Here is a 54,916-nt window from a genome sequence, read left to right on the forward strand (position 1 = left end):
GTTCTGGCAAGCGTTCCGCGAAGACCAGCAGCGCCTGCACGGTGACAAGCAACAGGCCGTCGCCGAACGCCAGCGCAAGGCGCAAGAGAAGGCCCGTGAGGTGGCCAAGGACTGAGGTAACAACACCTGCGCCGCGACAGCTCCTCGTCGCAGGTGTATTCAGGCGCCCAACCGGGCGCCTTTTTTATTTGCGCGCCAGCAGGGTGGCGCGGCGTGGGGCAGGCAGGCCTTCGATGGTCTTGCTGTGGTCGTTCGGGTCGAGGAAGTCGCCCAGCGACTGGTAGCGCATCCACTCGGTGCTGCGCTGCTCCTCGACGCTGGTCACGCTCACGTCGACGCAACGCACATCGCTGAAGCCGGCACGGCGCAACCAGCGCGCCAGGGCAGGTACCGACGGCAGGTACCAGACGTTGCGCATCTGCGCATAGCGGTCCTCAGGCACCAGCACCTGGTTTTCGTCGCCCTCGATCACCAGGGTTTCCAGAACCAGCTCGCCTCCTTTGACCAGGCAGTCCTTGAGCGCCAGCAGGTGCTCGATGGGCGAGCGGCGGTGATAGAACACGCCCATGGAAAACACGGTGTCGAAGCCTTCCAGGTTGGCAGGCAGTTCTTCCAGGGCGAAGGGCAGGTGCCAGGCTGGCAGCTCCGGCAAGTATTGCTGCACGGCCTGGAACTGGCAGAAGAACAGCCAGTTGGGGTCGACGCCAATCACCATGTCGGCGCCGGCGCCGAGCATGCGCCACTGGTAGTAGCCATTGCCGCAGCCGACATCGAGCACGCGTTTGCCCTTGAGGTCCAGGTGCGGGCCTACTCGCGACCATTTCCAGTCCGAATGCCATTCGGTGTCTACATGCACGCCAAACAGATCGAACGGCCCTTTTCGCCATGGCGACAGGCCCATGAGGGCCTGGCGCATTTGCGCGCGGGTTGCATCGTCGCAATCGCAGTCCAGGCGCAGCCCGTTGACCAGGTCGATTTCGCTGGGTTGCAGGGCAGGCAGGGCATCGAGCGCACCGCGCCAGCGGTCAAGGTCGCCGTGGCCTTTCTCCAGCTTGGCTTGCAGTTGCGCTTGCAGGCCTTGCGACCAGGAAGCCAGGGGCGTGCCCGCCAGGCGGCGGACGAGGGGGGACAGATCGATCATGGCAGGGCTATCAACGAGGCGAAGTTAAGGCATTGGAACCAGGGCACCACTTTGCTGAAGCCGGCGGCGCGCAGGCGCTGCTGGTGGGCTTCGAGCGTATCGGGCCGCATCACGTTTTCGATGGCGCTGCGCTTCTGGGCGATTTCCAGTTCGCTGTAGCCATTGGCCCGCTTGAAGTCCAGGTGCAGTTCATTGAGCAGGTCCTGCTCTTGCTCATCGGCAAAGCGCAGTTTTTCTGAAAGGATCAGCGCACCACCCGGCAGCAGTGCCTGGCGGATGCGCCCGAGCAGTTCCAGGCGTTGGTCGGGGGCGATGAATTGCAGGGTGAAGTTCATCGCCACGACCGAGGCAGGCTCGAAGGGCAGGGCAAGGATATCGGCTTCCAGCACTTGCACCGGCAGCAGCTCCTGGAACATCGAGTCCTGGGCGGTGAGGTACTGGCGGCAGCGCTCGACCATGGCGGCGGAATTGTCCACCGCGATCACCCGGCAGCCGTCGCTGCGCACATGGCGACGCAGCGACTGGGTGACAGCACCCAACGATGCGCCCAGGTCGTACAGTGCGGTGCCTGGCTGGGCGAAACGCGCCGCCAGTACGCCGAGGTTTTCGACGATGGTTGGGTAGCCGGGCACCGAGCGCTTGATCATGTCCGGGAACACGCGCACCACGTCTTCGTTGAAGACAAAGTCGGGCACCTGCTCCAGAGGTTGCGAGAAAAGGCGGTCGGGTTGTTTGCTCACGGCGAATCCAGGCGGCTGGTGATAGGCAGGGGGCGCATTCTAGCCAAACCGAAGCCTGGATGCATGGTCGGCTGACCAGCGCTGTGCGTTCAATTGACCCGGATGGCGCAATCGAAGGTCTGCACCGGGCGTACTTCCGGGGCCCAAGGTTGCTGGTAGACCAGCACCAGATGGCCTTCGCCAGCGGCGCGGGCCTGGAAGCGCCAGGTCGAAATGCCCGAGCTGCCGACGATACCGGCGTCTTCCGGTGCGCTGTAAACCTCGGGGCCAAGGCTTTGCAGCACATTGGATGCCGGATTCTGTACCAGCCAGCGGTAGCCGGTAGTCGGGTTGCTGGGCAGGGTGAGGGTCAGCATCTGGCCGACCTGCAGGCGCGTTGGGCATTCACTTTCGGCGTCCAGTTCTGCGGGCTGCGTAGGGTGTTGCGCGCAGGCAGAAAGCAGGGCGAAGCTCAGGGGAACGAGCAGACGAGGGGCGGTCATGTTGGCTCCGGGGGCTGACGATGGCCTGAGGATACCCGATGATCGATGAGTTTTGTGTTGCCAGTGCTGGCCACTTCGCGGCTTAGGCCGCGAAGTGGCCGCTGCAGGCTAGAACAGCACTTTGGCCACGTCGGCAAAGCGCTTGGCAAAATGCACTGTCAGGCCTTCGCGCAGGTAGTCCGGCAGTTCTTCGAAGTCGCCACGGTTAGGCTCGGGCAGAATCAGTTCGAATATCTTCTGCCGGCGCGCCGCAATCACCTTCTCGCGCACCCCGCCAATCGGCAGCACCTGGCCGGTGAGCGTCAGTTCGCCCGTCATGGCCACGCCTTTCTTTGGTGCCTGGTCGCGGGCAAGCGACAACAGGGCGCTTGCCATGGTGACGCCGGCACTCGGGCCATCCTTGGGCGTGGCGCCTTCAGGCACGTGCAAGTGGATGAACGCTTCGTTGAAGAAGCCAGGGTCACCGCCAAACTGCTTGAGGTTGGAGCTGACGTAGCTGTAGGCAATTTCGGCCGACTCCTTCATCACGTCACCCAGCTTGCCGGTCAACTTGAAGCCGCGGTTGAGCGTGTGGATGCGGGTCGCCTCGATCGGCAGCGTGGCGCCGCCCATGCTGGTCCAGGCCAGGCCGGTGATTACACCTTTGCCAGCCAGTACCTGCTCACTGCGGAACACGGGTATGCCCAGTGCGGCTTCCAGGTCCTTGGGGCCGATCTTCAGCTTGGCCTCGGGGTCTTCCAGTAGCTTGACCACGGCCTTGCGCACCAGTTTGCCCAGTTGCTTCTCCAGCTGGCGCACGCCGGCCTCGCGGGCATAGCCCTCGATCACCAGGCGCAGGGCGCTGTCGCTGATGCTCAGGCTGCTCCTGGACACGCCAGCTTTTTCCAGTTGCTTGGGCCACAGGTGGCGCTTGGCGATGGCCAGTTTTTCCTCGGTGATGTAGCCGGACAGGCGGATCACTTCCATGCGGTCGAGCAGCGGCCCGGGGATCGAGTCGAGGGTGTTGGCGGTGCACACGAACAGCACCTTGGACAGGTCCAGGCGCAGGTCGAGGTAGTGGTCGAGGAAGTCGACGTTCTGCTCCGGGTCGAGGGTTTCCAGCAATGCTGAAGCCGGGTCGCCCTGGTAGCTCTGGCCCATCTTGTCGATCTCGTCGAGCATGATGACCGGGTTCATCACTTCGACCTCTTTAAGGGCCTGTACCAGCTTGCCGGGCTGCGCGCCGATGTAGGTGCGGCGGTGGCCTTTGATTTCGGCCTCGTCACGCATGCCGCCAACGCTGAAGCGATAGAACGGCCGGCCAAGGGACTCTGCAATGGATTTGCCGATGCTGGTCTTGCCCACCCCGGGCGGGCCCACCAGCAGCACGATCGAGCCGCTGATTTCGCCTTTCCAGGCGCCCACGGCGAGGAATTCGATAATGCGTTCCTTGATGTCATCGAGGCCGGCATGATGCTGGTCGAGGACTTTGCGGGCATGCTTGAGGTCGAGCTTGTCCTTGCCGTACACGCCCCACGGCAGGGCGGTGGCCCATTCGAGGTAGTTGCGGGTGACGGCGTACTCGGGCGAACCGGTTTCGAGAATGGCCAGCTTGCCCATCTCTTCATCAAGGCGCTTGCGCGCCTGGGGCGGCAGGGTCTTGCCTTCCAGGCGCTGTTCGAACTGTTCGAGGTCGGCGCTGCGGTCGTCCTTGGTCAGGCCCAGCTCCTGCTGAATGACCTTGAGTTGCTCCTTGAGGAAGAACTCACGCTGGTGTTCGCCAATCTGCCGGTTCACCTCGGCCGAGATCTCGTTCTGCAAGCGCGCGACTTCCACCTCTTTGCGCAGCATCGGCAGGACCTTTTCCATGCGCTTGAGCATGGGCACGCAGTCGAGCACTTCCTGCAACTGGTTGCCGGTGGCCGAGGTCAGCGCGGCGGCGAAGTCGGTGAGCGGTGACGGGTCGTTGGGGCTGAAGCGGTTCAGGTAGTTCTTCAGCTCTTCGCTGTACAGCGGGTTGAGCGGCAGCAGTTCCTTGATCGCGTTGATCAGGGCCATGCCGTAGGCCTTGACCTCGTCGGTCGGCTCGGCGGGCTGGCGCGGGTATTCGACTTCGACCAAGTAGGGCGGGCGGTGGTGCTTGAGCCAGTTGCGGATGCGTACGCGGGTCAGGCCCTGGGCGACGAATTGCAGCTTGCCGTTTTCACGGCTGGCATGGTGCACCTTGACCAGCGTGCCGTACTGGGGCAGGGCCGAGGTGTCGAAATGGCGGTGGTCTTCCGGCGGGGTGTCCATGAAGAACAGCGCCAGGCAGTGGTCCGGAGACTTGGCGACCAGGTCGAGGGTTTCGGCCCAAGGTTCTTCATTGACGATGACCGGCAGTACCTGGGCCGGGAAGAACGGTCGGTTGTGGATCGGGATCACGTAGACTTTGTCCGGCAGGTTCTGGCCGGGCAGGGCGAGGGCATGGCCGGGTTCGGCCGGGGTGGTGTGCTCGACTTCGCTGTCTTCGTCGGGGTGTTCCGGGAAATCCTGCTGGTTGCTCATGGGGCACCTGCGTGAATGGCTATGGTGCTTAGATGGGGCGCAGGGGAATCGGTTTCAATGGTAGATGAAGGCAGCAGCCCAGGGGTTTCATCTTTGCTTGCCTTCCCCGGCCTCATCGCCGGCAAGCCAGCTCCCACAGGTAACTCACTATTTTCAAGGGCTGTGGAATATCTGTGGGAGCTGGCTTGCCGGCGATGAGGCCGGTACAGGGGAATGAGCCCCGCAAGCAGGGCTCGATACTTAAGTCAGTAACTTACTCAGCCAATTTGTAAGCGATGATGTAATCGCCCATCTTGGTGCCCAGCGAGCCATGGCCGCCAGCAGTCACCAGCACATACTGCTTGCCATCCTTGCCGGTGTAGGTCATCGGCGTGGCCTGGCCACCCGCTGGCAAGCGAGCACTCCACAGTTCCTTGCCGTTGTTCACGTCATAGGCGCGCAGGTACTGGTCCAGGGTGCCGCTGAGGAAGCCGACGCCACCGGCGGTCACGATCGAACCGCCCATGCTCGGCACGCCAACCGGCAGGCCGATCGGTACCGGGGTGCTGTCGCGGGTGGTGCCGTTCTTGTGTTTCCACACCACCTTGTTGGTGAACAGGTCGATGGCGGCGACATAGCCCCAGGCCGGGGCCTGGCACGGTACACCCAGAGGCGACATGAATGGGTGCATGGTGACCGCGTACGGTGCACCGGTATTGGGCTGCACGCCGCTGGTCTCGCTTTCGCGCTTGCTGCCTTCGGCTACCTGCTCGCGCGGGACCATCTTCGACACGAAGGCCATGTAGTTGGGCGAGGTGAACAGCAGTTGGCGCACGGGGTCGATGGACACGCTGCCCCAGTTGAATACACCCACGTTACCCGGGTAGATCAGCGAACCTTGCTCGGATGGCGGGGTGTACTGGCCTTCGTAGCGCAGTTCGCGGAACTGGATGCGGCACAGCATCTGGTCGAACGGCGTAGCGCCCCACATGGCCTGTTCGGTCAGCTCAGGGCCGAGCAGGTTGAGGTCGGAGCGGGCCTGGGTCGGCGAGGTGTGGTCGCCCTTCACTGCGCCTTGCGGGGTGGGGATTTCGCGGATCGGCACGATCGGCGTACCGTCGCGGCGGTCGAGCACGTACAGGCTGCCTTGCTTGGTTGGCACGATGACCGCAGGCTTCACGCCATCGTCAGTCTTCAGGTGGACCAGGGTCGGCTGGCTGCCCACGTCCATGTCCCACAGGTCGTGGTGGGTAAACTGGTAGTTCCAGCGGACCTTGCCGGTGGCCAGGTCAAGGGCGACCACGCCGGCACTGTACTTCTCGGCACCGGGGGTGCGGTCGGCGCCCCACTGGTCAGGGGTCTGGTTGCCCAACGGCAGGTAGATCATGCCCAGGTCTTCGTCGACGCTGGCAATCGACCACATGTTGGCTGAGTTGCGGCTGTACATCTTGCCGGCGGCCAATGGCTTGGTGTCGTCCGGGTTGTTGCTGTCCCAGTTCCACACCAGGTGGCCGTCGTGCACGTCGTAGGCGCGGATCACGCCCGACGGCTCGTTGGTCGACTCGTTGTCGGTGACGTGGCCACCAATGATCACCAGGTCACGGGTGATAGCGGCGGGCGAGGTGGAGTAGTAGCCGCCGGCAGTGAACGGGCCGATGCCGGTGGTGAGGTCAATCACGCCCTGGTTGGCGAAGCCTTCGCACACCTTGCCGTTGTCGGCGTTGATGGCGATCAGGCGAGCATCTGCGGTAGGCAGGTACAGGCGGCGCGGGCAGGCCTGGGCCACGGCCTGGCCAGCGTCGGTAATTTTCGGTGCCGGGCTGCCGTCGCGGCTGACGTAGCGGTTTTCGTCATAGTACGAAACGCCGCGACAGGTCATGTGGGCAAAGCCCTTGAAGGTGCCGGTCGGGCTTTTGACCTGAGGGTCGTAGCGCCAGATTTCCGCGCCGGTGTCCGGGTCCAGGGCCAGCAGGCGGCTGTGTGCGGTACAGGCGTAGAGCATGCCGTTGACCTTCAGCGGGGTGTTCTGGTTGGTCAGCTCCACCGGGTCGTTTTCGGTCGGCAGGTCACCCGTTTGAATGCGCCAGGCTTCTTCCAGGCGATAGGCATTCTGCGGGGTGATCTGGCGCAGCGGCGAATAGCGGTCGCCATGCTCGGTGCGGCCGTAGGCCTGCCACTCGCCATCGGGCATGGCCGGGGCGGCGCTGGCCATTTCGCTGCTTTCGCGGCCCAGCTCGCCGAACACTTCGCCGGGGTGGGTGAACTGGCTGCCCAGGGCACATGCGCCCGAAGCAACCACGGCAACGCCCAGCAGTGCAGTGTTGGCCTTGCTGGCCGGGCCGATCAACGGGCGACGTGCCCACGGCAGCAGCAGCACCACGCCGATGGCAAACCAGATGGCCAGGCGTGGCACCAGTTGCCACCAGTCCAGGCCCACTTCAAGCAGGGCCCATACGGTGCTGCCGAGCAGCACGAGGCCGTACAGGCCTAGGCCAATGCGGCGCTGGGCCAGCAGCAGGATGCCCGAAAGGGCAAAGCCGATACCGGCGATCAGGTAGTACAGCGATCCGCCCAGCTGGCTCAGCTTGATACCACCGGCCAGCAGGGCCAGGCCCATCAGCAACAGCAGCGCGCCGATCAGGCGAGGTAGCCAGCGGCTTCCTTGGTTGGCACCTTCAGTGCTCATCGTAGGTTCTCCGTCAGGTCAAAAAGGGGGTTAGAAACTGCTCTGGATCTTCAAGCCGCCGACCAGCGCGCCATCGACCTGCGACACCCCGCCCGGGTGGCGGATGTACTGCAGGTTGGGGCGTACCGTGAGCCAGTCGGCCAAATGGATGCCGTAGTACAGCTCGGCGCTGTACTCGGTGTCCTGCACGGGCAGGAAACCGGGGTTGTCGTAGTCGTGGAGGCCGGCGGCCTGGTTGGCCAGGCGGGCGTTCTTGCGGTAGGCAGGGTTGACGTGCACGCGTGCCAGGGCGAAACCGATGTCGTCCTTGGCGCGGGCGTCGAAAGGCCCTTTGTATACCAGTCCTGCCTGCACATAGTTGTCGATGGCATTGGTCTTCTTGTCATGCACTGTGGCGTTGGCGAACAGGCTCAGGCCACGCGACTGGTCGGAGGCCAGCGAGGTTACCTGCTGCTGGGCGCCGAGCCACATGCCGTGCTTGCTCGAACTGCTGCGGTAGGCGGCGCCGCTGAGGGCGGCCGGCTGGCCGTTGCTGTCCTTGAGAACATCCTGTGCCTTGGCATTACTGTAGTAGTAGCCGGCGCGATATTCCCCTTTAAGGCCTTGGATACGTGGGGTCCATACCAGTTCGACCGGTATTACCGCGCCCTGGGTGCCGCTGCCGCTGAGCTTGAAGCCGTTACCGGATTCGAGGTTGGAGGGGTTCTGCTCGAACACGCCGACCTGGGTGTAGAGCGTGTCGCTGAGGTTGTAGCGCACGCGCAGGGCCCACTGGCTGACCGGCCAGTTGTACCAGATGCCACCCACCCAGTTGCCCACCTGCGAGCCGCAGAAGGCCAGGTTCTGGAAGTCGCAAGGGAAGCTGTTGAAGTCCTCGCCTTCGCCGAAGCGGCCGAATTTCACGTCCAGCGCACCATCAAAGTATTTCTGCTTGATCCACATCTGCGTCAGCCGCCAGGTTTCGCCACGGCCCCAGACTTCCTGGGCCGAGGTGAACCCGCCGACGCGGGGGTCGTTGATGCGGTCGTTGCTGATGTTGTCGCCGTGGCGCTCGGTGATGGTCAGCTGGAATTCGGCGTCCTGCCAGCCGAGGATCTTGTCCAGGTCCAGGTGGCTGCCAAAGGTGAACTGGTCGCTGTAGCGCGCGGTACGGTCGTGGTCGTAGCCACCGTGCAGGTTGCTGCCCATCTCCCCGGTGTAGCCGAGGGTGAAGTCGTAGCCTTTTTCCAGCAATTCGCTGCGCGTGCCGCCCCAGTCGCCGAGCATCCATGGGGCGTCGCTGGCGAACATTTCGCTGGCGCTGACGGGCATCGCCAAGGCACTGAGGGTAAGGCCGATGTAACAGGTTTTGGGCAGTTGGAGCATGAGATAGCGCTATCTTTTGATTATTGAAAAAACGGCAAGCGCACCGAAGGGCATGCCCTTCAATGGATATGGCGACAAGATGGTTTCAGTGAAGCGATTCAGCTTCAGGCGGGGAGGATATAGCGGAAGTTGTAAGAAAAAAAGACAAATTGTCGCAGTTGATTGTTGTTCAGTGGGTAACAATGGCCTGGAGGGGCTGCTTAGCAGCCAATCGCCGGCAAGCCAGCTCCCACAGGAGTTACGCTTGCCTGAGGACGGTGCAATACCTGTGGGAGCTAGCTTGCCGGCGATTGGGGCGCAAAGCGCCCCCGCGATTTCAGAAGGTGGTACGCAACCCCACTTCCACACTGCGCCCCGGTGCCGGTGCGATATCGCGCAGAATCGAGCTGGCATAACGCACGGTCTGGTCGGTGAGGTTTTCGCCGCGCACAAATGCCAGCCACTGGCTCTGGCCAATGTCGAAGCGGTAACCAACGCTAGCCCCCAGCGTGGTGTAGCCATCGGTGCTGGTTTCGTTGGCCGGCTTGCGGTGCTGCGATGCCGCATGTTGCACATCTACCCGCGCCTGCCAGCGGTCCAGTTCCCACACCAGGCCGCTGTTCAAGCGCAGCGGGGCGATGCGTGGCAAAGGTTCGCCACTGTCGAGGTTCTTGGCCCGGGTGTAGTCACCGGACAGTTCCAGCGCGAAGCTGCCGTAACGGTTCTCGACCAGCTGCCAGCGGTCCTGGGCCTCGATGCCGTAAAAGCGCGCCCGCACGCCCTGGTACTGGTATTCCGGGAAACCGTCATGGTCATGATCGTGGTCGTGGTCATCCTCGCCATGGTCGTGGTCATGCCCGCCCTCGCGCAGGTTGCCGGTGCCGATCAGCCCGATGTAGTTGCGGAAGTGGCTGTAGAACACCCCGACACTGCCTTTGTGGGTGCCATTGTCGAAGCGCAGCGCCAGGTCGGCGGAAATAGCCTTTTCCTTGTTCAGGCTGGCGTCACCGACTTCAAAGGCGCCGGTGGCCACATGCGCGCCATTGGCATACAGCTCGTAGAAGGTCGGGGCACGCTCGGTGTAGCCGAGGTTGGCGGCCAGCGACCAGATCGGGTCGAGCTGGTACACCGCACCGGAGGACAGGCTGAAGGCGTTGAAGCTGCTGGCGCTGTCGGCATCGACGAAGTTTTCGTTGCCTTTGGCGTCCGGGTCTACCCGGGTGTGTTCCAGGCGTGCGCCCAGGCTCAGGTTCAGCCGCTCTGTGGCCTGCCATTGCTCCAGCATGAACAGCGCCAGGCTGTCGGTATTGGTGTGTGGGACAAAGGCTTCCTCGCCCAGGGCAGAGAATTCGTTGCGGCTGACCTGGGCACCGATCACCCCCTCTAGCGGGCCGAGCGGCTGGTGGCGGGCTTCGATACGTGCTTCGTAGCCCTTGTTCTTGAAGGTGGTGTGCACCTCGCCTTCTTCGATCTCGCTGTGTTCGTAATCTGTATAGCCAGCATCGACCTTGACCGAGCTGAACGGGCCGTCCAGGTCGCGCAGCTCGGAGGCAAAGGCGTAGTGGTCCTGTTTCATGTCCAGGCGCACACCGGGTTCGGCCACCGAGCCGTAATTGCTGTCGTAGCCGCTGTACGAGAGGCCGGCGTACCCGTGATCCCAGTGATAGGCACCACCGACTGCACCGCCGTCCTGACGGCCGTCGCTGTTTTCCAGGCGGTGTTTGCTGCCGGGCTCATCGGCGTCACGTACCTTGGCGCTGCGGGCGTAGCCGGGGATGCGCAGGTCGTTGAACTGGCGGCTGTTGGCATCGAGGTGCAGGGCGAAGGCACCGTTGCCCGCCTCCAGCTTGCCGGCGCTGCTGCGCGTGGTGTCGGCGCCACCGTAGCGCAGTTCGCCGGCACCGTGGATGCCTTCGATCGGTGCATCCGGAATGCGGTTGTCGAAGGTGTTGACCACGCCACCGATGGCGTTGCCGCCGTAGAGCAGGGCGGCCGGGCCACGGACGATCTCGACGCGGTCGACGGTGACCGGGTCCAGCGGCACGGCGTGGTCATAGGACAGCGATGAGGCGTCCAGGGCGCCGACGCCATTGCGCAGGATGCGAATGCGGTCGCCGTCCAGGCCTCGGATCACCGGGCGGCTGGCCCCAGGGCCGAACCAGGTAGAGGCGACACCCGGCTGTTTGTTCAGGGTTTCACCGAGGCTGCCGTGCTGTTGATGCAGCAGGTTGTCGCCTTCGAGCACGGTGGTGGGGGCGGCCAGCTGGCGGTTGCCCAGCGGATTGGCAGTAATCACCTGAGGTTCGAGTTCCACGGCCTGGCTGGGCGATGCAGCCAGCCAGAGCGCGACGGCAAGGGGGGAGAGGCGAAGCGGTGTGTACAACATGGGGTTGGGGCGTTCCTTGGCAGATGCTTTTGTAATGTTACAACATAACATAACTATTTCAGCATAGAGGTTTTGCCCCTGGCCAGCATTTTTTCTGGCGCCTCGACTGATCCCACCCATCGCTACACTCGTGTAATGTGCGCATCTTTCCCACGGAGCACAGCATGAGCACGGCCCAACACAACGCGCTGCACGGCAAGACCCTTGAACAGATCCTCACCGAGCTGGTGGCGCACTACCAATGGCAGGGCCTGGCCGAGCGCATCGATGTGCGTTGCTTCAAGAGCAACCCCAGCATCAAGTCGAGCCTGGCCTTTTTGCGCAAGACGCCGTGGGCGCGGGAAAAGGTCGAGCAGCTGTACGTGAAGCTGCAGCGCCAGGCCTGATATGCCGCCGCGCCCCTGGCTGACCGGCATCGCCGTACTGGGCTGGTTCGGCCTGACTGTGCAGGTTTACCTGGTGCTGCTGGCACGCTGGCAGGAACAGGCCAGCCTGATTGGCGGCCTGATCAATGTGTTCGGCTACTTCACCGTGCTGACCAATACCTTGGTGGCGACGGTACTCAGCTATGCGGCGTTCGGTCGCGAAGGCCGAGCCAGGCGTTTTTTCCTGTCGCCGTCGGTGAGTACGGCAGTGGCCGCCAGCATCGTGCTGGTGGCGCTGGCCTACAGCGTGTTGCTGCGCCACTTGTGGCAACCGCAGGGTTGGCAGTGGCTGGCGGACGAGTTGCTACACGACGTGATGCCTTTGCTGTATGCCTTGTACTGGTGGTGCGAGGTGCCCAAGGGCAGCCTGCGGCTATGGCACTTGGCGGTGTGGGCGATGTACCCGGCGGTGTATTTCGCCTATGCGCTGTGGCGGGGGAGCGACATTGGGGTGTATGCCTACCCGTTCATCGATGTGGCGAGCCTGGGGTATGGGCAGGTGATGCTCAATGCGCTGGGGGTGCTGGCGGGGTTCTGGGGGATTGGGTTGGTGCTGCTTGGGCTGGATAAGTGGCGTGGGTTGAACAGATCTGCTTAGCCTGCACTGGCCCTATCGCCGGCAAGCCAGCTCCTACAGGTACCCCACAGCCTTCAAGGGCTGTGCAATAACTGTAGGAGCTGGCTTGCCGGCGATAGGGCCAGTGCATGTAACCAAGATCACTCGTCGTCCGCAGTCCCGTCAGCACGCCAGTAGGCCGCAGCCTTCAGCGCATCCTCAGGCACGCCTTTCTCCAGCAGCAGTGCCTTGGCCTGGCGGGTCAGGGCTTTTTCCAGCGCCACCCAGCCATACAACCGGCCTTGCGGCAAGGTCAGGTTCTTCACCAATGCCAGCAAATCTTCCTCCTGGCGGCGCACCCAGATGACTTCGACCTGTGCCCTGCTCGGCAACGGCTGGCGCTCCTGCTCGTCTTCGATCTGGATCACCGCCAGCACCTGGCGGCCAGCCGGCAGTTCGTCCAGCCGGCGGCCAATCGCCGGAATGGCGGTTTCGTCACCGATCAGCAGGTAGCTGTCGAACATATCCGGCACCACCATCGATGCCCGTGGCCCGGCGATGTCCAGGGTTTGCCCCGGTGTGGCCTGGGCGGCCCAGGTGGAGGCCGGGCCGTCACCGTGCAGCACGAAGTCGATGTCCAGTTCATTGGCCGCCAGGTCGATGCGCCGCGGCGTGTACTCGCGCATGGTGGGCCGTGCGCCACCGTCCCGGCCCATATTACGGGCCTCGATAGCCTGCTGTTGCTCCGGTGTTTCGCCGAACAGCAGCTTGATATGGTCGTCACTGCCAACGCTGGTGAAACCTTGCAGTTCGGCACCGCCGAGGGTGATGCGGCGCATGCGTGGGGTCAGCTCGGTGACCCGCAGTACCTGCAGACGGCGTTGGCGGATCTCGTGGTTGACGCGGTGGATGGTGTCACTCATGGGAAGTCTCCCAGACAGGTTCGGCCGGCCCGGAGGCGATGGCCTTGGCGGTATGGTTGAGCAAGTCGCGGACCCGTTGGATTTCTTCCGGTGTCCAGCGACCGCTGTGCATGTGCAGTGCGTGGCGCAGGTTGCCGACCGCTTCATGGATCTCTGGGGGGCGGTCGTGGCCGCGCAGGGCGCGTTTGCTGACTTCGATGCGCATGCGCACGCCGTCCAGGGCGACAGCCTGCTCGGCCAGGGCGCTGCGCCCGGCATCGGTGATGGCATAGAGGCGTTTGCTGCCCTGCACCTGGCCGCTGATCAGCTCGGCCTCTTCAAGAAAATTGAGCGTGGGGTAGATCACCCCAGGGCTTGGGCTGTAGCTGCCGTCGAACAGGTTTTCGATCTGGCGGATCAGGTCGTAGCCGTGGCCGGGCTGCTCGGCGAGCAGGTCCAGCATCAGCAGCTTGAGGTCACCGGGGGCGAACACGCGTGGGCCGCGCTCGCCGCGGCCGGGGCGCCGCTCGAAGGGATCATGGGGGGTGTGTTCGCGCATGGGGACAGGGCTCCGTCGTTTGCGATATATCGTAAGATATTACTCAAGATATATCTAAAGACAAGCCCCTTATTGCAGATGATTATCATCTAGTTATTCGATGCATTCCCCGCTGCGGGTGGTGTATGCAGCGCAACCTGCGGCGGTTTGCATTCATTAGGATTGCCCGGCTGCAGGTATGGCATGAGGATCGGAGCCATGCCCTTGAGCACCTGCACCGGCAGCGCCGAGGTGAATTTGAACGCTTCTGCCGAGCGCCCCGGCACGAAGGCAGTGAGGGTGCCGAAGTGGTTGTCGCCCAGGAAGAACACGAAGGTGGCGGTACGGTTCAGCGAGCGCGAGCCGATCAGCCGACCGCCGGCGCCGAAGCTTTCGATGCGGTTGTCACCGGTACCGGTCTTGCCCCCCATCACCAGTGGCGTGCCGTCCTGCAGCTTGAAGCTGCCGGAAATACGCCGCGCAGTGCCTGCATCGACCACCTGCGACATGGCGCCTTTGAGTGCGCGTGCCACTTCCACCGGCAGAATCCGCACGCCCCGGTCCGGGTCGGTGATCAACTTGGTCTCATAAGGTGTGTTGGCTGCAAAGTGCAGGGTGTCGATGCGTAAGGTAGGCAGGCGTATGCCGTCGTTCTGGATAATGCCGACCAGTTCGGAGAGGGCGGCAGGGCGGTCGCCGGAACTGCCGATGGCGGTGGCTAGCGAGGGCACCAGGTGGTCGAATGGATAGCCCACGCGTTTCCAGCGCTGGTGGATGTCGAGGAAGGCTTCGATCTCGACCATGGTGCGGATGCGGCTGTCGCGGGCCCCTTGATGGCGGCTCTTGAACAGCCAGCTGTACACCTCCTGGCGTTCGAAGCGGCTGGCGTTGACCATTTCGGTCAAGGTCGAGCTTGGGTTTTTCAGCAGATAGCCAAGCAGCCAAAGGTCCAGCGGGTGGACCTTGGCAATGTAGCCCTGGTCGGGCAGGTCGTATTTGCCCGGGCCATAGGCGTCATACATCTCTGACAGGCGGCCGTCAGTCAGCTTGCCCAAGGCAGCTTTGTCGCCCTTGATGTGGGCACGTACGAAGGCATTGAAGGTTTCCTGGCCTGCTTCGGGGAACAGGTAGCGGTGCACCGCCGCCAGACGCTGCGGGGTCACGCGCATGCTGTCCAGAAAGTTGTCCAGGCGCTGTTGCGAGGTTTTGCGCTGGTATTTCTTCCAGAAGCGCATCAGGTAGTTGGTGCCTTCCTTGTCGGCGAAGCGGGCCAGGTATTCCTGGCGGCGAGGGTCGGCGTCGTCCTTGAGCAGCGGCACGCGGTTGTACGGCTGCTGGTAGGTCACGTAGCGCACCAGGTCGCGCATCAGGCGGATGAACGGCAGGTTGATCGATTCCCGCAGCGCATCCTTGAGCGTCGGGTTGCGGCTGTTGTCTTCCTTGCGGAAGTTGTTGAACACGTGCATGCCGCCGCCGGTGAAAAAGGCTTCACCGGTATTGGCGGAGTATTTGCGCTCCAGCGCGGCGTCGAGCATGGCGTCCAGGCTCTGGTTCTTGCTGTTCTGCGCCAGCCATTCCAGTGACCACTGGGTGATGCGGTCGAGTTCGGCGACATCCACCTTCTTCAGCTCGGCAGCGGGCTTGCCGGCGTACTTGTCGTGCAGTTCGGCGATGATTTCCAGGTAGGTGGTCAGCACCCGCAACTTGGCGGTGGAGCCCAGTTCCAGCTTGCTGCCTTCGTTGATGTCGAAGGGCTGGTTGGTGCTGTCAGTCTGCACCCGTACCCTGGAGCCGTCGGCGGTGCGCTCAAACAGGGTGAAGCTGTAGCTGACCTGGTCGGTGGTCTTGGTGGTGAGCAGGCGCTCGCCGATCAGCCCCATCTGCGCGGCAAACTCCGGGTCGGCAAGGTTTTTCAGGTATTGGCTGACTTGCAGCTGCAGGTCGGCCTGCAGGGTACTGGTGGCCGACACATCAAGGCGGTCGAGGTCGTACAGCGGGCGGTTGAGCATGGCTGCCAGACGGTTGCGCGCCAGGCTGATGCCCTTGTTGGTAACGATCGGCACGATGGTTGGCTGCGCTACCCAGTCGCGGTAGACCGCCTTGCTGGCCAGCGCGGCTTCGGCCAACGGCTGCTCGATCACATGGTTGGCGGCAAGCACGCGGATGTGCGAATCGGTGAGTTCGGCCAACTCGACCCGGCCCTTGGACAGGTAGTGGGACGGGCGGCGCTGGGCAATCATCAGCGACAGCACCTGGCGCAGGGCAAGGCCGCGTGTAGCCATGCTTTCGGCGTCACTGGCAGTGGAATTCAGGGCCTGGTTGACCTGGTCGAAGTCGGCGCCGTACCACACCCGCAAGCCTTCGGCCATGCCGTGCACTTCGCCGTGCCCGGGCACGGCCGACAGCGGCACACTGTTGAGGTAGTCGCGCACGATGCGCTGGCGTGCTTCGGTGGTATCCGGGCCGCCCTGGTAGGCACGCACGCTGGCAGAAATCATCTGGCGAATTTTCTCGGCACCCGACACGGTCAGGCCGTCCGGCGAGTGGCGGTACTTCTCCAGCTGCGTGGCCAAGGTACTGCCGCCCGCGGACTGGCCGGGCAAGGCCAGGTACTTGGCCACCTGGCTGTAGGCGGCCTTGGCGAAGCGTGGCCAGTCCACGGCCGGGTTGTTGCGCGGGTCCTGGGTATCGAGCAGGTCGCGGTTCTCGATGAACAGCAGGCTGTTGACCATCACCGGCGGGATCGCGGCAAAGTCCGGGTACAGGTGCTGCGGGTAGTTGTACTGGTACAACGTATCGCCGCGGCAGTCGGTGATCGACAGGCCGGCCTGAATCTTCTCGATATAGGGTGCGAACAGCCCATGTTCGACGTAGTTCATCAGCGCGGGTGAGAACTTTACCTGCTCAGTGATGAGGTAGTCCCGCTTGAGCAGGCGTGGCAGGAATTCGCCCAGGGCACTGTAGCCCAGGCGCCTGTCGAACGGCCCCTCACCGGGGTAGATGATTGCATCACTAGGGCCGGGCTCCAGCGAGTAGGTCAGCGTACCGGCCAGTTTGCTGAACTCGCGCGATTGCAGCTCTGAGGTGCGGAATTCGTCATACGCCGCGAAACCGATGGCCACCAGCGCCACCAGCAGGATGAGGATGATCAGCCGCCACCATAGCCGACGCTGACGGGGGGACTTTGGTTGTGGCGTCTCGGCCGGAGGTATCTCGGGTGCTTCCGTTCTGCTTGGTTCCGATTGCCACAGTGCGCCCATAGTCTTCAATCCGGCCAGGTATTTTCGTCTTGCTTGTCTGAAGCTTAGACGTTGAGCGGGTGAGGTGAAAATTTTGTAGGAGGTGGAGAAGAGCGGTGTAGGGCTATGCGGCTTTGGTGTGGGTTTCTTGATACGGCGGTGTTGGTATGGTGCCGGGGCAGCTTTCAGGGCCGCTGCGCCCGCCAGAAAACTTGCTGATTATTCCTGTATATACAGCGAAAATCCCTGCAACGGTCTTCCTATACTGCTCGGCCCCTTCGCCCTGCCGGGCGCTCTACCCCGGCACACGGGCCGGCCCACGAGGCCAGCCTGGCAAGCCTACGTCACGCCTATCGGCATGGCCGGTGCTGCACGAAGGTCAAATCCAATAACAAAATGAGGTTGTATTGCTATGCCAGTCGGCAACCACTCTGCCCATGGCCAGGCCAATGAAGGCGGCCCGCTCAAGCGTGAACTGGGCGAACGGCACATCCGCCTGATGGCGCTGGGCGCCTGTATCGGCGTCGGTCTTTTCCTCGGTTCGGCCAAAGCCATCGAAATGGCCGGCCCTGCCATCATGCTGTCCTACATCATCGGTGGCCTGGCCATCCTGGTGATCATGCGCGCCCTTGGCGAAATGGCCGTGCATAACCCGGTCGCCGGGTCGTTCAGCCGCTACGCCCAAGACTACCTCGGCCCGCTAGCGGGCTTTCTCACTGGCTGGAACTACTGGTTCCTGTGGCTGGTGACCTGTGTCGCCGAAATTACCGCAGTGGCCATTTACATGGGCATCTGGTTCCCCGACGTCCCTCGCTGGATCTGGGCCCTGGCGGCCTTGGGCAGCATGGGCGCGGTCAACCTGGTGGCGGTGAAGGCCTTTGGTGAGTTCGAGTTCTGGTTTGCCCTGATCAAGATCGTCACCATCATCGCCATGGTCCTTGGCGGCATCGGCGTCATCGCCTTCGGCTTTGGCAATGACGGTGTGGCTGTGGGTGTCTCCAACCTGTGGAGCAACGGCGGTTTCATGCCAAATGGCGTGACCGGCGTGCTGATGTCGCTGCAAATGGTGATGTTCGCCTACCTGGGCGTGGAAATGATCGGCTTGACCGCCGGCGAAGCACGCAACCCGCAAAAGACCATCCCGCAGGCCATTGGCTCGGTGTTCTGGCGCATCTTGCTGTTCTACGTCGGCGCGTTGTTCGTGATCCTGTCGATCTACCCGTGGAACGAAATCGGCAGCCAGGGCAGCCCGTTCGTCATGACCTTCGAGCGCCTGGGCATCAAGACCGCCGCCGGCATCATCAACTTCGTGGTCATCACCGCGGCGCTGTCGTCGTGCAACGGCGGCATTTTCAGCACCGGGCGGATGCTCTACAGCCTGGCACAAAACGGCCAAGCCCCGGCGGCCTTCGCCCGCACCTCGAAAAACGGCGTACCGCGGAATGCGCTGCTGCTGTCGATTGGCGCGCTGCTGCTGGGCGTGCTGGCCAACTACCTGGTGCCGGAAAAGGTATTTGTCTGGGTAACCTCGATTGCCACCTTCGGTGCGATCTGGACCTGGGTGATGATCCTGCTGGCGCAGCTCAAGTTCCGTGCCGGCCTTTCCACCGCTGAGCGCAAGGCGCTGAAGTACCGCATGTGGCTGTGGCCGCTGAGTTCCTACCTGGCGCTGGGCTTCCTGGTGCTGGTGGTTGGCTTGATGGCGTACTTCGAGGATACCCGTGTGGCCCTGTACATTGGCCCGGCGTTCCTGGTGCTGCTGACGGTGCTGTACTACGCGTTGCGCCTGGCGCCGAAAGACGTGCAAGGTGTGGCCAGTACCGCTTCCTGATCTGAAATAGCCGGGGCCGCTTTGCGGCCCATCGCGACGCAAGGCCGCTCCTACAGGAGATCGCGTATTCCTGTAGGCGCGGCCTTGTGTCGCGATCGGGCTGCGCAGCAGCCCCAGGGGTCTATCAGGCCGCCACTTCGCTGTGCGGCTCAAAGCTGTCGGCCCGGGCCAGTTGCCACATGCGCGAATAGAACTGCCCATTCACCTCGCCGGTCAGCAACTCACCCGGCTTCAGAAACACATGCATCTGCGAGAACAGCTTGATCTCGGTGGCCGAGACGCGCCGCACCAGATGCTTGGCTTCCAGTTGTGCCGGGTGCTCCAGGCCCGCCGCCGCGAGCATTTCGGCCAGGGCACGCAAGGTGTTGTGGTGGAAGTTCAGCACCCGTTGGGCCTTGTCCGGCACTACCAGGGCGCGTTGGCGTAGCGGGTCTTGCGTGGCCACGCCGGTCGGGCACTTGTTGGTGTGGCAGCTCTGCGACTGAATGCAGCCAATGGCGAACATGAAGCCGCGCGCCGAGTTGGCCCAGTCGGCACCAATGGCCAGCACGCTGGCGATGTCGAAGGCGCTGACGATCTTGCCGCTGGCCCCTAGCTTGATCTTGTCGCGCAGGTTCAGGCCCACCAGCGTGTTGTGCACGAACAACAGGCCTTCGCGCAGGGGGACACCGATATGGTCGGTGAACTCCACCGGTGCCGCGCCGGTACCGCCTTCCTTGCCATCGACGACGATGAAGTCGGGCAGGATGCCGGTTTCCAGCATGGCCTTGGCGATGCCCATGAACTCCCACGGGTGGCCCAGGCAGAATTTGAAACCGACCGGTTTGCCGCCGGACAGCTCACGCAGCTGGGCGATGAACTGCATCATCTCGATCGGCGTGGAGAAAGCGCTGTGGCGTGACGGCGAAATGCAGTCTTCGCCCATCAGTACGCCGCGGGTCTCGGCGATTTCCTGGGTGACCTTGTGTTTGGGCAAGATGCCGCCGTGGCCGGGCTTGGCGCCTTGGCTCATCTTGATTTCGATCATGCGCACCTGCGGGCTTCGCGCCTGGGCGGCGAAGCGTTCGGGGTCGAAGCGCCCGTCCGGTGTTCGGCAACCGAAGTAGCCGCTGCCCAGTTCCCAGACCAGGTCGCCACCATGCTCGCGGTGATAGGGGCTGATACTGCCTTCGCCGGTGTCATGGTGGAAGTTGCCCAGCTTGGCGCCCTGGTTGAGGGCGCGGATGGCATTGGCGCTGAGCGAGCCGAAGCTCATGGCCGAAATGTTGAAGATCGATGCCGAGTACGGCTGGCTGCACTGCGGCCCGCCGACGATGACGCGGAAGCTGTTCGGGTCGGCCAGCGGCGCCGGGCGCATGGAGTGGCCAATGAACTCGAAGCCGGACTCGTAAACGTCGATCAGCGTGCCGAACGGTTTGTCCGAGGCTTCGTTCTTGGCCCGCGCATACACCAGTGAGCGCTGGGCGCGGGAAAACGGCAGGGCGTCGCTGTCGGATTCCAGCAGGTACTGGCGAATCTCGGGGCGGATGGCCTCGACCAGATAGCGGATGTTGCCCAGGATCGGGTAGTTGCGGCGTACGGCATGGCGCTGCTGCAGCAGGTCGAACAGGCCGATCAGGCTGAGGATGCCAGTGGTCAGGGTGAACGGCCACAACCATTCGTGGTGGGTGAAGGGCAAGCTCGCCAGGGTGAACAGTACACAGGCGGCGAAGAAGGCGTAGCGACTGAGAAGTGACAGGCTCATACAGGGTCCTTGCGATGGCGCGGTCAGGCTCAGGGCCTGGAGGGCAAACCCCGACCATAGCCAAGTTGCAGGGCCCTGCAAATTAAAATCGGGGTAGCGAAAATCATTCTCGCCAAGTTATGTACTGGCTGTACCGGCCCTATCGCCGGCAAGCCAGCTCCTACAGGTCATCACCACCTTCAAGCGAAGTGACATCTCTGTGGGAGCTGGCTTGCCGGCGATAGGGCCGGTAAAGCCAATAACGCTCAGTGCTTGTCACGCAGCAGTTTCTGCCGCCAGATTTCCTGCTCTTGTGCGGGCGCCTCGACCAGATACGAGTAACGCCCGGCCACCCGTACCGCCACCGGTACTCCGTCGCGATACAACAAGCGGTTACCACTCACCGCCGGCACTTTCGCCCCGGGCAGCAACGAGCCGATCAGGTTCAGCGGGTCACTGGCACTTACTACCAGTAACGCTCCATCCGGCTCGCGACGGCGCACTTGGCGCAGCAATCCCACCGCCTCAGGCAAGGCGAACTGTTCGCCCGCCAGCCCGGCAATGAAGCGCCCGCCACGGATCTCGCCGCGCGCCTCCAGCCGGTGATAGCAGCGAAGCAGCTCACGCCAGGGCGGCAGCACATCACTCTCGCGCTCCAGCATGCGCCAGCAGATAACGCCATAGCGGCGCAGCAGGGTACGGGCGATGTGCTCCAGGCGCTGGTCTTGGTCCGGTGGCGTATCGCTGCGGCGCAGCAGTGCCCAGCGCCCGGCATGCGCCATGCTGCTGGAAAGCGGCGGGTGGCCCCGACGGCTGTTGCGCGAGCTGCGTTTGGCTGCAGGTGTGATCAGGCTGCGCAAGCCGGTGAAACTGTCCGCGCCCACCAGGCCCGAGCCCACCAGCTCCTGCAGCGCAGTTTCCAGTTCGCTGGGCAGCAGATGTGCCTCATGCGCCAGTTCATCGAAGAACAGTGCCCCCTGGGTTTTCAGCGCTTCGTGCACACGTTGCGCACGCAGGCCAAGGGCATCTACGGTTGGGGCGGGCGCCAGGCTGCGCCATGTGTTCAGCTGGTCGCGCGGCAGCAGCACCAATGGGGTACTCGCCAGGGTACTGCTCGCCACCGTTGCCGCCAGCCGGCTCCAGGCAAACTGCCCGCTGCGGCAGGCATCGTCCAGCCAGTTCGGGCTGTAGTCCAGGATGCGCGAAGGCAGCAGCTCCGCCTCCCACGCCCCGGCGGCGCCGGGGAACCCCTGCAACTGGCCCAGCACTTCGGCCACCGCCTGCGGGCCACGCAGGCGCTCGTCAGGTCCCAGGCGCTGCCAGTCGAACAGAAAGCGCATGAGGTCCTGCAGGCTGACCGGTTCGATCTCGCGGCGCAGGCGTTTGACCGTGTAGCGGTGAATGCGCGCCAGCAAATGGCGTTCGCACCATTGCAGGTCGGTTGCACCAGGGCTGAAGTGCCCGCGCAGTACATAGCCTTCGGCTTCCAGGCGGGCCAGCGCCTGCTCGATCGCTGGCAACGGCTTGCCCAGCGGTGCCGCTATCTGTGCCGCGGTCTTGGGGCCATGGCCACTCAGGCGGGCACGTAACAGTTCACTCAGGGCAAGGTCCGGGTCGATGGCCTGATCAAAGCCTGGCAGTACCTGCAAGGCAGGCTCCAGCACAGCCTCCGGATACAGCCTCTGCAACAGGCCCAACCGCTCACGCGCCAACCACAGCTTTTCGCCCGCCAGGCGCAAGGCCCGACCGTTTTTGGCCAGCTGCCTGAGCAACAGGTCCCAGCTGGCATTGCCTTGCACTTCCGCTTGGCTGATGGCGCCCAGCCCCATCAGCGCTTCGTGCATTTCGTCGGCATTGCCCGGCTGCGGCCAGGCTTCGGCCGCGACGGCGGCGATGGCATCAGCGTCCAGCGCGCCCAGGTCGTCGCCACTGTGCACTTCGCTCCAGCGTCGGTTGAGTACTGCCTGGGTGCGCCGTTCTTCCAGCGGGGCATCGTCCAGAAAAGCGTACGGCCGGGCATTGAGAATGGCCGAGGCCAGTGGCGAAGGGGCGGGCAGGTCGCGGCTCAGCAAGCGTACCGCCCCGCTTTCCATGCGTCGCAACAGGGCCAGCCAACCTTCGCTGTCCATCGCCTCATGCAGGCAGTCGTCGAGGGTTTGTTCGACCAGCGGGTGATCGGGTATCTGCCGCTCGCCGGCGATGTTCTCCAGGCAGGCGATCTGGTCTGGGAACACGGCGGCCACCAGGTCCTCGCTTTTCATGCGCTGGATCTGTGGCGCTACCTTGCGTCCGCCCACGAAGCGCGGCAGGGCCATTGCAACGCCGGCGTTCCAGCGCCAGCGTACGCCAAACAGCGGCGCATCCAGCAGGGCCTGCACAAGGACCGCCTCGGCGCTGCGGCTGTTCAGGTAATGCCATACCTCGTCCAGAGCGAAACTGTGGCTGGTCGACAGCGACAGCACGATGGCATCCTCGCTGGCGGCGGCCTGCAGCTCGAAATTGAAGGTGCGGCAGAAGCGCTTGCGCAAGGCCAGGCCCCACGCGCGGTTGATGCGGCTGCCGTAGGGCGAATGGATGATTAGCTGGGTCCCGCCGGACTCATCGAAAAAGCGCTCCATCACCAGCGTGTCCTGCGAGGGCAGGGCGCCAAGCACCTCGCGGGTGCGGGCCAGGTAGTCGAGCAGCTGGCTGGCGCTGTCTTCGCCCAGTTCGAAGGTAGCCTGCAACCATGCCAGTACCTCGACTGTGTCGCCGTCAGCCTGTGCCAGTTGCTGGTCGATGCGTGCATGCAGCCTGGCCACGGCGGCAGACAGCTCATCACTGCGCCCCGGCGCTTCACCCAGCCAGAACGGAATGGTCGGCGGCAGGCCATGGGCATCTTCCACCCGTACGCGGCCCGGCTCGACGCGCAGGATGCGATATGAGGCGTTGCCCAGCTGGAAGATATCGCCGGCAATGCTCTCTACGGCAAAGTCTTCATTGACGCTGCCGATGTTCAGTGCCTGCGGTTCTAGCAGCACGGTGTAGTCGGCGTTGTCAGGGATGGTGCCGCCGCTGGTCAGCGCCGTCAGTTGGCTGCCCCGACGGCCGCGCAGCGTGCCGCTGACCGCATCGCGGTGCAAATAGGCGCTGCGGATACCCTGGCGGCCGTTGTAGCCCTCGGCGAGCATGGTGAGCAGCGCCTGGTAGTGGCGCTGGTCGAGTTCGGCGTAGGGCGTGGCCTGGCGCAGGCAGTCGAACAGGGCTTGTTCGTGCCAGTCCTGGTTGCTGGCTTCGGCCACGATCTGCTGGGCCAGCACGTCCAGCGGTGCCCGGGGTATGTGCAGCTCGTCCAGTTCGCCTTGGCGCACGCAGTCCAGCAGGGCCACGCATCCGATCAGGTCATCGCGTGAGGTGGGGAACAGGCGCCCCTTGGGCACACCGTCAACCTGGTGGCCGGCGCGGCCAACCCGTTGCAGGAAGGCGGCAATTGAACCGGGCGAGGCGATCTGGCACACCAGGTCGATATCGCCGATATCAATGCCCAGCTCCAGCGAAGCGGTGGCTACCAGCACCTGCAAATGGCCGCTCTTGAGCCGCTGTTCTGCATCCAGGCGCAACTCCTTGGACAGGCTGCCATGGTGCGCGGCTACCGCCTCCTTGCCCAGTCGGTCGCTGAGGTGACGGGTGATGCGTTCGGCAAGACGCCGGGTGTTGACGAATACCAGCGTGGTGCGGTGTTCGCGGGCCAGGGTGGCCAAGCGGTCGTAGACCAGGCCCCAGACATCGTTGGCCATCACCGCGCCCAGTGGCACCGGTGGCACTTCGATGGCCAGGTCGCGTTGACGCGCATGGCCTACATCGACGATGGCGCAGGGGCGCCCGCTACCGGCCAGAAACTGTGCAACCCGCTCGACCGGGCGTTGTGTGGCGGACAGGCCGATACGTCGCAGTGGCCGTTTGCTCAAGGCTTGCAGGCGTTCCAGGGTCAGTGCCAGGTGGGCGCCACGCTTGTTGCCGGCCAGTGCGTGGATTTCGTCGACGATTACCGTGTGCACGTTACCCAGGCCTTCACGGCCTGAAGCAGAGCCCATCAACACGTACAGCGATTCTGGGGTTGTCACCAGAATGTGCGGGGCCAGCTTGCGCATGGCGGCACGTTCCTTTTGTGGTGTGTCGCCCGTGCGCACGGCCGTGGTGATGCGTGGCGCTTTCAGGCCTTGATCTGCGAGGGCCTGGCTGATGCCTTCGAGCGGGGCTTGCAAGTTGAGGCGGATGTCGTTAGACAACGCCTTCAGCGGCGAAACGTAGATCACCTGGGTTTGCGCGGGCAGTTCGCCTTGGTGCTCCAGGCCTTCACGGAACAGTTCGTCAAGCACCGCCAGGAAAGCACTGAGGGTTTTGCCCGAGCCAGTCGGCGCGGCGAGCAGCATCGACTGGCCGGCATGGATCAGCGGCCAGGCTTGTGCCTGGGCTTCAGTGACCGTGGCGAAATGGCGACGAAACCAGGTGCGCACGGCAAGGTGAAACAGCTCGAGCACCGGGTGGTGTTTGGCGGGCAGGTTCATGTGTTGGTTATGGAGGGTATGCGGCGGGTTGGCAAGGGGCCGTTCGTCGCGGATGCTATGTTGCCCGCGCCGGCCCTATCGCCGGCAAGCCAGCTCCCACAGGTATCGCGCCAGCTTGAGACATGTACGGTACCTGTGGGAGCTGGCTTGCCGGCGATAGGCCAGACGCAGGCGATATCTTCTTTGATTTCTTCACGTGAGCTGATCCATGCCGAACATAATCCGTATCGCTGCCGCCCTGCTGATCGACCCCCAGGGCCGCACCCTGCTGGTGCGCAAGCGCGGCACCGGAGCTTTCATGCAGCCAGGCGGCAAGATCGATGCCGGTGAAACGCCGGTGCAGGCACTGGTGCGCGAGTTGCACGAGGAACTGGGCCTGCACATCGACCCGGCCCAAGCTGTGCACCTGGGCCAGTTCAGTGCCCCGGCCGCCAATGAGCCAGGCTTCGAAGTGCAAGCGGAACTGTTCCGTGTCGACAGCGCCGCAGCCGTGGTGCCGGCGGCTGAAATCGAAGAGGTGGTCTGGCTGGCCGCAGATCAGGCGCCCGTCATGCAACTGGCACCCCTGACCCACGACCTGATCCTGCCGCTGTACCGCCAGTTGCTCAACGCACCGCGCTGACACCATCGAGTGTGGCGAAGGAGGTGTCTTTGGCCGTGAGCAAAAAATCGCGCATGTAGGGTGCATCGAGCATGTCGGTGCGCACGGCGGCATACAGGGTGGCAAACAGGCCTTTCTCGCCCAGGCGCTTGCCCTTCACATAGCCGCGCGAGCTGTACTCGTGCAGCGCCCAGTGCGGCATGCCGCATACCCCACGGCCGCTGGCCACCAGCTGCATCATCATCACCGTCAGCTCCGAGGTGCGCACGGCGGCCGGTTCGATGTCGGCCGGCTCCAGAAAGCGGGTGAAGATGTCCAGGCGGTCGCGCTCCACCGGGTAGGTGATCAGCGTCTGGTCAAGCAGGTCTTGGGGCACGATGTAGGGCTTGCTGGCCAGCGCATGCTGGTTGGCCACTGCCAGCATTGCCTCGTAGGTGAACAGCGGCACGTACGTGATGCCCGACAGGTCCACCGGGTCGGAGGTCACCACCAGGTCCAGGTCGCCGCGGGCCAAGGCCGGCAACGGGGCGAAGGCAAAGCCGGAGGCCAGGTCCAGCTCCACTTCCGGCCAGGCGTCGCGGAACTGGTCGATGGTTGGCATCAGCCACTGGAAGCAGCTGTGGCATTCGATGGCCATATGCAGGCGCCCGGCTGTACCGCCTGCCAGGCGCGCGATGTCGCGCTCGGCGCCGCGCAGCAGGGGCAGGGTGGCATCGGCCAGTTGCAACAGGCGTAGCCCGGCACTGGTGAAACGGATCGGCTTGGTCTTGCGCACGAACAGCGGCAGGCCCAGGCGTTCTTCCAGTTCCTTGAACTGGTGCGAAAGCGCCGACTGGGTCAGGTGCAGACGCTCGGCGGCCTCCACCAGGCTGTCGGCTTCACGCAGGGCATGAAGGGTTTTCAGGTGACGGATCTCCAGCACTGCTGACTCCGGGGTGTAGGTTTGAAGAAACAGGGAATGAGTTGAGTTTCTCTCATGTTGCTGCGGCTGTCGACTGGGCGTTCGGCCGCACCGCCTGGCGGGAGTCATGAAACTGTCACCGAACTGTGGCAGCGCGCTCGAACAGAATTCATCAGACTCGCGCTCTACTGGGGATCTGCATTCTGGTGTTTCTCTCATGCGGGCTTTTTGGCTTTTTGTTTTTTTCCTATTCAGCGTACCTGCGAGTTTCGCCGAACAGCGTTGTGACGCCCATGTGCCGGTGCAGCGTGCCGAGCTGGGCGCGGTCAGCGTGGTGTACCAGAGCGTCGGGGCGCAGCGGGACCCGGCCTTGTTGCTGGTGATGGGCTTGGGTGGGCAACTGATCCATTGGCCGGACGATGTGGTCGAGGCATTGTGCCGCCAAGGCTTTCGGGTGATCCGCTATGACAACCGCGATGTCGGGCTGTCACGCTGGAACCAGCTGCCACCGTCGGCCAACCTGACGGTCGAGCTGTTGCGCTACAAATTGGGCCTGCCGGTGGCGGCGCCCTACACGCTCACGGATATGGCCGATGACGGCTTGCACCTGATGGACGCGCTGGGTGTGCGCCAGTTTCATGTACTGGGCGTGAGCATGGGCGGCATGATCGCCCAGCATCTGGCGGCCATGGCACCCGAGCGCGTGCGCAGCCTGACCTTGGTCATGTCCAGTTCAGGGGCGGCGGGGCTGCCGGCGCCGGATCCGGCATTGGTGCAGTTGCTGGCCCGGCGCAGCGCGCCAAACCGCGAGGTGGCCATCGAGCAGCAGGCCGACCTGCTGGCGGCCTTGGGCAGCCCCGAGGTGCGGGACGACCGGGCTGTGTTGCTGCACCAGGCGGCAGTCGCCTACGACCGGGCGTTCAACCCCGACGGGGCCAAGCGTCAGATCATGGCAATACTGGCGGAGCCAAGCCGGGTCGAGCTTTTGAACCAGCTTCGTGTGCCGACCCTGGTGGTGCATGGCACGGCCGACCCGTTGTTGCCGGTGATGCACGGCGTGCACCTGGCGGCGCACATTCAAGGCAGCCAGCTGCGGCTGATACCGGGGCTGGCGCACCGCTTTCAGGAGCCGTTCAAGGCGCCGCTGCTGGGGGCCGTGTTGCCTTATTTGCAGGCGCACAGGCAAGAGGTCACGCACATCGCAGGGCTCTGACGCCGCGCTGGCTTCTTCGCGGGCTTCCCCGCTCCCACAGGTACCGCACCAATCTCAGGCATTGTGGAGATCCTGTGGGAGCGGGCAAGCCCGCGAAGAAGCCAGCGCGCATTTGATCAGTGCATCCGCACCCACAAGGTTACCAGCACGGTCGCGGCTATCAGCCACGCTACCGTGGCCAGCGCCATCGACGCCTCCAGGCGCAGGCGGTCGACCAGCACATACAGGGTTGCCAGGTACACGAAGTACGGAATGATCGACCACATGCCGAACAGGATGGTGGTCTTCAAGTCGGCAATGCTGCGCCCCTTGCCAACGATGTAGTGCGCAATCAGGGCAAAGGTGGGAAACAGTGGCACCAGCCCGGCGATGTAGTAATTGCGCGTCTTCGACAGCACCGCCAGCAGCAGCACCACGCCAGCGCCCAAGGCAGCTTTGAATACCAGGTCCACGTTGTCTTTCCAGTTTGGGTTGAGGTCAGCCGAGGCCGTACTTTTTCACTTTGTCGAACAGCGTGGTCTTGGCCATGCCCAGCTCCTGGCTGGCCTGGCTCAGGTTGCCGCCCGTGCGCTGCAGGGCATCGCTGAGCAGGTTGCGCTCGAACGCCTCCACCGCTTCGGCAAAGCCCAGGCCCTGGCTGGCGCCGCCGCTGGGGCCTTTCTTGAACGCTGGCAGGCCAAGGGCATAGCGTTCAGCCACGTTGCGCAACTCGCGCACATTGCCCGGCCAGTCGTGGGCCATCAGGCGTGACAGGATCTGGCTGTCCAGCGCCGGTGCTTCACGGTCGAAGCGCAGTGCGGACTGCTGGAGGAAGTGCTCGAACAACTGCGTGATGTCTTCACGGCGCTCCCGTAGGGGGGGCAGCTCCAGGGTTACCACGTTCAGCCGGTAGTACAGGTCGCTGCGGAACTGGCCGCTCTGGCCCATGCTATCGAGGTCGGCCTTGGTCGCGGCGATCACCCGGCAGTCCACCGGGATGCTCTGGTTCGAGCCCAGCCGCTCCAGGGTGCGCTCCTGCAGTACACGCAGCAGCTTGATCTGCAGGTTGATCGGCATGCTTTCCACTTCATCGAGGAACAGCGTGCCCCCGTTGGCGTGTTCGATCTTGCCAATACGGCGTTTGCCAGCGCCAGTGAAGGCGTTGGCCTCGTGGCCGAAAATCTCGCTCTCGAAGAGGTTTTCTGGCAGGCCGCCACAGTTCAGCGCCACAAAGGGCTGGCCCTGGCGCCGGCTGAAATCGTGCAGGCAGCGGGCGACCAGTTCCTTGCCGGTGCCGGTCTCGCCTTCGATCAGCACGTTGGCCGACGTATCGGCGACGTTGGCAATCAGTTCACGCAAGTGTTCCATGGCCGGCGAACGACCGATGATGCGGCCCTCCAGGCTGCTCTGCTCGGCCAGTTGGCGGCGCAGGGCCACCACCTCGCGTGACAGCCCGCGATGTTCGAGGGCGCGGCGCACCACGTCGACCAGGCGTTCTGGGGAGAACGGTTTTTCCATGAAGTCGTACGCGCCATTGCGCATGGCGCCGACCGCCATGTCGATATCACCGTGACCGGTAATCAATACCACCGGCAGGCTGCGGTCACGGGCCTTGAGGCGGTTGAGCAGCTCCAGGCCATCGATGCCCGGCAGGCGGATATCGCTGACCACGATGCCGGCGAAATCGTCGCCGATGCGTTCCAGCGCTTGTTCGGCGCTGCCCACACCCTCGCAGGCGATGTCCTCCAGGGCCAGTGCCTGCTGGCAGCCGAGCAGCACATGCGGGTCGTCTTCGACAATCAGGACGGTAAGAGGCGCTTGGTTCATGGGTGCTCTGCCGATTCGCTAGGGGGTGAGACCAGGGGCAGGGCCAGGACGAAGGCCGTGCCGCCGGTGGCGGGGTGCTCGACGTTGAGGCTGCCCTTGGCGGCGGCGGCAAGGCTCGCCGACAGGGTCAGGCCCAGGCCCAGGCCATGTTCGCCCGGTTTGGTGGTGAAGAAGGGTTCGAACAGGTGCTTGCGCGCCTCGGCGTCGATGCCGTGGCCGTTGTCGCGCACCTGCAAGCGGTACTTCTCGCCCTGCAGCTCGCCTTCCAGCCACAGCTGGGGCAACGGTTGCGCTGCCATGGCATCGAGGGCGTTGCCGATCAGGTTGACCAGAATCTGCTCCAGGCGGGTCTGGTCGATGGCCAGTTGCTGGTCTTCGAACTGGTGGTGCAACTGCAAATGACAGGCGCTGATACGGTTGGCCAGCACCTGCAAGGTGGCCTCCACCGCCTTGGCCAGCGAGGCCTGGCCGCTGTCGTCACCCCGCCGGGCGAACGAGCGCAGGCTGGCGGTGATGCGCCCCATGCGATCGATCAGGTCGTTCATGGTGCGCAGGTTGGTGCTGGCGGTTTCCAGTGCCCCGCGTTCGAGGAAGCGCACGGTGTTGCCCGACAACGTGCGCAGCGCGGCCAGAGGCTGGTTCAGCTCATGGGCAATGCTGGTGGACATCTGCCCGATGGCGGCCAGCTTGCCGGCCTGCACCAGCTCATCCTGGGCGTGGCGCAAGGTCTGCTCGGCATGCCGGCGCTCGCGAATCTGGCCTTTCAGGCGTTCGTTGCTGGCGCGCAGGTCTGCCGTGCGCTCGGTAATGCGCCGTTCCAGCTGGCTGTTGGCTTCCTCAAGGGCTTCGCGGGCCGCCAGGCGGGTGGCGATGACCTTGCGTCGCTCGTTCCAGGCAATGCCGAGGATTGCCAGCAAGGCAAAGGCCACGCCCACCAGGATGCCCTGCACCATGGACTCGCGGCGCAGGTCCTGCAGCGGGGTCAGCAGGGTGAAGTGCCAGGGTGTATCGGCCAGGCGCCGGGTCTGGGCCAGGTAGGCGACTTCGTGCTGCTTGCCCTGTGCGGTTTCGCTGTTGGCCGGGAAGGTCAGCTTTTCCACACCATCGGCCAGGGTTTCCCGGGCCAGTGGCTGCAGTTCGTTGAGCGGCCACCAGTAATATTGCAGGCTGCGCGCCAGGCGCTCCTTGGTCTGCGGGGTCAGCGGGCGCACCGACTTCAGGCGTCGGGCCGGGTCACTGGAGAGGATGATGATGCCGTTCTCGTCGCTGACGAATGCCTCCAGGCGGGCACGCTGCCAGCGCTCCTCCAGCGTGTCCAGGCGCACCTTGATCACTGCCACGCCAATGATCTTGCCGTGCTCTTCAAGCCCGTGGGCCAGGTAATAGCCGGCCTCGCCCGTGGTGCTGCCGATGCCGTAGAAACGCCCAGGCTCGCCGCGCACGGCCGTCTGGAAGTAGGCGCGGAACGACAGGTCTTCACCGAGGAACGAGTCGGCGTCGCGCCAGTTGCTGGTGGCCTGGACCCGGCCATTGGTATCGAGGACGAAAATGGCGCGGCTGCGGCTGCGCCTGTTCAGGCCCTCAAGGTATTCGTTGACCGTCTGGCGTGAGCCGCCATCCGGGTCGGTGAGCAGGTGCGAAACGCTGTCTTCCAGCTCCAGCAGGCTCGGCAGGTAGGTATATTTGCTGATTTCGCTTTCGACCGTGCGCGCGTGCAGCTCCAGCTGGCGCTCGCCGTTTTCGCTGAGGGTGCGGATGCCGTTGCTCTCGCTGATCAGGTAGCCAGCCAGCCCTAAGCCGACCATCAGCAGGATGATCAGTGGCGGTAACAGCAGTTGGCGGATCAGACGGGAATTCACGGCAGGCTTGGCAGGGCGAAGTAGCGAGGGGTCGCATTTCATCACAGTGGCCTTGTCACGACCAGCATCCGCTGCCCGGTGGGTCCCGTGGCAGCGGATGCTGTGGCCGGTTTAGTGCTGCAGGATCTTGCTGAGGAAGTGCTGGGTGCGTTGGTCGCGGGCGCTTTGATCGCCAAAGAACTCTTCCTTGGTGCAGTCTTCGATGATGCTGCCCTTGTCCATGAAGATGACCCGGTTGGCGACCTTGCGGGCAAAGCCCATCTCGTGGGTCACGCACATCATGGTCATGCCTTCGTGGGCCAGTTGCACCATCACGTCCAGTACCTCGCTGACCATTTCCGGGTCCAGTGCAGAGGTGGGTTCGTCGAACAGCATGACGATCGGGTCCATCGCCAGGGCGCGGGCAATTGCCACACGCTGCTGCTGCCCACCCGAGAGTTGGCCAGGGTGCTTCTTGGCATGGGCGCTGAGCCCTACGCGCTCAAGCAGGGCCAGGCCCTTCTTGGTGGCTTCTGCCTCGCTACGGCCCAGTACCTTGCGCTGCGCGATGGTCAGGTTTTCGGTGATGGTCAGGTGCGGGAACAGCTCGAAGTGCTGGAACACCATGCCCACTCGCGAACGCAGTTTGGGCAGGTTGGTCTTCGGGTCGGCAATCGAGGTGCCATCGACCACGATGTCGCCCTTCTGGAACGGCTCCAGCGCGTTGACGCACTTGATCAGGGTGGACTTGCCCGAACCCGACGGGCCGCAGACCACCACCACCTCACCTTTCTTGACCTCGGTGCTGCAGTCGGTCAGTACCTGGAAGTCGCCGTACCACTTGTTGACGTTCTTGATGGAAATCATACGGTGATCCTTTTTTGCAGGCGCTTGACCAGCCACGAAGCGGAGAAGCTGATGATGAAGTAGACGACGCCGGCGAATATCAGGAACTCATGGGAGCGCCCGATGATGTCGCCGTTGGAACGTGCCGAGTTGAGGAAGTCCACCAGGCCCACGGTGTACACCAGTGAGGTGTCCTGGAACAGGATGATGCTCTGTTGCAGCAGCAGCGGGGTCATCTTGCGGAAGGCCTGGGGCAGGATGATCAGGCGCATGGTCTGCGCGTAGTTCATGCCCAGCGCTTGCGCGGCGCCCATCTGGCCTTTGGAAATCGACTGCACGCCGGCACGCACGATTTCGCAGAAGTACGCGGCCTCGAACATCATGAACGCCACCACGCAAGACGTGAATGCACCCACTGGCGTGTCTTCGCCGGTAATCCAGCGCAGCACGAACGGCACCGCCAGGTAGAACCAGGTGATCACCAGCAGCAGCGGGATCGAGCGGAAGTAGTTGACGTAGGCACCTGCCACACGTGACAGCAGCTTGCTCGACGACAGGCGCATCAGCGCCAGGATGGTGCCCAGTGCGATACCGCCGACAACGCCCATGACCATCAGCTGCAGGGTCATGACCATGCCTTCCCAAAGGGCAGGCAGGGCCGGGATGATTTCGCTGAAATCCATGTCCATTTACTTGCCCCCCACGGAAATCAGGCCAGGCACGGCGACTTTCTTCTCGACCATGCGCATCAGCAGCATCAGGCCCATGTTCAGGGTGAAGTAGATCAGCGTGGCCAGGGTGAACGCTTCGAACAGGTTGGCGGAGAACTCGGCGGTCTGCTTGGTCTGCGCCAGCAGCTCCATCAGGCCGATCAGCGACGCCACCGAGGAGTTCTTGAAGACGTTGAGGAACTCGGAGGTGAGCGGCGGAATGATGATCCGGTAAGCCTGCGGCAGCAGCACGTTGTTATAGATTTGCGGGAGGCTGAAGCCCATGGCGCGGGCAGCGGCTTCCTGGCCTTTGGGCAGCGCCTGGATACCGGTACGCACCTGTTCGCAGACCCGGGCGGCGGTGAACAGGCCCAGGCAGACGACCACGCTGATCAGCGCCGAGGTGGTCGGGTTGAGGTCCTGCTTGAACCATTCCTGCAAGCCTTCCGGCAGCAGGTCCGGTACCAGGAAGTACCAGATGAACAGCTGTACCAGCAGCGGCACGTTGCGGAACAGTTCCACATAGGCGGTAGCGATGCCCGATACCAGGCGGTTCGGCACGGTACGCATGACACCGAGGAGTGACCCCAGCAGCAGCGCGATGACCCAAGCGGTGATGGCGATGGCGATGGTCCAGCCCAGGCCGGTGATGTACCAGTCCAGATAGGTTTCGCTGCCCACGCCGGTGGACTTGAAGAACACGCCCCAGTCCCAGTTGTAATTCATCGGGATTTCCCCTCAGACGGTTGTTTCACGGGCACCTTCGAGCATCCGGGGGCGCTTGGCGCCCTCGGATGAAAGGTTAGACACTAATGAGTGGCCTGCAGAATTGATTCGTGCTGTTGAGCACCAGGCCACTATCTGAGGATCAGGACTTCTTCTCGTCCGCGGCCTTGTCGGTCGGCTCGGCGATCAGCTTTTTCAGCTCGTCGCTCATCTGGAACTGCAGGTTCAGGCCTTTAGGCGGGATTGGCTGCATGAACCACTTGTCGTAGCTCTTGTTGACTTCGCCCGACTTGAAGTAGCCCACGATGGCGTCGTCGACCGCCTTCTTGAACGCAGCATCTTCCTTGCGCACCATGCAGCCGTAGATTTCGTACGACTGCGGGGTGCCGGTGATGACCCAGTCGGCTGGCTTGCGCGCCTTGGCCATTTCACCGGCCAGCAGCGCGTCGTCCATCATGAAGGCCACGGCGCGGCCGCTTTCGAGCATGTTGAAGGCTTCACCGTGGTCCTTGGCGGAAATCACGTTCATCTTCATCTGCTTGTCGGCGTTCATCGCCTTGAGGATGCGTTCGGAGGTGGTACCGGCGGTGGTCACCACGTTCTTGCCGGCCAGGTCCGGGAAGTCTTTGTATGCAGGCTGACCGTCCTTGACCTTGGTCAACAGGCGGGTACCGACTTCGAAAATGCCGACCGAGAAGCCGACTTGCTGCTGGCGCTCGACGTTGTTGGTGGTGGAGCCGCACTCAAGGTCGACGGTGCCGTTCTGCACCAGCGGGATGCGGGTCTGGGAGGTGACCAGGTTGTAACGGACCTTGATGTCCGTACCCAGTTGCTTCTTCAGGGCGTCGACGACAGCCAGCTGGATGTCATGCGAGTAGCCCACGGGCTCGGGTTTGCCGGCCAGGTAGGAAAACGGGATGGAGGAGTCGCGGTGGCCCAGGGTGATGGTGCCCGAATCCTTGATCTTCTTCAGGGTGCCAGTCAGTTCTTCGGCCATGGCCGGCGAAGCGATCACAGCGGCCGCGATGGCGGCGCCCAGCAATTGACGAACGATACGCATCAAATTTTCCTCGACGGGTTTGTTTTTTTTATGGAGCCGTTGGCGGACTCTTTCGTTCAACGAATACAGCATGAAGCGATGTGCATTCGGCTTCCAAGTGTAGAGCATGACTCGTGCCAAGCTCTGACAATGATCATAACCCCGCGCAAAGCCTGGGCATGAACCCTGTGTGAAGGTTTTTGAGCATTCTCCTGTTGTCGGATCACCGAACGAGGGGCGGGATTTCGTTCGGCTATCCGAACGAGTGCCGGCGCTCTCAACGTGGCGCGGCAGCATTAAGTAACACCCGTCACGGAAAGCGAACTGATGAGCTTGCGGCTTCATCCTCTGGAGCTCCTGCCGTGTCCGTGATCCCGATTCCTTCCGATTCCGTCGACGCTTTCATTGCCCGCCAGATGGCGGATTGGCTGAAAACGGCCGATGCCGACCTTTTACTGACCTTGCACCGGGCGCTGAGCACCCAGCAGGCAGCAGCCGAACGTGTGAAAAACAGGTTGGCCAGCATACCCAGCCTGGAGGCCTTTGCCACGCAGCTGCTCGAACCGGCATTGCGCGCCGAGGGCTTGGCCGACGTCGATGTGCGCAGCATGCAGGTATACATCGAGGATGATGTGCCGATGCCCAGCGCGGCGCCACGCCTGCATACACCATGGCGCACGGTGTACAGCGTGCAACCTTTACTCACGGCCGCGCTGCACAACTTTCACGAAGCCGATACCGTGCCGTCACTCCTTCGGCGTGCCCACCTGCTGGACGCCCAGGGGCGCACGCTGGCGCTGACGTACGAGGCGTTTGCCCGCTGCTGCAGGCAACTCGACATTGGTGGGCAGTATCAGCAAAAGTTGCGCGCCCAACTGTTTCCGAAAAGCCGGCCGCCCACGCCTGAAAACCTGGTTCGGGAAGCGGTCCAGCGGATGCTTGAGGAGAGCCTGCGGGCGAAGATGGATGTTGCGGTGCGCATGGCCCGCATCAAGTCCGAGCTGGACGAAGTCGACTACCTGCGCTTGTTGCCTGTGGTCGCCGCCAAACCTGTCGTGCCTGCGGTCACTGGCGTTGTCACACCGCGTCAGCTGTACCTGCTGGGCAAGCGTATACATGGGGTGGTCACGCTGGAGGTTCGCGAACACGAGGACGGGCCGCTGGAAGGCATCATCAGCTGGATACCACAGGACCCGCAGCGACCGGTGGCCAGGCACGCTAGCTGGGACGCTTTGTACCGGTGGTTGGCCAAGCGCCTGCGTGCGCCCCACTATCGCTCGTTTTTCCGTCGTTTCATCCGTGAGCGCGACCGGCCGACCTTCATCGCAACCCTTGAGCGCTTGATCGAGGCGAGCCATGGGCAAGCGCCAGCGGTTCTGGATGGACGCAATTTCGCCATCGAGACACCGCTGTTTGTCTACATGCGTGGCTTGCAGGTAGACAAGATGCTCGATGACGCAAGGGTCCTGGCGGTCCCGACCGCTGACGAAACCGCAATGGAGCGCCATCAGCGCCTGGAGGTCCTCAAGAGCGCGGGGCTCGATACGTTGAACCTGGCGGCACTGTTCATTCCGATACTGGGGGAGGTGATGTTCGCCGTGGCAGCGGTGGATGTGGTCAGCGAAGTGTACAAGGGCTATGCGGACTGGCGCATCGGCGACCGTCAGGGGGCGCTCGATCACCTCATGGGCGTGGCGCAGAACCTGGCGGCCGGCGCCGTGGTGGGTGCTGTGCATGCGGGAGTAGGCCGAGCCCTGGAGCGTGTGCCGTTTGTCGATGCACTGAGACCCGTGCACCAGGGCGAGGGCCGTGCGAGGCTGGCGCACTGGCCGCCCTCTGCTCATTACCTGGATGGCGGTGGTGCGCTTTTGCGCAGGTTTGACGGGGCCTTCGCGCTGACGTCTGACCAACGTGCTGAAACGCTCCTGCGTATCACCGGCCTTGACCAGGACCAGTTGCGCCATCTGCACCTGCAAGGGAAGCCCGCACCAGCTCGTCTGCGCGATGCCCATGAGCGCTACGAACTCCACGCATCGGAGCCTCGCCTGCAGGGGCGCGCGTTCGAACGTGAGCTAGCCGCGGGGCAAAGCACGGCATCGGCCGCCGGTGCTTTGCTGATCAAGGTATTCCCCGGTTTGTCGGTGCGTGGCGCCGAAGAGATCATTGCATTGGCCAACGGTGCGCAGATCAAGGCGTTGCTGGAAAGCGGCCGGGTGCCGCTGGCCATGGCCGAGCGTGCCCGTTGGTACTTGCGCGAAAGCCGCGTGGACCGTGCCTTGATGGGATTCGAGCACGAAGGTGCCGTGAATGCCGATACTCAGCGCCTGGTACTGGAATGGATCGCCCACCGGGCACCGTGGCCGGCTTCGGTGCGCATCGAGCTGCGGCTAGGGGAGGCGGGAGGTCGTCTGGTGGCAGCCAGCGGGGACGTCAATGCAGCTGACCTCAGAACCATCATCCACACCGAACAGGGTTATCAATTGGCCGATGCCCACGCCCCGGTACTGGGCCAAGGCCTTTTGCCATGCCTGATCCACACGCTGGATGAAGGGCAGAGGGCCATGCTCAGCGGGCGCCAGCTCACGGCCCACGAACTTGGCGACCGGGTTGCGCGCCTGGCCAGCGCGGATCGGGAGAGGACGGCAAAGTTGATGGGGCTGGCGCCTGTCGCAGAACGTTATAGCCCGCCACAGCGAATCGATAGCCGCGCCGGTTATGCGTTGAGTGGAGGGGGCGAAAGCAGCCGGCGGGCAATCCGTAGCGGCATACATGACATCTTCCCGACCTTGACCGACGCACAGCTGGACGCTTATCTGCGCGACCTGGCAGACCGCGGGGTTGGCCTGTGGGACCACCTCAGCCAGCTCCAGCGGCAGTTGCATGGTTTGCGCGAGGCGCTCGACACCTGGCAACGACAGCGCGTGAGCTTCATGGACGGCCTGCGCCGCCAGCGTGTGGTGAATCAGATCAGGCGCACCTGGCGGCGCAAGACCGCTGGCCTTGCCGGTGACGACTTTTCGCTGCATATCGACGGCGAAGAGGTGGGCAGCCTGCCGAGCTTACCGGCGGGCATCGAGTTTGGCCATGTTCGACGCCTGACGCTGCGCAACATGAGCCTTGAGCAGATTGATGAGGATTTCCTGCGCAGGTTCACTCACCTTCGCGAACTCGACCTGCGCAACAACCAGTTGACTCGTTTGCCCGTTGGCCTGGAGCGCTTGACCGAACTGCGCAGCCTGCGTCTGGCGGGTAACCAGATAATCGTCGATACCCCAGGCAGCCAAAGGCTGGCGAGCCTTTCATTGCTCCAGGTGCTCGATCTGAACTACAACCCGTTGGGCCAGGTGCCTGACCTTTCGGGCTTGCGCCACTTGCGTGAGGTATCGCTGCGCGCTACCGGGCTGCACACCTTGGCAGACGAAGACATGATGCCCTGGCGCGGCCTGGTGGACATGCGTGAGAACCAGATTCGCCAGGTCAACGGGCACCTGCGCACACTGGGCGCGCGACTGCAGCGCCTGTCGCTGCATGACAACCCTCTGGACGAGGCGAGCGAGGCGTCGATTGCCAGTAGCCTCAGTGACTCGCCGGTCCACCGCAGCAGCTCCTACCATCACGCCATTGCTGATGTTGGCGCGCTTGAGGAATGGTTGGGAAGTGCTACCGAGGCGGTACGCACCCGACGCATGCACATCTGGACCCAGCTGAGCGAGGAGCCGCAGTCGGCAGACCTGTTTCGTTTTCTGGCAGATTTCGCCAGCTCCGACGACTTCCTCGACCACCCGCGTTATTACCGGGCAAGGGTATGGCGGATTCTGGAACTGTGCACGGACAACACTGACGTGCGCGAAGCCGTGTTCTGGCAGACCCAGGGGCGCCGGACCTGTGAGGACCGGCTGCTGCTGATCCTCAGTCAGCTGGAAGTCAGGGCGCACATTGCCCTGAATTCGACAGGTGATGGTTCAGTCATGCAGGCGGAGCAGACCTTGTTGCGCCTGGGGCGTTCGCTGTATCGCCTGGATCAGGTGGACAGCATTGCCGCCCGACATATTCAGGACCTTCGCAGGGACCCGTATGCTGCCGTGGATGATATTGAGGTGTACCTCGCCTACCGCGTCAACCTGGCTGACCGGCTTGGGCTGCCGGCGCAACCCGGGCACATGAACTACCCCGAACACAGCCGTGTCACGGCAACCCAGGCAAGGCGTGCGGGGGCTCAAGTGCTGGCTGGAGAGAACATTGAGGTGCTCAGCCGCGCACTGGCTGAGCGCGATTTCTGGCATGAGTATGTGCGCAATCGTTTCCCTGAACGCTTCGAGGCGCTGGCAGCGCCCTTTCATGAGCAGCTGGAGCAGGCCGAGCGCGAGACTGGGGCAGCGGGTGAGCAGCACTATCTGGAACGCGCCGCGGCTTTGATGGCGTCGCTCAATGCCCAGGAACGCGCACTGTACCTGGAACTGGCCCGGGAGGCGTACCAGCGGGAAGCCTGAGGGCGGCGACCGCATGGCGGTCGCCCCGCAGGTTCAGGCAGCGTCGCTGCGGGCGTCGCCTTGAGCCAGGTAATCGGCCAGTGCCCGCTGCTCGCTGGGGCTGGTGAACAGGCCAAGTTTGCTGCGCCGCCACAGGATGTCCTGGGCGGTGACGGCCCATTCGGTTGCGCGCAGGTAGTCGACTTCGCGGGTGAACAAGCCACCACCCATGGCCTGGCCCAGGTCTTCCGGGCCCTGTGCGCCGTCCAGCAGTTGCCAGGTGCGGCTGCCGTAGGTCACCGCCCAACGTTTGGCGATGTCCGCTGCCAGCCATTGATGCCGTGCCAGCAGCGCTTCGACCAATGCCTGGGGCGTGCTCATGTCTTCACCGCCGGGCAATGGTGCGTCGGCAGTCCAGCTTTTGCCCATCTCGCTGAAGAACGGCTTGAGTTCGCTCATGGCCGACTCCGCCAGCTTGCGATAGGTGGTCAGCTTGCCGCCAAACACCGACAGCAATGGCGCCTCGCCAGACGCTGCGCTAAGCGCAAGGGTATAGTCACGGGTGACGGCAGACGGGTTGTCCGATTCATCGTTGCACAGCGGGCGCACGCCGGAGTAGGTGTGCAGGATATCGCCGTGGCTGAGTTGATGATTGAAGTGGGCGTTGACCACCTTCAACAGGTAGTCGGTTTCCTGTTCGGTGATCGCCACCTTGGCAGGGTCGCCGCTGTACTCGCGGTCGGTGGTGCCTATCAGGGTGAAGCGGTCCAGGTAAGGGATGCAGAAGACGATGCGCTGGTCTTCGTTCTGCAGGATGTAGGCATGTTCCCCTTCGTACAGGCGCGGCACGATGATGTGGCTGCCCTGGATCAGGCGGATGCCGTACGGCGCATCGAGCTTGAGGTCGTCCTTGATGAAACTGGCAACCCATGGGCCAGCGGCGTTGACCAGTGCCCGGGCGCGAATGCTCTGCAGGCTGCCATCGGCATGCTGCAACTCGACCTGCCACACGCCGTCCACGCGCTCTGCGCGCAGGCAGCGGGTGCGGGTATGGATGTGCGCGCCGTGCTCACGGGCGGCCATGGCATTGAGCACCACCAGCCGCGCATCGTCCACCGCGCAGTCGGCGTATTCGAAACCGCGCGTGATCGCCGGCTTGAGCGGGTAACCCGCGCCAAAGCGCAGGCTGCGCGAGGCACCAAGGCGCTTGCGTTTGCCCAAGTGGTCATACAGGAACAGGCCGGCGCGGATCATCCAGGCCGGGCGCAGGTGTGGGCGATGTGGCAGGACGAAACGCATCGGTCTGACGATGTGCGGCGCCTTCGCCAGCAGTACCTCACGCTCAGCCAAGGCTTCGCGTACCAGGCGGAACTCGTAGTGTTCCAGGTAGCGCAGGCCACCGTGAATCAGCTTGCTGCTGGCCGATGAGGTGTGCTGGGCCAAGTCGTCCTTTTCGCAAAGGAACACCTTCAGGCCGCGCCCGGCAGCGTCGGCAGCGATGCCCACGCCATTGATGCCACCGCCGATCACGGCGAGGTCATAGCAGTCGGCGAATGGTGGCTGGGACGAAACGGGCTGGGACACGGGCAAGGCCTCCTGGGGGCTGTTCGCATCGAAAGTGAACATTGATGTTCGTTTGCGAAAATACTAGCGCAACAGAACGCCCGTCGCCAGCCAGTCTTTATAGAAAAAACTGATCAGATGACAATAAAGTGAAAATTTTCGAAAATTTCGGCTGTGCGGTCTGAGGTTTGCGGGTGCATGCCACAAATGTTGCGGCAAGCCCCCGCCAGCCCTCAAACCACTTCGAGGCGGATCTTGTACTGGTTCAGCAACTGGGTGAGGGTGGGGGTAGGCGCCTGGTCGGTCACCAGGCAGTCGACCAGGCTGATCGAGCCCAGGCGCACCATGGCGTTGCGCCCGAACTTGCTGGAGTCGGCGGCAAGGATCACTTGCCGGGCATTGGCGATGATCGCCTGGGATACCCGCACTTCCTGGTAGTCGAAGTCGAGCAGGCTGCCGTCCTCATCGATGCCGCTGATACCCACCAGGGCGAAATCGACCTTGAACTGGTTGATGAAGTCGACACTGGCCTGGCCGACCACTCCACCATCACGGCGCACCGTGCCACCCGCCACCAGCACTTCGAAATCGTCCTTGGCCGCCAGGATCGCCGCCACGTGCAGGTTGTTGGTAATGACTTTCAGGTGGCTGTGGTTGAGCAGTGCGCGGGCGATGGATTCGGTGGTGGTGCCGATGTTGATGAACACCGAGGCATTGTCGGGAATCTGCCGGGCCACGGCGTCGGCGATACGCTGCTTTTCATCGCGCATCTGGTCGGCACGCATGGCGTAGGCAGTGTTCTCGATGCTCGAGTCATACGCCGCGCCACCATGGTAACGGCGCAGCAGGTTGAGCTCGGCAAGCTGGTTGATATCTCGACGGATGGTCTGCGGCGTAACGACGAACAGCTGCGCCATTTCTTCGATACTGACGTAACCGCGCTCGCGCACCAGTTCGAGGATTTGTTGTTGGCGGGGGGGCAGATTCATGGGCGGTCCTTTGGGGCAGCCGGACAAATTCTGCAATGATGCCGTAGGAAGGTGATGACGGCCAGTGGACGATTGGGGCCGCGTGGCGGCCCCGATGTGCTTTACGCCTCGTGATCTTCCCAGTCACGGGTACGTTCGACGGCTTTCTTCCAGCCGGCGTACAGCTTCTCTTTTTGCGTTTCATCCAGCTGCGGGCTGAACTCGCGCTCGATGATTGCCTTGTCGCGCAATTCGTCCAGGCCGCTCCAGAAGCCGCAGGCCAGGCCGGCCAGGTAGGCGGCGCCCAAGGCCGTGGTTTCGCGCATTTGCGGGCGCTCTACGCACGTACCGAGGATGTCGGCCTGGAACTGCATGAGGAAGTTGTTGGCCACCGCGCCACCGTCCACACGCAGTTCGGACAGGCGCTGGCCGCAGTCCTGCTGCATGGCATCGAGCACGTCGCGGGTCTGGTAGGCGATCGACTCCAGTGCGGCGCGGATGATGTGGTCCACTTTCACGCCACGGGTCAGGCCGAACAGCGCACCACGGGCGTACGGGTCCCAGTACGGTGCACCCAGGCCGGTGAAGGCCGGTACCAGGTAGACGCCGTTGCTGTCCTTGACCTTGCTGGCGAAGTATTCGGTATCCAGGGCGTCGTTGACGATCTTCAGTTCGTCACGCAGCCACTGCACGGTGGAACCCCCGTTGAACACCGCGCCTTCCAGCGCATAGGCCACCTCGCCGCGCGGGCCGCAGGCGATGGTGGTGAGCAGGCCGTGGGACGACTTGACCGCCTGTTCGCCGGTGTTCATCAGCAGGAAGCAGCCAGTGCCATAGGTATTCTTGGCCTGGCCCGGCTGCACGCACATCTGGCCGAACAGTGCCGACTGTTGGTCACCGGCAATACCGGCGATGGCAATGCCGCTCTTGGTGTGGCCGTACACTTCGGAAGAAGGACGAACCTCGGGTAGCATCTGCCGCGGGATGCCGAGGATCTCCAGCAGCTTGTCGTCCCACTGCAGGCTATGGATGTTGAACATCAGCGTGCGCGAGGCATTGGTGTAGTCGGTGACGTGCACCTTGCCGCCCGAGAACTTCCAGATCAGCCAGGTATCGATGGTGCCGAACAACAGTTCGCCACGTTCGGCGCGTTCGCGGGCGCCCTCGACGTTGTCGAGGATCCACTTCAGTTTGGTGCCGGAGAAGTAAGGGTCGGTGACCAGGCCGGTGGTGTCGCGAATATAGTCTTCATGGCCGTCGCGCTTGAGCTGGGCGCAGATCTCGGTGCTGCGGCGGCACTGCCAGACGATGGCGTTGTAGACCGGGCGGCCGGTTTCCTTGTCCCACACCACGGTGGTTTCGCGTTGGTTGGTGATGCCGATTGCGGCTACCTGGGCATGACTGATGCCTGCCTGTGCCAAGGCCTCGACCATGGTCGCGCTCTGCGTGGCGAAGATCTCCATCGGGTCGTGCTCGACCCAGCCCGCTTGCGGATAGTGCTGGGCGAACTCGCGCTGGGAGGTGCCCACCACATTGGCGTCACGGTCGAAAATGATGGCACGCGAACTGGTGGTGCCCTGGTCCAGGGCGATGATGTAGTTCTTGTCCTGGGTGTCTGTCATGGTCGTAGGCCTTGCAAGAATAGGAGGTCAGGGCTGGGCGGGTTGCCGGCATCAATTGGCTTGAGTATCGCCCTGGCGATTGTCATTTGTCTCAGGGTTCGCGGCAGTTGCCATTGGCAAGTTGCGGGCAATCAGGCCGCGATAGGTCGCGGCACCCAGGCAGGCGCCAAGGATCGGGGCGAACACCGGAACCAGGAAATACGGTATATCCCGACCGCCAGTGAAGGCGATTTCACCCCAACCGGCCAGGAAGGTCATGAGTTTTGGCCCGAAATCGCGGGCAGGGTTCATGGCAAAACCGGTCAGCGGGCCCATGGCGCTGCCGATCACCGCGATCAGCAGGCCGATCAGCAGCGGGGCCATGGCGCCGCGTGGCAGGCCGTTGTTGTCGTCGGTCAGGGCCATGATCACGGCCATCAGGATAGCCGTGATGACGACTTCAACCAGGAATGCCTGGCCGATTGACAGCGACGGGTGTGGGTAGGTGGAGAACACCGAGGCCAGCTCCAGGCTGGCTTCGCTACCGCGCAACATGGCGTGGGCCTGTTCGAAATCGAAGAACAGGTTGCTGTACAGGGTGTACACCAGCGCCGCGCCACAGAACGCGCCGCATACCTGGGCCAGCATGTAGAAGGGCAGCTTGCGCTTGTCGAAACCGGCGAACAGGGTGAGGGCTATGCTCACCGCCGGGTTCAGGTGCGCGCCGGAAATGCCGGCGGTGAGGTAGATCGCCATGCTCACGCCAACACCCCAGATGATGCTGATCTCCCACAGGCCGAAGCTGGCGCCGGCGACTTTGAGTGCGGCAACGCAGCCGGTGCCGAAGAAGATGAGCAGGGCAGTGCCGAGAAACTCGGCCAGGCATTGGCTGGACAGCGTGGGTTGGCGTAGAGCAGTCGTCATGTATGACCTCGTTTTTTTTTTGTTGTGAGGCGCGTGGCGCTCGACAGCAAAGCCCGGTGTCGATCCCCATTGACCCCGGGCAAGTACAGGAAGCGCACCTTAAAAGTGCGCCATTTGTTCAGAAGCGAAAAAATATAGACAAGAAACGCTGATGTCAAAGGTCGAAAGTGAACGACCAGTCACGAAATGGTCGCTAAAATCGGCTGCGGAGCCCCGTACTAGAGGTGCGCGATTGCGGTGCGCTGGCTGGGTTGTGGGATTTGTCCTAAAGTAGCCGCCGAGCCGTCCCCAGACCGGAGCCTTTGCATGACCCCCGCCCTAGACCTGTTGAAGAAGCATCGCGCCGAGCACCGTGTGCACAGCTATGAGCATGACCCCAAGTCGGCGTCTTACGGTCTGGAGGCGGCTGAAAAGCTTGGGCTCGACCCGCAGCAGGTGTTCAAGACCTTGCTGGCCAGCAGCGAGAAGGGGGAGTTGCTGGTGGCGGTGGTGCCTGTTGTGGGCACCCTGGACCTCAAGGCCCTGGCCCATGCTGCCGGGGTAAAGAAATGCGAGATGGCAGACCCGGCGGCAGCGCAGCGGGCTACGGGTTATCTGGTAGGTGGTATCAGTCCGTTGGGGCAGAAGAAGCGCCTGCGTACGTTCATTGACGAATCAGCGCAGAATTTTGCAACCATCCATGTCAGTGCTGGACGGCGTGGGCTGGAAGTGGAGTTGGCGGCGGCGGTGCTGGCCGAGCATACCCAGGGCAAGTTTGCCGGGATCGGCAGAGGCTGAGATCTGGGGCTGCAGCGCGGCCCCAGGGATCTGCAATCAGGTCGCGGAACTGTACCGACGCACGCCATTCTCCTGGCGCGGCAACTGCGCCGCAACGCTACCCGGCACCGGGAACAGCACCAGGTGATCGGCCTTTACCGCAATCCCCACCTCTTCACCGACCTGAAGGTCGTTATGGCTAGGGAAGATCGCTTCCAGCTGGCTGCCGGTCGGCAGTTGCAGGCGGTACAGGGTCGATGCCCCCAGGAAGCTCTTGCCGACGATGTTCGCCTGTAGCGCGCTGCCGGGTGCATGCACGATATCGTCGGGCCGCAGCAGCACGTCTACCGAACTGCCGGGCGCCATGATGTAGGCACGGTTGCCGCGCAGTTCACCCAGCTCGGTATTGACGGCCTCGTGGCTGCTCATCTGCCCACGGATGAAGTACCCCTGGCCAATGAAGCTGGCCACGAACGGCGTCTGTGGTTCGTGGTAAAGGTTGTAGGGCGTGTCCCACTGCTCCAGGCGGCCTTCTTTGAACACACCAACCTGATCGCTGACGGCAAAGGCTTCTTCCTGATCATGGGTAACCAGGATGGCGCTGGTGCCACGGCTTTTGAGGATATCGCGCACCTCATGGCTGAGGCGCCGGCGCAACTCCACGTCAAGGTTGGAGAACGGCTCGTCGAGCAGCAGCAACTGGGGTTCGGGCGCCAGCGCGCGGGCCAGGGCGACCCGTTGCTGCTGGCCCCCAGATAGCTCATGCGGGTACCGCCCGCCCAGGCCGCCCAGCTTGACCAGTTCGAGCATTTCTTCGATGACAGCGGCCTGGCGTGGGTGCTTGGCGATGCCAAAGGCAATGTTCTGTGCCACGGTCAGGTGCGGGAACAGCGCGTAGTCCTGGAACACCATGCCGATGCGGCGCTTTTCCGGGGCCAGGGTGAACCCTGCGCGGGAAATGACTTCGCCGGCCAGCTGGATCTCGCCTTCGTGCACCGGTTCGAAACCGGCAATTGCGCGCAGCGTGGTGGTTTTCCCGCAACCGGATGAGCCCAGCAGGCAACCGATGTCGCCTGCGTTCAGGTGCAGGTTGAGGTTCTGGACGATGCGCTGGTCGCCGTAGCCGCAGGCGAGGTTGCGCAGGTTGAGCAGTAGGGGTTGACTCATGCGTGGTGGTAAGCCGGTTCTACAAGGAATTCGAGAAGCGCCTTCTGTGCATGCAGGCGGTTTTCAGCCTCGTCCCAGGCGACCGAACGTGGGTCGTCGAGCAGGTCCTGGCTGATTTCCTCGCCACGGTGGGCGGGCAGGCAGTGCATGAAGAGGACATCGGGTGCCGCCAGGTCGAGCAGTTCGCGGGTGACCTGGTAAGGCGCGAAATGCGCCAGGCGCCGTGCAGTTTCCTCCTCCTGACCCATGGAAGTCCAGACATCGGTGACCACAAGGTGCGCGTCACGCACGGCTTGCTTGGCATCACGGATGATCTGCACGCGGTCACCGCCCAGCGCCATGAAGCGCTGATCCGGCTCGTAGCCTTCGGGGCAGGCGATGCGCAGCTGGAAATCGAACTGCCTGGCGGCCTCGATATAGGAGTTGCACATGTTGAAGCCGTCGCCGATCCAGGTCACGGTCTTGCCCTGGATAGAGCCGCGGTGCTCGAGGAAGGTCTGCATGTCGGCCAGCAGTTGGCACGGGTGCGACTCGTCGGACAGGCCGTTGATCACCGGCACGCGCGATTTGGCGGCGAACTCGGTCAGGGTGCTGTGGGCGTGGGTACGAATCATCACAACATCGACCATGCTCGACAGCACGATGGCGCTGTCACCGATCGGCTCGCCACGGCCCAGCTGGGTGTCGCGAGGCGACAGGAAAATGGCCTGGCCGCCCAGCTGGATCATGCCGGCCTCGAACGACACCCGGGTACGGGTCGAGGATTTCTCGAAGATCATGCCCAGCACGCGGTTCTTCAGGGGCTCGAACAGCACGCCTCGTTTGCGCAGGTCCTTCAGCTCGATGCCGCGGCGGATCACCCCGAGCAATTCGTCGGTGGTGAAGTCCAGCAGGGAGAGAAAGTGCCTAGCGCTCATGATTGACTACCTTATCTGCAACGGTATGCAGGTCGACCGTATGGTTTTTTTTGACAACGGGAGTGACCTGCGGCGTAAGCCGCACGGGGCGGACGAAAATAGGGAAAGGCGCAATACTATAAGTAAATGTCGCCTGAAGCCAAGGGGGAATCAGCGGCCTGATTGCAAAGGGTGTTGCAAAGGGTGTCTCCACCCGTCGGCCTGTGCTGTTTTTTATTTGCTACACGTGTTGTACAGGGCTTGCTGGCAATTTGGCAAATCGCTGTCGCAAATCGTGTGCCTGATGTCGGAGGATTCACGCGGCGAAGCGCGCTGGTCGGGGGCAGTCGCCGGGCGCATAGTCACTGTTCGACAACAACAAGGCAGAGGCGGCCATGACCAAGACCCTGCATCACCGTGCCTGTCACCTGTGCGAAGCAATCTGCGGGCTGAACATCGAAGTCAGCCATGAAGACGACGGGCGGGCGCTAATCAGCTCGATCAAGGGCGACCCCCAGGACCCGTTCAGCCGTGGCCACGTCTGCCCCAAGGCTGTGGCCTTGCAGGACATCCAGAACGACCCTGACCGCCTGCGCCAGCCCCACAAGCGGGTAGGGGAGCGTTGGCAGGCCATCGGTTGGGACGAGGCCTTTGCTATGGCCGCCGAAAAGTTGTGGGCGGTCCAGCAGGCTCACGGGCGCAATGCCGTGGCGGTTTACCAGGGCAACCCGAGCGTGCACAACTACGGTTTGATGACCCACAGCAACTACTTCCTCGGCCTGCTCAAGACACGCAACCGTTTCTCGGCCACCTCGGTGGATCAGCTGCCACAACACCTGGTCAGCCACCTGATGTATGGCCATGGCCTGCTGCTGCCTATTCCGGATATCGACCACGCCGACTTCATGCTGATTCTTGGCGGCAACCCGCTGGCCTCCAACGGCAGCATCATGACCGTGCCCGATGTGGAAAAGCGCCTCAAGGCTCTGCTTGGCCGGGGCGGGCGCCTGGTGGTGGTGGACCCTCGGCGCAGCGAAACGGCAGCCTTGGCCGATACTCACCTGTTTATCCGTCCGGGTGGTGATGCGGCGCTGTTGTGCGGCGTGCTCAATACCCTGTTCGAGGAGGGCCTGGCGCAAGGTTCGCACTTGCCCATCAACGGCCTGCAGCAGGTGCGCGAAGCGCTTGCACCCCTCAGCGCCGAAGCCATGAGCACGCACTGCGGCATTGCCGCCACGCAGATCCGCCAGCTGGCACGGGACTTCGCTGCGTCAGAAAAGGCCGTGTGCTATGGCCGCATGGGCGTTTCCACCCAAGCCTTCGGCACCCTCTGCCACTGGCTGGTGCAACTGATCAACCTGGTGACCGGCAACCTTGACCGCGAAGGCGGCGCGTTGTGCACCGAGCCTGCTGTCGACCTGGTGGCCACCACCTCGGGCGGTCATTTCAACGCCTGGCAGAGCCGGGTCTCGGGTTTGCCCGAGTACGGTGGCGAGCTGCCCGTGGCGGCCCTGGCCGAGGAGATGCTGACACCTGGCGAAGGGCAGGTACGCGCCTTGGTGACAGTGGCCGGCAACCCGGTGCTGTCCACCCCTAACGGTCGCCAGCTGGATGCGGCCCTGGAAGGCCTGGAATTCATGCTCAGCATCGACCTCTACATCAACGAAACCACTCGGCATGCCGACCTGATCCTGCCTTCCACCTCCTCGCTGGAAAACGACCACTACGACAGCACCTTCAACTTGCTGGCCGTGCGCAACGTCACCCGCTTCAACCGGGCGATCCTGGCCAAGCCGGACGGGGCGCTGCACGACTGGGAAATCTTCGTCGGCCTGGCCCAGGCGTTCGCCAGGCATGCCGAGCTTGAATTGAAACCGACCTGGGCGCCTGCGCAGATGATCGATCTGGCCTTGCGCAAGGGGCGCTATGGTGAAGAAACGCCCTGGCGGCTGTCACTGGCAACGCTGGACGATCACCCACACGGCCTTGACCTCGGGCCTTTACGCAGCAACCTGGCTGCGCGCCTGGCGACTACCAGCAAGGCTGTCGAAGCGGCACCCCAGGTATTGCTGGACGACCTTCACCGCCTGACACAACTGGCACCGCCCGTGCCGGGTGAGCTGCTGCTGATCGGCCGCCGCCACGTGCGCAGCAACAACTCATGGATGCACAATTTCCATCGCCTGGTGAAAGGCAAGCCTCGCCATCAGCTGTTGATGCACCCGCAAGACCTGCAACAGCGACAGTTGCAGGACGGCCAGCGGGTGCGTATCCGCTCCCGCACGGGTGATCTCGAAGTCGAAGTGCAGGCCTGCGAGGACATGATGCCCGGTGTGGTCAGCCTGCCCCATGGCTTCGGTCACGGTCGTCAGGGCGTGCACATGCAGATCGCCCAGGCGCAGCCCGGGGTGAGCGCCAATGACCTGACCGACGAGCGCTTGCGGGACCAGGTTTCCGGCAACGCTGCGCTCAATGGCGTACCCGTGCAGGTGGAGGCCGCATAAGGAACAGCAAGGCCGAGCACGCTGCTCGGCTTTCCGTTACAATGCGCCACCGTGCCGACAACAGCGTCGCAAAGTTAAGCCGAGGTGCTACATGGATATCATCGAAACGATCAAAGAGCAGATTGCCAACAACACCATTCTGCTTTACATGAAAGGCTCGCCGAATGCCCCGCAATGCGGGTTCTCGGCCAAGGCATCGCAAGCTGTGATGGGTTGTGGCGAGAAGTTCGCCTACGTCGACATCCTGCAGAACCCGGAAATCCGTGCCAACCTGCCAAAATATGCCAACTGGCCGACCTTCCCGCAGCTGTGGGTAGCCGGTGAGCTGGTTGGCGGTAGCGACATCATGCTGGAAATGTTCGCCAACGGTGAGCTGCAAACCCTGATCAAGGAAGCGGCTGCCAAGGCCAAGGCCTCTGAAGCCTGATTTCCGGCAAGCATAAAAAAACCCGCTGATCGCGGGTTTTTTTATGGGGCGAATACTTACTCTTCGCCCATCTGCGATTGCAGATAATTTTCGATGCCAATCTTGTCGATCAGACCCAGTTGGGTTTCCAGCCAGTCGATGTGCTCTTCCTCGGATTCGAGGATGTCCTCGAGCATGTCACGCGAGCCAAAGTCGCCAGCGGTTTCGCAGTGGGCGATAGCTGCCTTCAGGTCGGCCAGGCCTTTCTTTTCGAGCTTCAGGTCGCACTCGAGCATTTCCTTGGTGTGTTCGCCGATCAGCAGCTTGCCCAGGTCCTGAACGTTAGGAATGCCTTCGAGAAAGAGAATACGCTTGATCAGTTTGTCAGCGTGCTTCATCTCGTCGATGGATTCTTTGTACTCGTGCTTGCCGAGTTTGTTCAGGCCCCAATCTTCGTACATGCGTGCGTGCAGGAAGTACTGGTTGATCGCGACCAGCTCGTTTCCGAGGATCTTGTTGAGATGCTGGATGACGCTTACGTCGCCTTTCATTTCGGGTTCCTGCCCTGTAGAAGTGTGCCAATACAGTGAAGTTTGAGCCCGATACTTAAGAGTGTCAAACCTAAGTTATTGAATAATAAATGAAAATTAATAGGAATAAGAATGTTTGTGAACCGCGTTGGAGCGCTAACTTGTTGAATTCAAGGCATAAAAAAACCGGACACAGGGTCCGGTTCTTCGAAATAGGGGGGTCAGGCCGCGGTAAATTCCACGGGGTAGGGCAGGGCTGCCTGGCTCACCTGCAGCTCGGTCAGGGTCTCACGGACCACTTCCTTGGCCAGGCAGGCGCATTTGCCACACTGGCTTGCGACATTGGTCGCGGCTCGCACTTCCTTGTAACTGCAGCATCCTTCATAGATCGCATCGCGGATCTGTCCGTCGGTAACGCCGACACAAAGACACACATACATAAGGGCTGACCATCGCTGGTTGAGTCGATGGGTTGGAGCTTAATGTTAATGAGAATGCTTGTCAAAGGACTTTCTGTAAGGGCCGCGCTTGAGCGACCGGTGGTTGCCTGCCTGATGGATTCGGCCTGTCATCAGAAGCCGTGTATGATGGTCGGCCTTTGTTGGATGTCGGGCAAGCCCGTCTGGCCCGGCAAACGGTTTTTCACCCTCATCAGGAGATTACAATGAGCGTACTCGTTGGTAAGAAAGCCCCCGATTTCACCGTTCCAGCCGTGCTGGGCAATGGCGAGATCGTCGACAGCTTCAACCTGGCTTCGGCCATCAAGGGCAAGTACGGCCTGGTGTTCTTCTACCCGCTGGACTTCACCTTCGTCTGCCCGTCCGAGCTGATCGCTCTGGACAACCGCATCCCGGACTTCCAGGCGCGCAACGTCGAAGTGATCGGCGTGTCGATCGACTCGCACTTCACCCACAACGCCTGGCGTAACACCCCGGTCAACAACGGCGGCATCGGTCAGGTGAAGTACACCCTGGCTGCCGACATGACCCACGAAATCTGCAAAGCCTACGACGTAGAGTCCGAAGGCGGCGTGGCCTTCCGTGGCGCCTTCCTGATCGACACCAACGGTGTTGTCCGCTCGCAGATCATCAACGACCTGCCACTGGGCCGCAACATGGACGAGCTGCTGCGCCTGGTTGACGCCCTGCAGTTCCACGAAGAGCACGGCGAAGTCTGCCCTGCCAACTGGAAAAAAGGCGACAAAGGCATGAACGCTTCGCCAGAAGGCGTTGCTGCCTACCTGAGCGAGAACGCCGGCAAGCTGTAATTGCCCCTCGTATAAAAAAACCGGCCTTCGTGGCCGGTTTTTTTATGCCGTTCTGTGCCGGCCTCTTCGCGGGCGCGCCCGCTCCCACCGATTCTCTGCATGCCTGACGGCAAAGGTGAACCTGTGGGAGCGGGCATGCCCGCGAATGCTTTTGCAGATCAATCGTTGAAATCGCGCCAGCCGCCCATCTCTTTCCAGCGGTTGACGATGCCGCAGAACAGCTCGGCCGTCTTCTCGGTGTCATAACGCGCCGAGTGCGCTTCACGCCCGTCGAAGTCGATGTCCGCGCTCTGGCAGGCTCGCGCCAGCACGGTCTGGCCATATGCCAGGCCCGCAAGGGTCGCGGTGTCGAAGCTGGAGAACGGGTGGAACGGGTTGCGCTTCAGGTCGTTGCGCGCCACCGCCGCATTGAGGAAGCCCAGGTCGAAGCTGCTGTTGTGGCCGACCAGGATCGCCCGCTTGCAGCCATTGGCCTTGAGCGCCTTGCGTACACCGCGGAAGATATCCGTCAGCGCGCTTTCCTCGCTGACGGCCATGCGCAGCGGATGGTCCAGCTTTATGCCTGTGAACTCCAGCGCGGCAGCTTCAATGTTGGCTCCCTCGAACGGCTCCACCCGGTGGAAGTAGGTGTGTTCGGGGAACAGGAAGCCTTTCTCGTCCATGCCGATAGTGACGGCGGCAATTTCCAGCAGGGCATCGGTGGCGCTGTTGAAACCACCTGTTTCCACATCCACCACTACCGGCAGGTAGCCGCGGAAGCGCTCGGCCATCGGGTGGCGCGTACCGCTGCTGCCTTGGGCGTCCATGTCGTCTTCGTAGAGGTCTTCGCTCACACGTTTTCCTCCAGCAGGCGCCAGCGCAGTTTTTCACCGGCGCGCAGCGGGATTACGGTCTGCTCGCCAAACGGCAGGCTGTCCGGGGCGGTCCATTCTTCACGCACCAGGGTAATGGTGTCAGTGTTTGCCGGCAGGCCGTAGAAGGCCGGGCCGTGCAGGCTGGCAAAGCCTTCCAGCTTGTCCAGCGCGTTACGCTGTTCGAACGCTTCGGCGTACATTTCGATGGCCGCATAGGCGGTATAGCAACCGGCGCACCCGCAGGCGGCTTCCTTGGCGTGACGGGCGTGCGGTGCCGAGTCGGTGCCCAGGAAGAACTTCGGGTTGCCGCTGGTGGCCGCGTCCAGCAGCGCCACCTGGTGGGTGTTGCGCTTGAGGATCGGCAGGCAGTAGAAGTGCGGGCGAATGCCGCCAACCAGCATGTGGTTGCGGTTGTACAGCAAATGCTGCGCGGTGATGGTCGCGCCAACGTTGGCCGGGGCCTCGGTAACGAACTGCGCGGCATCGCCGGTGGTGATGTGTTCGAACACCACTTTCAGCGTCGGGAAGCGCTCGACCAGACGACGCATGTGCTCGTCGATGAAGCGCTTCTCGCGGTCGAAGACGTCGATCTCGCTACGGGTCACTTCGCCATGCACCAGCAGCGGCATGCCAACTTCCGCCAGCGCCTCAATGGCCGGGAAGATGTTGTCGATGCTGGTCACGCCCGAATCGGAGTTGGTGGTAGCGCCGGCCGGGTACAGTTTGGCGGCGTACACGATGCCGCTGGCCTTGGCCGCGCGGATGTCTTCGGGGCTGGTGCGGTCGGTGAGGTACAGCACCATCAGCGGCTCGAAGCGGCTGCCGGCAGGGCGGGCGGCCAGGATGCGCTCACGATAGGCACCGGCCTCGTCGGCATTACGCACCGGAGGAACCAGGTTAGGCATGATGATGGCACGGGCAAAAGTGCGCGCCACGTCGCCAACGGTGTGGGGCAGGACGGCACCATCGCGCAGATGGATGTGCCAGTCGTCGGGGCGCAGGAGGGTCAGGCGATCGGACATTGGGGATTCCAGGCGGGTCGAACTCAAGCCCCAATGCTACCGGAAAACCCTGGGGCGAGCACGGCTATCAAGTTTTCCGGACGGCGTCCGATAGCCTGCAGGTAAGCCGTCAGAATTTGTGGAGCCGCCCGTGCGCCAGCGTTACCTCACCCTGTTGACCCTGTTCGCCAGCCTGCCGGCCGGCGCACTGACTTTCCAGACGCGCATGGAGAACATTGCCTGGAAGGTCGAGGGGGATCAGTTCGAGTGCCGTCTGATCCAGCCGATAGAAGGTTTCGGCAGCGGTGAGTTTGTACGCCGGGCCGGTGAACAACCCGTGTTCCAGCTACGTTCGGACAGCAACGTACTGGGTGCAGGTACAGCCAGCCTGCTTGCGGCGGCGGCGCCGTGGCAGCCTGGGCGGGGTGATATCAACCTGGGCAACGTACGCATGGCCCGCACCGGTGTGCTGTTCAGTTCCTCCCAAGGCCAGGCCAGCCGCCTGATCAACGGCTTGCTCGACGGGCGAAGCACAGTGGTGCGCAACTACACCGGTGAGGCCGGCAGGCCGATGGAAGTGCGTGTGCTGCCGGTAAGCTTCGCCAGGGCTTACAGCGACTACCAGGCCTGTGCCGGCAAGCTGCTGCCAATGAATTACGACCAGGTGCGCCAGACCCAGGTTGGTTTCCCGGGGGGCGGCACCGAGCTGGACGCGTCGGCGCGTGCAAGGCTCGATGTGATCCTGGATTACATGAAAGCAGACCCGACGGTGAACCACATCGAGCTCGACGGCCATTCCGACAACAGTGGCAACCGCCTGACCAATCGTGACCTGTCGCGCCGTCGCGCGCTGGCGGTGGCTGACTACTTCAAGGCCCACGGTTTGACTGAAGAACAGATCACGGTGCGCTTCCATGGCGAGCAGTACCCGTTGGTGAAGAACAACAGCGCTGCCAACCGGGCGCGCAATCGCCGGGTGAATATTGAACTGGACCGGGTGGCAGTGGTTGAGAAACCCTCGGAAAAACCGGCTGAACGATCGGCGCCTGCCGCCCCGCCCCCAGCACCAGCCAGCCCGGCGGCTGCCGCCCCGCCCCCAGCACCAGCCAGCCCGGCGGCTGCCGCGCCGGGCGCAAAGGCGCCCTGAGATCGGGGTGCCTTCAGGTGTATGGAAAGAGATTGCATCAGGGCTACCAGGCGTTCGCCACAACGTTTTCAGCGCCTATGAGATGCTGAGGCATGCGCCTTGATGCCCCGATACGATCCTGATCCCCGCCCCCTGGAT

Annotated in this window: 42 protein-coding genes (1 of these 42 only partly in view); 12 read left to right on the forward strand and 30 right to left on the reverse strand. The window is 63.1% G+C overall.

The annotated features are described in order from the left end of the window. A protein-coding gene (locus JOY50_RS14725; RefSeq protein ID WP_132842202.1) for a hypothetical protein crosses the window boundary here: on the forward strand, positions 1 to 115 show its 3' portion. 89 nt of this gene lie to the left of the window's left edge; 115 of the gene's 204 nt are visible here — the last part of the coding sequence; the start codon falls outside the window, past its left edge; its stop codon occupies positions 113 to 115. Between the two features lie 69 nt (positions 116 to 184). On the opposite strand, the gene cmoB is transcribed toward JOY50_RS14725, so the two are convergent. From cmoB to JOY50_RS14760, 7 genes are all read right to left on the reverse strand, one after another. Beyond that, a complete protein-coding gene (gene cmoB / locus JOY50_RS14730) occupies positions 185 to 1,141 on the reverse strand; it encodes a tRNA 5-methoxyuridine(34)/uridine 5-oxyacetic acid(34) synthase CmoB (RefSeq protein WP_132842199.1) in 957 nt (318 codons plus the stop codon). Beyond that, positions 1,138 to 1,881, reverse strand: a complete 744-nt coding sequence (gene cmoA, locus JOY50_RS14735; protein ID WP_019471444.1) for a carboxy-S-adenosyl-L-methionine synthase CmoA — start codon at positions 1,879 to 1,881, stop codon at positions 1,138 to 1,140. Before cmoA ends, cmoB begins: the two co-directional genes overlap by 4 nt. Before the next feature lie 89 nt (positions 1,882 to 1,970). Continuing rightward, positions 1,971 to 2,363: a protease inhibitor I42 family protein gene (locus tag JOY50_RS14740; protein WP_243055461.1), complete on the reverse strand. Its 393-nt coding sequence runs from the start codon at positions 2,361 to 2,363 to the stop codon at positions 1,971 to 1,973. 108 nt (positions 2,364 to 2,471) lie between these two features. Then, a complete protein-coding gene (lon, locus tag JOY50_RS14745) occupies positions 2,472 to 4,889 on the reverse strand; it encodes an endopeptidase La (RefSeq protein WP_138737662.1) in 2,418 nt (805 codons plus the stop codon). Positions 4,890 to 5,142: 253 nt separating this feature from the next. Further along, entirely contained in the window at positions 5,143 to 7,554 is a 2,412-nt protein-coding gene (locus JOY50_RS14750) for a glucose/quinate/shikimate family membrane-bound PQQ-dependent dehydrogenase (RefSeq protein ID WP_132842193.1), read from the reverse strand. 30 nt (positions 7,555 to 7,584) lie between these two features. Further along, positions 7,585 to 8,919 carry a carbohydrate porin gene (locus JOY50_RS14755; protein ID WP_132842191.1) on the reverse strand — a complete coding sequence of 445 codons (1,335 nt, stop codon included), beginning with the start codon at positions 8,917 to 8,919 and terminating at the stop codon, positions 7,585 to 7,587. A gap of 316 nt (positions 8,920 to 9,235) precedes the next feature. Then, entirely contained in the window at positions 9,236 to 11,284 is a 2,049-nt protein-coding gene (locus JOY50_RS14760; RefSeq protein ID WP_132842188.1) for a TonB-dependent receptor, read from the reverse strand. A 164-nt stretch (positions 11,285 to 11,448) separates the two neighbouring features. Here JOY50_RS14760 and JOY50_RS14765 point away from each other — a divergent pair, with 164 nt between their 5' ends. Then, positions 11,449 to 11,670: a VF530 family DNA-binding protein gene (locus tag JOY50_RS14765; RefSeq protein WP_016488810.1), complete on the forward strand. Its 222-nt coding sequence runs from the start codon at positions 11,449 to 11,451 to the stop codon at positions 11,668 to 11,670. A gap of 1 nt (position 11,671) precedes the next feature. Beyond that, a complete protein-coding gene (locus tag JOY50_RS14770) occupies positions 11,672 to 12,307 on the forward strand; it encodes a Pr6Pr family membrane protein (protein ID WP_132842186.1) in 636 nt (211 codons plus the stop codon). A 119-nt stretch (positions 12,308 to 12,426) separates the two neighbouring features. Here the strand turns inward: JOY50_RS14770 and JOY50_RS14775 are convergent, their stop codons facing one another. The 3 genes from JOY50_RS14775 to JOY50_RS14785 form a co-directional block, all read right to left on the reverse strand. Continuing rightward, the gene (locus tag JOY50_RS14775; RefSeq protein WP_132842184.1) at positions 12,427 to 13,188 is read right to left on the reverse strand and encodes a siderophore-interacting protein; all 762 of its coding nucleotides are present in this window, start codon (positions 13,186 to 13,188) and stop codon (positions 12,427 to 12,429) included. Next, the gene (locus JOY50_RS14780) at positions 13,181 to 13,726 is read right to left on the reverse strand and encodes a PadR family transcriptional regulator (protein ID WP_132842182.1); all 546 of its coding nucleotides are present in this window, start codon (positions 13,724 to 13,726) and stop codon (positions 13,181 to 13,183) included. The genes JOY50_RS14775 and JOY50_RS14780 overlap by 8 nt, the downstream gene beginning before the upstream one ends. Before the next feature lie 89 nt (positions 13,727 to 13,815). Beyond that, entirely contained in the window at positions 13,816 to 16,965 is a 3,150-nt protein-coding gene (locus JOY50_RS14785; protein WP_132842180.1) for a transglycosylase domain-containing protein, read from the reverse strand. A 391-nt stretch (positions 16,966 to 17,356) separates the two neighbouring features. On the opposite strand from JOY50_RS14785, the gene JOY50_RS14790 reads away from it, so the two are divergent. Then, on the forward strand, positions 17,357 to 18,775 hold the full coding sequence (locus tag JOY50_RS14790; RefSeq protein WP_019471233.1) for an amino acid permease: 1,419 nt from the start codon (positions 17,357 to 17,359) through the stop codon (positions 18,773 to 18,775). Positions 18,776 to 18,899: 124 nt separating this feature from the next. Here the strand turns inward: JOY50_RS14790 and JOY50_RS14795 are convergent, their stop codons facing one another. Continuing rightward, the gene (locus tag JOY50_RS14795) at positions 18,900 to 20,519 is read right to left on the reverse strand and encodes an FMN-binding glutamate synthase family protein (RefSeq protein ID WP_132842178.1); all 1,620 of its coding nucleotides are present in this window, start codon (positions 20,517 to 20,519) and stop codon (positions 18,900 to 18,902) included. Positions 20,520 to 20,764: 245 nt separating this feature from the next. After that, complete coding sequence (locus tag JOY50_RS14800) at positions 20,765 to 25,045, reverse strand: DEAD/DEAH box helicase (RefSeq protein ID WP_132842176.1); 4,281 nt, start codon at positions 25,043 to 25,045, stop codon at positions 20,765 to 20,767. Between the two features lie 208 nt (positions 25,046 to 25,253). Here JOY50_RS14800 and JOY50_RS14805 point away from each other — a divergent pair, with 208 nt between their 5' ends. Beyond that, positions 25,254 to 25,667 carry an NUDIX domain-containing protein gene (locus JOY50_RS14805; RefSeq protein ID WP_132842174.1) on the forward strand — a complete coding sequence of 138 codons (414 nt, stop codon included), beginning with the start codon at positions 25,254 to 25,256 and terminating at the stop codon, positions 25,665 to 25,667. Here JOY50_RS14805 and metR read toward each other — a convergent pair. Beyond that, the gene (gene metR, locus JOY50_RS14810; RefSeq protein WP_019471229.1) at positions 25,651 to 26,568 is read right to left on the reverse strand and encodes a transcriptional regulator MetR; all 918 of its coding nucleotides are present in this window, start codon (positions 26,566 to 26,568) and stop codon (positions 25,651 to 25,653) included. The genes JOY50_RS14805 and metR overlap by 17 nt on opposite strands. 196 nt (positions 26,569 to 26,764) lie before the next feature. Here metR and JOY50_RS14815 point away from each other — a divergent pair, with 196 nt between their 5' ends. Next, positions 26,765 to 27,760 (forward strand): alpha/beta fold hydrolase, encoded by a 996-nt coding sequence (locus JOY50_RS14815; protein WP_132842171.1) that lies wholly within the window; start codon positions 26,765 to 26,767, stop codon positions 27,758 to 27,760. Between the two features lie 116 nt (positions 27,761 to 27,876). Here JOY50_RS14815 and JOY50_RS14820 read toward each other — a convergent pair whose 3' ends face one another. From JOY50_RS14820 to JOY50_RS14850, 7 genes are all read right to left on the reverse strand, one after another. Next, positions 27,877 to 28,212 carry a GlpM family protein gene (locus JOY50_RS14820; protein ID WP_016498198.1) on the reverse strand — a complete coding sequence of 112 codons (336 nt, stop codon included), beginning with the start codon at positions 28,210 to 28,212 and terminating at the stop codon, positions 27,877 to 27,879. Positions 28,213 to 28,237: 25 nt separating this feature from the next. Next, a complete protein-coding gene (locus tag JOY50_RS14825; RefSeq protein ID WP_019472050.1) occupies positions 28,238 to 29,566 on the reverse strand; it encodes a sigma-54 dependent transcriptional regulator in 1,329 nt (442 codons plus the stop codon). After that, the gene (locus tag JOY50_RS14830; protein WP_132842169.1) at positions 29,563 to 31,467 is read right to left on the reverse strand and encodes an ATP-binding protein; all 1,905 of its coding nucleotides are present in this window, start codon (positions 31,465 to 31,467) and stop codon (positions 29,563 to 29,565) included. The genes JOY50_RS14825 and JOY50_RS14830 overlap by 4 nt, the downstream gene beginning before the upstream one ends. 69 nt (positions 31,468 to 31,536) lie before the next feature. Continuing rightward, positions 31,537 to 32,271 carry an amino acid ABC transporter ATP-binding protein gene (locus JOY50_RS14835; RefSeq protein WP_020190711.1) on the reverse strand — a complete coding sequence of 245 codons (735 nt, stop codon included), beginning with the start codon at positions 32,269 to 32,271 and terminating at the stop codon, positions 31,537 to 31,539. After that, complete coding sequence (locus tag JOY50_RS14840; protein WP_016488795.1) at positions 32,268 to 32,939, reverse strand: amino acid ABC transporter permease; 672 nt, start codon at positions 32,937 to 32,939, stop codon at positions 32,268 to 32,270. The genes JOY50_RS14835 and JOY50_RS14840 overlap by 4 nt, the downstream gene beginning before the upstream one ends. Next, positions 32,940 to 33,686: an amino acid ABC transporter permease gene (locus JOY50_RS14845; RefSeq protein ID WP_132842167.1), complete on the reverse strand. Its 747-nt coding sequence runs from the start codon at positions 33,684 to 33,686 to the stop codon at positions 32,940 to 32,942. A gap of 142 nt (positions 33,687 to 33,828) precedes the next feature. Next, complete coding sequence (locus tag JOY50_RS14850; protein WP_132842165.1) at positions 33,829 to 34,746, reverse strand: glutamate/aspartate ABC transporter substrate-binding protein; 918 nt, start codon at positions 34,744 to 34,746, stop codon at positions 33,829 to 33,831. A gap of 341 nt (positions 34,747 to 35,087) precedes the next feature. Here JOY50_RS14850 and JOY50_RS14855 point away from each other — a divergent pair, with 341 nt between their 5' ends. Further along, complete coding sequence (locus JOY50_RS14855) at positions 35,088 to 39,215, forward strand: NEL-type E3 ubiquitin ligase domain-containing protein (RefSeq protein ID WP_132842163.1); 4,128 nt, start codon at positions 35,088 to 35,090, stop codon at positions 39,213 to 39,215. Between the two features lie 33 nt (positions 39,216 to 39,248). On the opposite strand, the gene glpD is transcribed toward JOY50_RS14855, so the two are convergent. From glpD to JOY50_RS14875, 4 genes are all read right to left on the reverse strand, one after another. Continuing rightward, on the reverse strand, positions 39,249 to 40,778 hold the full coding sequence (gene glpD / locus JOY50_RS14860; protein WP_192902555.1) for a glycerol-3-phosphate dehydrogenase: 1,530 nt from the start codon (positions 40,776 to 40,778) through the stop codon (positions 39,249 to 39,251). A gap of 212 nt (positions 40,779 to 40,990) precedes the next feature. Then, positions 40,991 to 41,746, reverse strand: coding sequence for a DNA-binding transcriptional repressor GlpR (gene glpR / locus JOY50_RS14865; RefSeq protein ID WP_132842159.1), 756 nt, complete (start codon positions 41,744 to 41,746; stop codon positions 40,991 to 40,993). A 101-nt stretch (positions 41,747 to 41,847) separates the two neighbouring features. Continuing rightward, positions 41,848 to 43,347: a glycerol kinase GlpK gene (glpK, locus tag JOY50_RS14870; protein ID WP_138737656.1), complete on the reverse strand. Its 1,500-nt coding sequence runs from the start codon at positions 43,345 to 43,347 to the stop codon at positions 41,848 to 41,850. Positions 43,348 to 43,398: 51 nt separating this feature from the next. Continuing rightward, positions 43,399 to 44,250, reverse strand: a complete 852-nt coding sequence (locus JOY50_RS14875; protein WP_132842154.1) for an MIP/aquaporin family protein — start codon at positions 44,248 to 44,250, stop codon at positions 43,399 to 43,401. Between the two features lie 306 nt (positions 44,251 to 44,556). Here JOY50_RS14875 and ybaK point away from each other — a divergent pair, with 306 nt between their 5' ends. Continuing rightward, positions 44,557 to 45,027 carry a Cys-tRNA(Pro) deacylase gene (gene ybaK / locus JOY50_RS14880; protein WP_012273891.1) on the forward strand — a complete coding sequence of 157 codons (471 nt, stop codon included), beginning with the start codon at positions 44,557 to 44,559 and terminating at the stop codon, positions 45,025 to 45,027. 36 nt (positions 45,028 to 45,063) lie between these two features. Here ybaK and JOY50_RS14885 read toward each other — a convergent pair whose 3' ends face one another. Together JOY50_RS14885 and argF are read right to left on the reverse strand one after the other, a co-directional pair. After that, a complete protein-coding gene (locus JOY50_RS14885; RefSeq protein ID WP_019472060.1) occupies positions 45,064 to 46,173 on the reverse strand; it encodes an ABC transporter ATP-binding protein in 1,110 nt (369 codons plus the stop codon). Further along, positions 46,170 to 47,090, reverse strand: a complete 921-nt coding sequence (gene argF / locus JOY50_RS14890) for an ornithine carbamoyltransferase (protein ID WP_019472061.1) — start codon at positions 47,088 to 47,090, stop codon at positions 46,170 to 46,172. The genes JOY50_RS14885 and argF overlap by 4 nt, the downstream gene beginning before the upstream one ends. Positions 47,091 to 47,464: 374 nt before the next feature. Here argF and JOY50_RS14895 point away from each other — a divergent pair, with 374 nt between their 5' ends. Continuing rightward, complete coding sequence (locus tag JOY50_RS14895) at positions 47,465 to 49,573, forward strand: molybdopterin-dependent oxidoreductase (protein WP_132842152.1); 2,109 nt, start codon at positions 47,465 to 47,467, stop codon at positions 49,571 to 49,573. A 91-nt stretch (positions 49,574 to 49,664) separates the two neighbouring features. Beyond that, the gene (gene grxD, locus JOY50_RS14900) at positions 49,665 to 50,000 is read left to right on the forward strand and encodes a Grx4 family monothiol glutaredoxin (RefSeq protein WP_019472063.1); all 336 of its coding nucleotides are present in this window, start codon (positions 49,665 to 49,667) and stop codon (positions 49,998 to 50,000) included. 56 nt (positions 50,001 to 50,056) lie between these two features. On the opposite strand, the gene bfr is transcribed toward grxD, so the two are convergent. Both bfr and JOY50_RS14910 read right to left on the reverse strand, forming a co-directional pair. Next, positions 50,057 to 50,530: a bacterioferritin gene (gene bfr / locus JOY50_RS14905; RefSeq protein WP_016488782.1), complete on the reverse strand. Its 474-nt coding sequence runs from the start codon at positions 50,528 to 50,530 to the stop codon at positions 50,057 to 50,059. 200 nt (positions 50,531 to 50,730) lie between these two features. Further along, a complete protein-coding gene (locus JOY50_RS14910) occupies positions 50,731 to 50,949 on the reverse strand; it encodes a bacterioferritin-associated ferredoxin (RefSeq protein WP_016488781.1) in 219 nt (72 codons plus the stop codon). 224 nt (positions 50,950 to 51,173) lie between these two features. Here JOY50_RS14910 and JOY50_RS14915 point away from each other — a divergent pair, with 224 nt between their 5' ends. Further along, a complete protein-coding gene (locus JOY50_RS14915; RefSeq protein ID WP_012273884.1) occupies positions 51,174 to 51,776 on the forward strand; it encodes a peroxiredoxin in 603 nt (200 codons plus the stop codon). Positions 51,777 to 51,934: 158 nt separating this feature from the next. Here JOY50_RS14915 and rnt read toward each other — a convergent pair whose 3' ends face one another. Together rnt and pyrC are read right to left on the reverse strand one after the other, a co-directional pair. Further along, positions 51,935 to 52,582, reverse strand: coding sequence for a ribonuclease T (rnt, locus tag JOY50_RS14920; RefSeq protein ID WP_259374970.1), 648 nt, complete (start codon positions 52,580 to 52,582; stop codon positions 51,935 to 51,937). A gap of 23 nt (positions 52,583 to 52,605) precedes the next feature. Then, on the reverse strand, positions 52,606 to 53,652 hold the full coding sequence (pyrC, locus tag JOY50_RS14925) for a dihydroorotase (protein WP_138737655.1): 1,047 nt from the start codon (positions 53,650 to 53,652) through the stop codon (positions 52,606 to 52,608). A gap of 130 nt (positions 53,653 to 53,782) precedes the next feature. On the opposite strand from pyrC, the gene JOY50_RS14930 reads away from it, so the two are divergent. Next, positions 53,783 to 54,778 carry an OmpA family protein gene (locus JOY50_RS14930; protein WP_243055462.1) on the forward strand — a complete coding sequence of 332 codons (996 nt, stop codon included), beginning with the start codon at positions 53,783 to 53,785 and terminating at the stop codon, positions 54,776 to 54,778. The last annotated feature ends 138 nt before the right edge of the window (positions 54,779 to 54,916 follow it).

The organism is Pseudomonas sp. BP01 (genome assembly GCF_022760795.1).
Taxonomy (GTDB): Bacteria; Pseudomonadota; Gammaproteobacteria; order Pseudomonadales; family Pseudomonadaceae; genus Aquipseudomonas; species Aquipseudomonas putida_Q.

Excerpts from the sequence above, each read along its gene's own strand:
- JOY50_RS14910 (WP_016488781.1), bottom strand. The coding sequence starts at position 50,949 with ATGTATGTGTGTCTTTGTGTCGGCGTTACCGACGGACAGATCCGCGAT.
- JOY50_RS14775 (WP_132842184.1), bottom strand. The coding sequence starts at position 13,188 with ATGAGTGACACCATCCACCGCGTCAACCACGAGATCCGCCAACGCCGT.
- JOY50_RS14750 (WP_132842193.1), bottom strand. The coding sequence starts at position 7,554 with ATGAGCACTGAAGGTGCCAACCAAGGAAGCCGCTGGCTACCTCGCCTG.
- JOY50_RS14915 (WP_012273884.1), top strand. The coding sequence starts at position 51,174 with ATGAGCGTACTCGTTGGTAAGAAAGCCCCCGATTTCACCGTTCCAGCC.
- JOY50_RS14770 (WP_132842186.1), top strand. The coding sequence starts at position 11,672 with ATGCCGCCGCGCCCCTGGCTGACCGGCATCGCCGTACTGGGCTGGTTC.
- JOY50_RS14815 (WP_132842171.1), top strand. The coding sequence starts at position 26,765 with ATGCGGGCTTTTTGGCTTTTTGTTTTTTTCCTATTCAGCGTACCTGCG.
- glpR (WP_132842159.1), bottom strand. The coding sequence starts at position 41,746 with ATGAATCTGCCCCCCCGCCAACAACAAATCCTCGAACTGGTGCGCGAG.
- JOY50_RS14740 (WP_243055461.1), bottom strand. The coding sequence starts at position 2,363 with ATGACCGCCCCTCGTCTGCTCGTTCCCCTGAGCTTCGCCCTGCTTTCT.
- argF (WP_019472061.1), bottom strand. The coding sequence starts at position 47,090 with ATGAGCGCTAGGCACTTTCTCTCCCTGCTGGACTTCACCACCGACGAA.
- JOY50_RS14800 (WP_132842176.1), bottom strand. The coding sequence starts at position 25,045 with ATGAACCTGCCCGCCAAACACCACCCGGTGCTCGAGCTGTTTCACCTT.
- JOY50_RS14760 (WP_132842188.1), bottom strand. The coding sequence starts at position 11,284 with ATGTTGTACACACCGCTTCGCCTCTCCCCCCTTGCCGTCGCGCTCTGG.
- rnt (WP_259374970.1), bottom strand. The coding sequence starts at position 52,582 with ATGGACGCCCAAGGCAGCAGCGGTACGCGCCACCCGATGGCCGAGCGC.
- JOY50_RS14780 (WP_132842182.1), bottom strand. The coding sequence starts at position 13,726 with ATGCGCGAACACACCCCCCATGATCCCTTCGAGCGGCGCCCCGGCCGC.
- JOY50_RS14885 (WP_019472060.1), bottom strand. The coding sequence starts at position 46,173 with ATGAGTCAACCCCTACTGCTCAACCTGCGCAACCTCGCCTGCGGCTAC.
- cmoB (WP_132842199.1), bottom strand. The coding sequence starts at position 1,141 with ATGATCGATCTGTCCCCCCTCGTCCGCCGCCTGGCGGGCACGCCCCTG.
- JOY50_RS14790 (WP_019471233.1), top strand. The coding sequence starts at position 17,357 with ATGCCAGTCGGCAACCACTCTGCCCATGGCCAGGCCAATGAAGGCGGC.
- JOY50_RS14795 (WP_132842178.1), bottom strand. The coding sequence starts at position 20,519 with ATGAGCCTGTCACTTCTCAGTCGCTACGCCTTCTTCGCCGCCTGTGTA.
- JOY50_RS14840 (WP_016488795.1), bottom strand. The coding sequence starts at position 32,939 with ATGGACATGGATTTCAGCGAAATCATCCCGGCCCTGCCTGCCCTTTGG.
- JOY50_RS14830 (WP_132842169.1), bottom strand. The coding sequence starts at position 31,467 with ATGAAATGCGACCCCTCGCTACTTCGCCCTGCCAAGCCTGCCGTGAAT.
- JOY50_RS14875 (WP_132842154.1), bottom strand. The coding sequence starts at position 44,250 with ATGACGACTGCTCTACGCCAACCCACGCTGTCCAGCCAATGCCTGGCC.
- JOY50_RS14850 (WP_132842165.1), bottom strand. The coding sequence starts at position 34,746 with ATGCGTATCGTTCGTCAATTGCTGGGCGCCGCCATCGCGGCCGCTGTG.
- JOY50_RS14895 (WP_132842152.1), top strand. The coding sequence starts at position 47,465 with ATGACCAAGACCCTGCATCACCGTGCCTGTCACCTGTGCGAAGCAATC.
- JOY50_RS14765 (WP_016488810.1), top strand. The coding sequence starts at position 11,449 with ATGAGCACGGCCCAACACAACGCGCTGCACGGCAAGACCCTTGAACAG.
- JOY50_RS14785 (WP_132842180.1), bottom strand. The coding sequence starts at position 16,965 with ATGGGCGCACTGTGGCAATCGGAACCAAGCAGAACGGAAGCACCCGAG.
- lon (WP_138737662.1), bottom strand. The coding sequence starts at position 4,889 with ATGAGCAACCAGCAGGATTTCCCGGAACACCCCGACGAAGACAGCGAA.
- pyrC (WP_138737655.1), bottom strand. The coding sequence starts at position 53,652 with ATGTCCGATCGCCTGACCCTCCTGCGCCCCGACGACTGGCACATCCAT.
- grxD (WP_019472063.1), top strand. The coding sequence starts at position 49,665 with ATGGATATCATCGAAACGATCAAAGAGCAGATTGCCAACAACACCATT.
- glpK (WP_138737656.1), bottom strand. The coding sequence starts at position 43,347 with ATGACAGACACCCAGGACAAGAACTACATCATCGCCCTGGACCAGGGC.
- JOY50_RS14755 (WP_132842191.1), bottom strand. The coding sequence starts at position 8,919 with ATGCTCCAACTGCCCAAAACCTGTTACATCGGCCTTACCCTCAGTGCC.
- JOY50_RS14825 (WP_019472050.1), bottom strand. The coding sequence starts at position 29,566 with ATGAACCAAGCGCCTCTTACCGTCCTGATTGTCGAAGACGACCCGCAT.
- bfr (WP_016488782.1), bottom strand. The coding sequence starts at position 50,530 with ATGAAAGGCGACGTAAGCGTCATCCAGCATCTCAACAAGATCCTCGGA.
- JOY50_RS14835 (WP_020190711.1), bottom strand. The coding sequence starts at position 32,271 with ATGATTTCCATCAAGAACGTCAACAAGTGGTACGGCGACTTCCAGGTA.
- ybaK (WP_012273891.1), top strand. The coding sequence starts at position 44,557 with ATGACCCCCGCCCTAGACCTGTTGAAGAAGCATCGCGCCGAGCACCGT.
- JOY50_RS14805 (WP_132842174.1), top strand. The coding sequence starts at position 25,254 with ATGCCGAACATAATCCGTATCGCTGCCGCCCTGCTGATCGACCCCCAG.
- JOY50_RS14845 (WP_132842167.1), bottom strand. The coding sequence starts at position 33,686 with ATGAATTACAACTGGGACTGGGGCGTGTTCTTCAAGTCCACCGGCGTG.